Source organism: Haloplanus sp. C73, from assembly GCF_051195115.1.
In the GTDB taxonomy this organism is placed as follows: domain Archaea; phylum Halobacteriota; class Halobacteria; order Halobacteriales; family Haloferacaceae; genus Haloplanus.
In genome coordinates, this window is sequence record NZ_JBNTJZ010000008.1 from 52,262 (window position 1) to 93,317 (window position 41,056).

39 protein-coding genes (1 of these 39 only partly in view) are annotated in these 41,056 nt (G+C 67.6%); 15 read left to right on the top strand and 24 right to left on the bottom strand.

What is annotated here, in order from left to right; all coding sequences use genetic code 11:
• Positions 1 to 434: the 5' portion of a hypothetical protein gene (locus tag ACQUSQ_RS13870; protein WP_435069969.1), read on the bottom strand. Its footprint begins 370 nt before the window's first position; 434 of the gene's 804 nt are visible here — the first part of the coding sequence; the start codon lies at positions 432 to 434; its stop codon lies beyond the left edge, outside the window.
• Position 435: 1 nt separating this feature from the next.
• Positions 436 to 945: a metal-dependent hydrolase gene (locus ACQUSQ_RS13875; protein WP_435069972.1), complete on the bottom strand. Its 510-nt coding sequence runs from the start codon at positions 943 to 945 to the stop codon at positions 436 to 438.
• A gap of 85 nt (positions 946 to 1,030) precedes the next feature.
• Between ACQUSQ_RS13875 and ACQUSQ_RS13880 the strand changes: the two genes are divergently transcribed.
• Positions 1,031 to 2,128, top strand: coding sequence for a pyridoxal phosphate-dependent aminotransferase (locus ACQUSQ_RS13880; RefSeq protein WP_435069974.1), 1,098 nt, complete (start codon positions 1,031 to 1,033; stop codon positions 2,126 to 2,128).
• Here ACQUSQ_RS13880 and ACQUSQ_RS13885 read toward each other — a convergent pair.
• Positions 2,125 to 2,457, bottom strand: a complete 333-nt coding sequence (locus ACQUSQ_RS13885; protein ID WP_435069976.1) for a hypothetical protein — start codon at positions 2,455 to 2,457, stop codon at positions 2,125 to 2,127. The two genes, ACQUSQ_RS13880 and ACQUSQ_RS13885, sit on opposite strands and share 4 nt — an antisense overlap.
• A 78-nt stretch (positions 2,458 to 2,535) precedes the next feature.
• On the opposite strand from ACQUSQ_RS13885, the gene ACQUSQ_RS13890 reads away from it, so the two are divergent.
• Positions 2,536 to 3,672 carry an ArsA family ATPase gene (locus ACQUSQ_RS13890; protein WP_435069978.1) on the top strand — a complete coding sequence of 379 codons (1,137 nt, stop codon included), beginning with the start codon at positions 2,536 to 2,538 and terminating at the stop codon, positions 3,670 to 3,672.
• On the opposite strand, the gene ACQUSQ_RS13895 is transcribed toward ACQUSQ_RS13890, so the two are convergent.
• On the bottom strand, positions 3,673 to 4,497 hold the full coding sequence (locus ACQUSQ_RS13895) for an SDR family oxidoreductase (RefSeq protein WP_435069980.1): 825 nt from the start codon (positions 4,495 to 4,497) through the stop codon (positions 3,673 to 3,675). It lies immediately after the preceding gene.
• Positions 4,498 to 4,522: 25 nt separating this feature from the next.
• On the bottom strand, positions 4,523 to 5,005 hold the full coding sequence (locus ACQUSQ_RS13900; protein WP_435069982.1) for a hypothetical protein: 483 nt from the start codon (positions 5,003 to 5,005) through the stop codon (positions 4,523 to 4,525).
• A gap of 229 nt (positions 5,006 to 5,234) precedes the next feature.
• Between ACQUSQ_RS13900 and ACQUSQ_RS13905 the strand changes: the two genes are divergently transcribed.
• Positions 5,235 to 7,160, top strand: a complete 1,926-nt coding sequence (locus tag ACQUSQ_RS13905; RefSeq protein ID WP_435069984.1) for a beta-CASP ribonuclease aCPSF1 — start codon at positions 5,235 to 5,237, stop codon at positions 7,158 to 7,160.
• A 22-nt stretch (positions 7,161 to 7,182) separates the two neighbouring features.
• Here the strand turns inward: ACQUSQ_RS13905 and ACQUSQ_RS13910 are convergent, their stop codons facing one another.
• From ACQUSQ_RS13910 to ACQUSQ_RS13920, 3 genes are read right to left on the bottom strand one after another with little or no spacing between them, the layout of a single operon-like run.
• The gene (locus tag ACQUSQ_RS13910; protein ID WP_435069986.1) at positions 7,183 to 7,989 is read right to left on the bottom strand and encodes an endonuclease III domain-containing protein; all 807 of its coding nucleotides are present in this window, start codon (positions 7,987 to 7,989) and stop codon (positions 7,183 to 7,185) included.
• A 36-nt stretch (positions 7,990 to 8,025) separates the two neighbouring features.
• The gene (locus ACQUSQ_RS13915) at positions 8,026 to 8,436 is read right to left on the bottom strand and encodes a DUF371 domain-containing protein (RefSeq protein ID WP_435069988.1); all 411 of its coding nucleotides are present in this window, start codon (positions 8,434 to 8,436) and stop codon (positions 8,026 to 8,028) included.
• Between the two features lie 54 nt (positions 8,437 to 8,490).
• Complete coding sequence (locus ACQUSQ_RS13920) at positions 8,491 to 8,646, bottom strand: hypothetical protein (RefSeq protein ID WP_435069990.1); 156 nt, start codon at positions 8,644 to 8,646, stop codon at positions 8,491 to 8,493.
• Positions 8,647 to 8,972: 326 nt separating this feature from the next.
• Here ACQUSQ_RS13920 and ACQUSQ_RS13925 point away from each other — a divergent pair, with 326 nt between their 5' ends.
• The 3 genes from ACQUSQ_RS13925 (at position 8,973) to ACQUSQ_RS13935 (ending at position 12,162) form a co-directional block, all read left to right on the top strand.
• Positions 8,973 to 9,896 (top strand): coiled-coil protein, encoded by a 924-nt coding sequence (locus ACQUSQ_RS13925; RefSeq protein WP_435069991.1) that lies wholly within the window; start codon positions 8,973 to 8,975, stop codon positions 9,894 to 9,896.
• A 97-nt stretch (positions 9,897 to 9,993) separates the two neighbouring features.
• Positions 9,994 to 10,989 (top strand): signal peptide peptidase SppA, encoded by a 996-nt coding sequence (gene sppA / locus ACQUSQ_RS13930; protein ID WP_435069993.1) that lies wholly within the window; start codon positions 9,994 to 9,996, stop codon positions 10,987 to 10,989.
• 45 nt (positions 10,990 to 11,034) lie between these two features.
• Entirely contained in the window at positions 11,035 to 12,162 is a 1,128-nt protein-coding gene (locus ACQUSQ_RS13935; protein ID WP_435069995.1) for a DUF373 family protein, read from the top strand.
• On the opposite strand, the gene ACQUSQ_RS13940 is transcribed toward ACQUSQ_RS13935, so the two are convergent.
• The 4 genes from ACQUSQ_RS13940 to ACQUSQ_RS13955 all read right to left on the bottom strand — a co-directional run bounded on the left by ACQUSQ_RS13940 (position 12,163) and on the right by ACQUSQ_RS13955 (position 16,957).
• Positions 12,163 to 12,945 carry an aldo/keto reductase gene (locus ACQUSQ_RS13940; protein WP_435070045.1) on the bottom strand — a complete coding sequence of 261 codons (783 nt, stop codon included), beginning with the start codon at positions 12,943 to 12,945 and terminating at the stop codon, positions 12,163 to 12,165.
• Between the two features lie 74 nt (positions 12,946 to 13,019).
• Positions 13,020 to 14,258, bottom strand: coding sequence for a digeranylgeranylglycerophospholipid reductase (locus ACQUSQ_RS13945; RefSeq protein ID WP_435069997.1), 1,239 nt, complete (start codon positions 14,256 to 14,258; stop codon positions 13,020 to 13,022).
• Between the two features lie 75 nt (positions 14,259 to 14,333).
• On the bottom strand, positions 14,334 to 15,197 hold the full coding sequence (locus ACQUSQ_RS13950; RefSeq protein ID WP_435069999.1) for a 2-oxoacid:ferredoxin oxidoreductase subunit beta: 864 nt from the start codon (positions 15,195 to 15,197) through the stop codon (positions 14,334 to 14,336).
• Positions 15,194 to 16,957: a 2-oxoacid:acceptor oxidoreductase subunit alpha gene (locus ACQUSQ_RS13955; protein ID WP_435070001.1), complete on the bottom strand. Its 1,764-nt coding sequence runs from the start codon at positions 16,955 to 16,957 to the stop codon at positions 15,194 to 15,196. The genes ACQUSQ_RS13950 and ACQUSQ_RS13955 overlap by 4 nt, the downstream gene beginning before the upstream one ends.
• Positions 16,958 to 17,148: 191 nt before the next feature.
• Here ACQUSQ_RS13955 and acs point away from each other — a divergent pair, with 191 nt between their 5' ends.
• Positions 17,149 to 19,140 (top strand): acetate--CoA ligase, encoded by a 1,992-nt coding sequence (gene acs / locus ACQUSQ_RS13960; protein WP_435070002.1) that lies wholly within the window; start codon positions 17,149 to 17,151, stop codon positions 19,138 to 19,140.
• Between the two features lie 4 nt (positions 19,141 to 19,144).
• Here acs and ACQUSQ_RS13965 read toward each other — a convergent pair whose 3' ends face one another.
• From ACQUSQ_RS13965 to ACQUSQ_RS13985, 5 genes are all read right to left on the bottom strand, one after another.
• Positions 19,145 to 19,267 carry a hypothetical protein gene (locus ACQUSQ_RS13965; RefSeq protein ID WP_435070004.1) on the bottom strand — a complete coding sequence of 41 codons (123 nt, stop codon included), beginning with the start codon at positions 19,265 to 19,267 and terminating at the stop codon, positions 19,145 to 19,147.
• Complete coding sequence (locus ACQUSQ_RS13970; RefSeq protein WP_435070005.1) at positions 19,264 to 20,745, bottom strand: sodium:solute symporter family transporter; 1,482 nt, start codon at positions 20,743 to 20,745, stop codon at positions 19,264 to 19,266. The genes ACQUSQ_RS13965 and ACQUSQ_RS13970 overlap by 4 nt, the downstream gene beginning before the upstream one ends.
• A gap of 83 nt (positions 20,746 to 20,828) precedes the next feature.
• Positions 20,829 to 21,584 (bottom strand): GNAT family N-acetyltransferase, encoded by a 756-nt coding sequence (locus ACQUSQ_RS13975; protein WP_435070007.1) that lies wholly within the window; start codon positions 21,582 to 21,584, stop codon positions 20,829 to 20,831.
• Between the two features lie 58 nt (positions 21,585 to 21,642).
• The gene (locus ACQUSQ_RS13980) at positions 21,643 to 21,972 is read right to left on the bottom strand and encodes a 4Fe-4S dicluster domain-containing protein (protein WP_435070008.1); all 330 of its coding nucleotides are present in this window, start codon (positions 21,970 to 21,972) and stop codon (positions 21,643 to 21,645) included.
• 54 nt (positions 21,973 to 22,026) lie between these two features.
• Positions 22,027 to 23,736 (bottom strand): glutamate--tRNA ligase, encoded by a 1,710-nt coding sequence (locus ACQUSQ_RS13985; protein ID WP_435070009.1) that lies wholly within the window; start codon positions 23,734 to 23,736, stop codon positions 22,027 to 22,029.
• Positions 23,737 to 23,887: 151 nt separating this feature from the next.
• On the opposite strand from ACQUSQ_RS13985, the gene ACQUSQ_RS13990 reads away from it, so the two are divergent.
• Genes ACQUSQ_RS13990 through ACQUSQ_RS14000 form a run of 3 tightly spaced genes read left to right on the top strand, consistent with a single transcriptional unit; the run spans position 23,888 to position 26,822 of the window.
• Complete coding sequence (locus ACQUSQ_RS13990) at positions 23,888 to 25,318, top strand: APC family permease (RefSeq protein WP_435070011.1); 1,431 nt, start codon at positions 23,888 to 23,890, stop codon at positions 25,316 to 25,318.
• On the top strand, positions 25,319 to 26,056 hold the full coding sequence (locus ACQUSQ_RS13995; protein WP_435070013.1) for a universal stress protein: 738 nt from the start codon (positions 25,319 to 25,321) through the stop codon (positions 26,054 to 26,056).
• Positions 26,057 to 26,099: 43 nt separating this feature from the next.
• On the top strand, positions 26,100 to 26,822 hold the full coding sequence (locus tag ACQUSQ_RS14000) for a fumarylacetoacetate hydrolase family protein (RefSeq protein ID WP_435070015.1): 723 nt from the start codon (positions 26,100 to 26,102) through the stop codon (positions 26,820 to 26,822).
• On the opposite strand, the gene ACQUSQ_RS14005 is transcribed toward ACQUSQ_RS14000, so the two are convergent.
• Positions 26,819 to 27,772 (bottom strand): D-2-hydroxyacid dehydrogenase, encoded by a 954-nt coding sequence (locus tag ACQUSQ_RS14005; RefSeq protein WP_435070017.1) that lies wholly within the window; start codon positions 27,770 to 27,772, stop codon positions 26,819 to 26,821. The two genes, ACQUSQ_RS14000 and ACQUSQ_RS14005, sit on opposite strands and share 4 nt — an antisense overlap.
• 92 nt (positions 27,773 to 27,864) lie before the next feature.
• Here ACQUSQ_RS14005 and ACQUSQ_RS14010 point away from each other — a divergent pair, with 92 nt between their 5' ends.
• Entirely contained in the window at positions 27,865 to 29,232 is a 1,368-nt protein-coding gene (locus ACQUSQ_RS14010) for an NAD(P)/FAD-dependent oxidoreductase (RefSeq protein ID WP_435070019.1), read from the top strand.
• A 523-nt stretch (positions 29,233 to 29,755) separates the two neighbouring features.
• Complete coding sequence (locus tag ACQUSQ_RS14015; RefSeq protein ID WP_435070021.1) at positions 29,756 to 29,908, top strand: hypothetical protein; 153 nt, start codon at positions 29,756 to 29,758, stop codon at positions 29,906 to 29,908.
• 68 nt (positions 29,909 to 29,976) lie between these two features.
• Here ACQUSQ_RS14015 and ACQUSQ_RS14020 read toward each other — a convergent pair whose 3' ends face one another.
• From ACQUSQ_RS14020 to ACQUSQ_RS14035, 4 genes are all read right to left on the bottom strand, one after another.
• The gene (locus ACQUSQ_RS14020) at positions 29,977 to 30,813 is read right to left on the bottom strand and encodes a hypothetical protein (RefSeq protein WP_435070023.1); all 837 of its coding nucleotides are present in this window, start codon (positions 30,811 to 30,813) and stop codon (positions 29,977 to 29,979) included.
• 40 nt (positions 30,814 to 30,853) lie between these two features.
• Positions 30,854 to 32,062, bottom strand: a complete 1,209-nt coding sequence (locus ACQUSQ_RS14025; protein WP_435070025.1) for a PQQ-binding-like beta-propeller repeat protein — start codon at positions 32,060 to 32,062, stop codon at positions 30,854 to 30,856.
• 50 nt (positions 32,063 to 32,112) lie between these two features.
• Complete coding sequence (locus tag ACQUSQ_RS14030) at positions 32,113 to 33,102, bottom strand: VOC family protein (protein ID WP_435070027.1); 990 nt, start codon at positions 33,100 to 33,102, stop codon at positions 32,113 to 32,115.
• Between the two features lie 73 nt (positions 33,103 to 33,175).
• Positions 33,176 to 34,555, bottom strand: a complete 1,380-nt coding sequence (locus ACQUSQ_RS14035; protein WP_435070029.1) for a cytochrome P450 — start codon at positions 34,553 to 34,555, stop codon at positions 33,176 to 33,178.
• An 84-nt stretch (positions 34,556 to 34,639) separates the two neighbouring features.
• Between ACQUSQ_RS14035 and ACQUSQ_RS14040 the strand changes: the two genes are divergently transcribed.
• The gene (locus ACQUSQ_RS14040) at positions 34,640 to 35,710 is read left to right on the top strand and encodes a hypothetical protein (RefSeq protein ID WP_435070031.1); all 1,071 of its coding nucleotides are present in this window, start codon (positions 34,640 to 34,642) and stop codon (positions 35,708 to 35,710) included.
• Between the two features lie 5 nt (positions 35,711 to 35,715).
• Here ACQUSQ_RS14040 and ACQUSQ_RS14045 read toward each other — a convergent pair whose 3' ends face one another.
• Positions 35,716 to 36,729 (bottom strand): sodium:calcium antiporter, encoded by a 1,014-nt coding sequence (locus ACQUSQ_RS14045; RefSeq protein WP_435070033.1) that lies wholly within the window; start codon positions 36,727 to 36,729, stop codon positions 35,716 to 35,718.
• An 86-nt stretch (positions 36,730 to 36,815) separates the two neighbouring features.
• On the opposite strand from ACQUSQ_RS14045, the gene ACQUSQ_RS14050 reads away from it, so the two are divergent.
• Together ACQUSQ_RS14050 and ACQUSQ_RS14055 are read left to right on the top strand one after the other, a co-directional pair.
• Complete coding sequence (locus tag ACQUSQ_RS14050; RefSeq protein WP_435070035.1) at positions 36,816 to 38,123, top strand: MFS transporter; 1,308 nt, start codon at positions 36,816 to 36,818, stop codon at positions 38,121 to 38,123.
• Positions 38,124 to 38,126: 3 nt separating this feature from the next.
• On the top strand, positions 38,127 to 39,764 hold the full coding sequence (locus ACQUSQ_RS14055) for a potassium channel family protein (RefSeq protein WP_435070037.1): 1,638 nt from the start codon (positions 38,127 to 38,129) through the stop codon (positions 39,762 to 39,764).
• On the opposite strand, the gene ACQUSQ_RS14060 is transcribed toward ACQUSQ_RS14055, so the two are convergent.
• Entirely contained in the window at positions 39,761 to 40,777 is a 1,017-nt protein-coding gene (locus tag ACQUSQ_RS14060; protein ID WP_435070039.1) for a zinc-binding dehydrogenase, read from the bottom strand. The genes ACQUSQ_RS14055 and ACQUSQ_RS14060 overlap by 4 nt on opposite strands.
• Positions 40,778 to 41,056: the final 279 nt, after the last annotated feature.

Consider the following 41,056-nt stretch of genomic DNA (forward strand, 5'->3'; position numbering starts at 1 on the left):
AGCGGCGCCGTTCGCGTTCCGTAGCGGAGACTGCCCTCGTCGGGGTCGAGTCGCCCCTCGGTTCGACAGGCCATCGTCAGTATCCAGCCCCCGACTGCGACGACGAGGAGCGCGACTGCCGCCAACGGGCGCCACCGCCAGACGAGCGCGAGTCCTATCGCCCACGCGACGCCCGCGAGCAAGAGCGGGCGGCGGCGGAGCGACCCGCCGACGTCGACGGTCCTGACGCCCGCGAGCGCACGCCCCGTCGCGACGGCCACGAGTAGGGCAACGGCGAGAATCAGCAGGGTCTCGGGGTCGGCAGACCGGACGAGTGTCGCGACGGCGACGAGAGCGAGGAGGGTGCTGCCGACGGCGGCGCCCGCGAGCGCGTGTCGAATCGTGTCGACGTCGGCGTCGTCGACGCCCCAGTCGACGGGTGGCGGGGTGCCCATCTCAGCCGAGGAGCATGGCGCTCATGGTGCCCGCGGTGCTTTCGAGAGGCATCACGTAGACGTGAAAGAGACCGAGGGCGGCGAGTTCGATGGCGGTGACGACCACCGTGACGGCGTTTGCGTACTTGCTGCTCGTGGTGACGCCGAACGGCAGACTCCACTCCTGTTTGGTCAGGGGGTAGAAGAAGGCGATGCCGCGACGACTGCCGACGATATCGAGGAGGAAGTGGGTCGCGACGCCTATCCAGACGTACTGGAGGTTGCCGAAGACGAGCGGGTAGCCGGCGATGATGCCGAGGACGAACAGGTTGTGGAGCGTCTTGCGGTGCTTGCCGAAGGCGGTGTCGACGTCCGGGAAGAGCGCACCGAGGACGATGGGCACGGAGAGCCGAGCAATCATCTCGAGGGTTTCGAGCGCCGTGTCCACGCCGGGTGTCGTCGGCCACACCAACACGACGCCGAGACCGATGCTCAAAAGCGCCGCGTTGAGTACGTGTCCTTCTTTGTTCATCTGGCCGTGGCTTCGCCCCCGCCCTTCACGAAACTATCGCATCGGGGAGCGAAAGAGGGATTTGGTGGCCGGCCACAGACCGACCATGGACTACGAGACGCCACTGTTCTTTCACGTCATGCAGTACGCGGCAGAGGCGGACCGCGACGTGATAGATCTGGTGAGCGGCGGGCCGGACTGGGAGCCGCCGACGGCGCTCCGGGACGGTCTCCGCGACTACGCCGACAGCGACCCGGATGCGTTCCAGTACCCGCCGAGTGACGGTCTGCGCGAACTCCGAGAAGAGATTGCGGCCCGGCGCGGCGTCGACGTGAATCGCGTCGTCATCACGAACGGCGCGGGTGAGGCCAACTATCTCGCGATGGCGGCGGCGCTCGAACGGAGCGCGGGGAACGAAATCCTGCTGACCGACCCCGTCTACCCCTACTACCCCGGCAAGGCGAAGATGCTGGGCGCCGACGTGCGTCTCGTCCCCGTCGGCGACGACGGCCACCCCGACGTCGACGCGATGGCCGACGCCGCGAGCGAGGACACCGCGGCCATACTCATCAACTCGCCGAACAACCCCACAGGTGCGGTGTACGACGCCGAGACGGTCGAGGCGATGGTCGACCTCGCCGACGACAACGACGCCCTCCTCCTCTCCGACGAGGTGTACGACCACTACGACTACTCCGGGCGGTTCGAGAGCGCCCTCGCGTTCGACGCCGACCACGTCGTCGTCACCAACTCTTTCTCGAAGTCGATGGCGGTGACGGGCCTGCGCGTCGGCTACGCGATTTTCCCGCCACACCTCATCGACGACGCCCGAACCCGCCACATGCTCGTCAACGTCACCGGCGCCCGCCCCTCGCAGGTAGCGGTGTTGCGCGCGCTACAGGAGACGGGCCCGGACTACTACGAGGCCTCCCGTGACCTCCTTCGGGAGCGAATCGACGCCTTCACCGACGCCCTCGACGCCGCGGGCGCGGAGTACATCGTCCCCGAGGGAGCGTTCTACGTCTTCGCGCGCTTCGACGACTTCCCCGGCACCCTCGACAACGTCGAACGCCTCGTCGACGAGGCGGGCGTCGCCTGCATGCCCGGCGATACCTTCGGGACGTACGACGACTGGGTTCGGTTCGCCCTCGTCACGCCACGGGCCGAGGAAGCGGCCGAGCGACTCGCCGACTACGACTTCTAACAGACCACGATACTCGCTCGGTAGTAGGTTCCCTCGTACACGACGAGGTCGATATCGTACCACGCGTAGTCGAAGTCCTCGACGCTCTCCGTTCGCGCGCGCTGGAAGGTAGCCTGCTGGTCGGCGGTGAGGTTCTCGTAGGCGACGGCCGCCTCGGGGTCGATAGGCTCCTCATCGACTTCGTAGACGGTCAGGGCGGGCGGACAGTCCGTGTTGGGGGTCGCTTCCGTGGGCGTCGGCGTCGCCGCCGGCGGTCCCACGCCGAGACAGCCCGTGAGCGTGGCGAGGAGGGCGAGCGCGACCACCGTCGCTCGCACATCGGGTCGCATACCGGTCCCTCTCGTGGCCGACGCCAAGTGTCTTCCCCGTATCGACGGGTACAGGTGTCCGGGTCGTCTGCGCCCGATATGAGCGATATCGACGTCGAGGCAGTCGACGAAGTCGAGGCCGACGCGACGGACGACGAGGCGGTCGAGCACAGTCCGGCGGACGTCGACGTCGAGACGGTGACCGACCTCCCCGAGGGCGTCGACGCGCCGGAGTACGTCCTCTACGGCGGGAAAGGCGGCGTCGGCAAGACGACGATGGCGGCGGCGACGGCGCTCTCCTCCGCCGCCGACGGCACTGCGACGCTCGTCGTCTCGACGGACCCCGCCCACTCCCTCTCGGACACGCTCGACGTCGACATTCCGGCGACGCCGACGCGAATCCGCGAGGACTCGCCGCTGTGGGCCGCGGAAATCGACCCCGAGGCCGCGATGGAGGAGGGCATGTTCGGGGCGGGTGGCATCGGCGTCGAGGACGGCGACGACCCCGGCGCCGGCGCGCCGCTCGGCGGCCTCGGTGACCTCGGCGACGCACTGGGTGACGAGGCCATCGACCCGCTGATGGGTGGGTCGATGCCCGGCGCGGACGAGGCGGCCGCGATGCGGCAACTGCTGGAGTATCTGGACGACCCCCGATTCGACCGGGTCGTCATCGACACGGCGCCGACGGGCCACACCCTCCGACTGCTCGAACTCCCCGAGGTGCTCGATTCGATGGTCGGACGCCTGCTCTCGATGCGGCAGAAGTTCTCGGGGATGATGGACGGGTTCAAGGGGATGTTCGGCGTCGGCGACGACGCTGACGCCGAGGCGCCGGACCTCGACGAACTCAGCGACCGCATCGAGCGCCTGCGAGACGTGTTGCAAGACCCCACGCGAACCGACTTCCGGGTGGTGATGGTGCCCGAGGAGATGAGCGTCGTCGAATCCGAGCGACTGGTGGCTCAACTCGACGAGTTCTCGATACCCGTCAGCACCGTCGTCGTCAACCGGGTGATGGAGAATCTCGCCGACGTGGCCGACGTCGACCCGGAGTGGGTCGTCTCGCCGAACCTCGACGAGTGTGAGTTCTGTCAGCGCCGATGGGACGTTCAACAGCGCGCGCTCCGCCGGGCGACCGACCTCTTTCGCGGCCACGACGTGAAACGCGTCCCCCTGCTCGCCGACGAAGTGCGGGGCGAACGCGCCCTGCGCGTCGTGGCGGCGTGTCTGGCGTAGTCAGCGCAGGCGGTCCAGCAGGCCGAACGCTCGGTCACGGAGCGAATCGGGGAGGAATCGAGCGAGGACGGTCACCCGGGCCAGCGCGCCCACGGGAACGCGACTCGCGGGCTTGGTCGAACTCGCGGCGTTCAGGATGTCTTCGGCGACGCGTTCGGGCGACACCGCGCCCGGACCGCCGCCACCGATGGCCTGCGTGTCCTCGAAGACGTCGTAAAAGGAGTCGTAGGCGCCCGAGCGCTCGACGCCCGATAGCTCCGACTCTGCCCGCTCGTTGAAGTCGGTGTCGACCGGCCCGGGTTCGACGAGGACGGCGTCGATGCCGTATTCGGCCACCTCCGCGCGGAGGGCGTCGGTCATGGCTTCGAGCGCGAACTTGGACCCGCAGTAGACGCCGCCGCCGGGAAAGGAGAGGCGCCCGGCGACGCTGGAGACGTTGATAATCGTCCCCTCGCGCCGGCGGCGCATGTGGGGGAGGACGGCCCGAATCAGCCGGTGGGGACCGTAGACGTTCACGTCGAACTGGTCGTGGACGGCGTCGGTGGGCACGTCCTCGACGGGGCCGAACTGCGCGTAGCCGGCGTTGTTGACGAGGCAGTCGATTCGCCCCTGTTCGTCGAGAATGCGGTCGACGACGCGGTCGATATCGTCCGGTTCGGTCACGTCGAGGGTGGCGATGGCACAGCCCTCGTCCCCGAGCGTCTCGATGTCTGCCGGGTTGCGGGCCGTGGCGTACACCTCCCATCCCTCGTCGAGAAAGGCCTCGGCGGTCGCGCGCCCAATCCCGGACGAACAGCCCGTGATGAGGACGGTCTTCGGTTCCATGTCTCGCCCGTCGGACCGGCGGCAGTTAATCGTTCCCGACCGCGAACGGGGACTCGCCCTCGGTCCACTCCCACCCCGGAAGCCGGGTCTGGAAGCCCGCGGCGAGGGCGGCGTCCAAGTCGTCCGCGCCCGCGGCGCCTTCAGTGTTTGTCTGAATGTCGGCGACGTGGAAGGTGGCCTGTGCGAGGACGGCAAACGGCTGGCCGCCGGCAACGGTCGCCGCGAGTTCCCGTCCGAGCACCTCGTCGACGACGAACCCCGGATAGTCGTCGGTGACATCGAGGGTTCGGAGGAGGGCGACGTAGCCGGCGACGTTGACCCCGCGGGCGCCGTCCGCGAAGACGTCAGCGACGGCCTCGCGATACTGCCGTTCGGTCACCGGCGCCACGTCGACGCCGAAGGCGTCGCCGAGGCGGGCGCGCGTGTCGTTGATGAGGGGGACGATGGTCGGCGCCCGGTCGCGCACCCACTCGTACTCGTCGCGGACGGCCGCTGGGCTGAGTTCCATATCGCCACTCCGAGAGCCAGCGCCTTCGAGTTTGCGAAGGCTTTTATAATGATGGACTGATAGGGTCACTCAAGCGGGTTTTCGCTGCCTCTTCCCGCAGTCGAGCACCTCCCGTACAGGGCCGTTCACCGATGTCAACACAGCCTACGACAGTGAGAAGCGACCGGCCGGCGGTCACGGCCGGGACATCGAACACGACGGCTGGTGCGGAGGGCTCTCACCGGTACACATGAGCTCCGTAGATAAGCAACTCGAGGACCTGAAAGCAACGATTGAAGACGAATTACCCTCTGGAATCTCGGTTTCGGACGTCAAATACGAGGGCCCGGAACTGGTCGTGTACACGCGCGACCCGAAGGACTTCGCGAGCGACGGCGACCTGATTCGAAAGCTCGCGAGCAAACTCCGCAAACGGATTACCGTCCGCCCCGACCCCGACGTGTTGATGGACGTCGAGGAGGCTCGCGAGAAAATTCGTGATGTCATCCCCGACGACGCCGGCGTCACCGACCTCGATTTCCACGCCGACACCGGCGAAGTCGTCATCGAGGCCGAGAAACCGGGGATGGTCATCGGTCGGCACGGGTCGACTCTCCGCGACATCACGAAGGCCATCGGCTGGACGCCCGAAGTCGTCCGCACGCCCCCAATCGAGTCGTCGACTGTCTCGAACGTCCGTAACTTCCTCAAACAGGAACGTGAGGAGCGCCGTGACATCCTCGAACGAGTGGGGCGACAGATTCACCGCGAGGAGATGGCCGACGACCAGTGGGTCCGCATCACGACGCTCGGCTGCTGTCGCGAAGTCGGACGCGCGAGTTTCATCATCTCGACTGCGGAGACGCGCGTTCTCGTCGACTGCGGCGACAAACCCGGCGCCGAGGGCGAGGTGCCCTATCTGCAGGTCCCCGAGGCCGCCCCGCTCAACTCCATCGACGCCGTCGTTCTGACTCACGCCCACCTCGACCACTCCGCGCTCATCCCGCTTCTGTTCAAATACGGCTACGACGGTCCCATCTACTGCACCGAGCCGACGCGGGACCTGATGGGCCTGCTCACCCTCGACTATCTCGACGTGGCCGCGAAAGAGGGTCGCACGCCGCCCTACGACAGCGAGATGGTCCGCGAAGCCATCAAACACTGCATCCCCCTCGAATACGGTGATGTGACCGACATCGCGCCCGACGTGAAACTCACGTTCCACAACGCGGGCCACATCCTCGGCTCCGCCGTCTCTCACTTCCACATCGGCGACGGCCTCTACAACGTCGCGTTCTCGGGCGACATCCACTACGAGGACACGCGCCTGTTCAACGGCGCCGTCAACGACTTCCCCCGCGTCGAGACGCTCGTCCTCGAATCCACCTACGGCGGGCGCAACGACTACCAGACCGACCAGGCCGACTCCGAGCGCAACCTGCTCGACATCATCAACGACACCCACGAACAGGGGGGGAAGGTCGTCATCCCCGCCTTCGCCGTCGGCCGGTCACAGGAAATCATGCTCGTGCTGGAGGAGGCGATGCGGAGCGGGAAGATTCCGCGGATGCCGGTCCACCTCGACGGGATGATATGGGAGGCGACGGCCATCCACACCACCTACCCCGAGTACCTCCGCGACGACCTTCGGGACCGCATCTTCCACGACGACGAGAACCCCTTCCTCGCCGAGGAGTTCAACCACATCGACGCGGGTGAGGACGAACGACAGGACGTGGCAGACGGCGACCCGGCAATCATCCTCTCCACCTCCGGGATGGTCACCGGCGGGCCGATTATGTCGTGGCTCCGCCACCTCGGTCCCGACCCGGACTCGACGCTCGTCTTCGTCGGCTATCAGGCACAGGGGACGCTCGGCCGCCGGATTCAGAACGGTTGGGACGAAATCCCGATGAACGAGCGCGGCGGCCGCGGCGGCGGCCGCGGCAACACCCTCTCGCTAAACATGGACGTCGAGACGGTCGACGGCTTCTCCGGACACGCCGACCGGCAGGGCCTCGAAAACTTCGTCAAGACGATGAACCCGCGCCCCGAGAAGGTGCTCTGCGTTCACGGCGACGAACGCTCCGTGCAGGACCTCTCCTCGGCGCTCTATCACGACTACAACATGCGGACGTTCGCCCCGAAGAACCTCGAGACGTTCCGGTTCAAGTAACGCAGTCGCCGGCGCCCGATTCTCACGACGACCCGGTTTCGGCGGGGTCGACCACCTCGCCCGTCTCCGGAGAGACGCCCACGCGGTCACACAGGTCCGACAGCGGACACGCCTCGGGACCGTCCAGACACGCCGGCTTGCGGGCCGTGCAGTACTCGCGACCGAACTGAATCATCGCTGTGTGGCCGAAGCCGCATTTCTCGCCCGGAACCGACTCCTCGAGTGCCGCCCGCACCTCCTCGTGGTCGGCCGTCGGCGGCGCCAGTCCCATCCGGCGGGCGATGCGGTGGACGTGGGTGTCGACGGGGAAGACGCCGTCCTGCCCGCCGGCAAAGAGGAGGACGCAGTCGGCGGTTTTCGGCCCGACGCCGCGCATATCGAGGAGGCGGTCGCGCACCTCGTCGGCGTCGCCCTCGCGCACGAATCGGTCGAACGCGGCGGCGTCGCCGAAGTCGGCGACGATTTCCTCGGCGGCCCGGATTATCGACCGTGCTTTCTGGTTGTAGAGGCCGGCGCCGGCGATGGTGTCTGCGAGTTCGTCGTGGTCGGCGGCGGCGAGTGTCGCCGCCAAGTCGCTTTCGTCGTCGTAGCGGGCCAGCAAGGCGTCGAACGCCGGTTGACTCGCGGTGTCGCTCGTGTTCTGACTCAGAATCGTCCGTACGAGACAGGGGACGGCGTCCCGGCCGCCGTAGGCCTTCTGCCAGTAGCGCTCGCCGAGGGCGTCGACGACGGCCGCCGCGCGCGTGTCGGGGTCGCTGGATTCGAAGCGGGTGCCGACGCCGCCGCCGTCCGCGCCACCGCTGACGTTTTTCGAGGGTTCGTCGGCCATAGGTGCCGTGAGGCTGGGAGCATCAAAAGCGCGGCGTCACACGGTCAGCGTGCAGGTGAGCGTGCCGCCGGCGTCGAGGTCGGCGACGAGGTCACGGTCGAGGTCCGCGGCGGCGGCGTCGGCACCGACGGCGATGGTGCGGTCGTCGACGTAGGTGCTGGTCCGGACGACGGCGCTGCGGTCGCTCTCGAAGGTGAGGTCGGGGTGGCCGCGAGCCTGAACCGTCTGGCTCGCCGTCGCCGTTTCGAGCGTGAGCGTTATCGTCGCGTCGGGGTCGCGACAGGCGTCGACGAAGTCGGGGTCGAAGTCCGTCGGTGCGCGGTCGGCCTCGATGCCGACGATGCAGTCGCCGGCCGGTGTCAGCCAGTCGTCGGTCGTCAGTTCGAACGTGGTTTCGTGGGTCGCGGCGACGTGTTCGTGGCCGTGTGCCCGGATGACCTCTCGCATGGCTGGACCACGCTCCGGGACGCCGATAGCGGTGACGATTGTCCGTGGCCGCGTTCAGGACCGGGCGACGGTCACCGTCACCGCACCGCAGGCACACTCGTAGGCCCGGCGCTCGCCCGCCTCGGTCTGCAGCCGAAGCATGAGGGCGTCGTCGCCAAGCGGTCGGTCACAGCCGGCCGCCTCGCACGTGCTGGTGAGGTTTTCGAGCATACATCCACATAGTCGGTCAACCAACATGAAGCCGACCCATCCCCGGAGTGAAAGTGAAAGTGGCGAGCGAGACGGGCCGGGATTTATATACAAATCAGTATCGTTGTGAACGCTTCACACGGCAGTTATCCGGGGTCTTGGTACCGTTTCACAGCGGTTCGACCACCGAAGTACTTATGTGTGTGTCCGGTGTAGAAGTTAGTACCAACACGCCTTCGGCGTCTTGGCGGCATCGCACGCAGAATGATCGGAAATTCTTATACACGGCCGGTCGCAGCATCGATAGTCGCTAGTATCGCCGGAGCGGTGGTATCGAGGTTTCAACAATGGTAACAACAGAAGAAGTACTCGACGAATTCGACGTCGCCCCCCTCAAAGAGGAGAACAACGTCGACCTCACCGACGAACAGCTCGAAAACGACTCGAAGGGACAGCTCATCAAGCTCGCTGGCCAGCTCCGTGACCGACGGAACGAACTCAACCAGATGGCGTCCGAGCGGGCGTCCAAGCGAGACGACCTCAACGCGGAGACGCGCGAGAAGGTCGACGAGGCACAGGAGCACCGCGAACAGCGCGACGAGCTCAACGAGCAGGTCCAGGAACACAAAGAGAGTCGGAACGAGCTGAACGCGAAGGCAAACGAGCTCTTCGACGAAGTCGAGGAGATGAAGCAGGACCTCGAACTCGGCGACGGCAAGGACCTCGAAGAACTCGAGGAAGAAATCGAGCAGCTCGAATTTCGACAGCAGACCGAAGTGCTGAGCGCCGAGGACGAGCGCGAACTCATCGAGAAAATCGAGGACAAGCGCGAGGAGTATCAGCAGCGAAAGGAGAAGCTCGACGACGCCAGCGAACTCGACGAACTCGTTGAGGAAGCCGAGGAGGTCCGCTCCGAAGCGTCCCAGCACCACCAGAAGGTGACCGAGCTCGCGGACAAGGCCCAGGAACATCACAACCAGATGATAGAGGCCTACCGCGAGGCCGACGAGATTCGTGACAAGGCCGACGAGATGCACGAACTCTTCGTCGAGGCTCAGGAGGCCGCCGACCAGCATCACGAGGACTTCGTCCGCGTCCAGAAGCGCCTGCGCGAACTCGACAAGGAAGAGGAAGAAGAGCAGGAGGACGAGCGCGAAGCCGAGCGCGAGGCCGCCAAGGAGGAGGCCGAGGAAATCTACCAGAAGTTCAAGGAAGGCGAAACCCTCGACACCGAGGACCTGATGAAGCTCCAGAAGACGGGGCTTCTGTAAGCCGGCTCGCAAACAACGCTTTCTCACACGCCGTCGCGTCTCGACGTGCGTGTTTTTATACGGATTCGCCCCCCAGCGACGCGTATGGTGAGCCATCGTGAGCGAAACTGACGACTTCGGTCGATTCGCAGTCGTCGCCGGCGTCGGCGTTCTCGCCGCACTCGTCGGCTTCGTAGTTTTCGTCGTCGTTCCGGGGTCGCTCGCTGACCTCCTCGGCGTCCTCGTGACGGTCGGTGTCGTCGCCGTCGCGGGACGCGCCGCGACCGGCCTCGCGGATTCGGTGTTTCCCGACTACAACGTCGCCGAGGTGGCCGTCGAGGGACCCATCACCCGCGACGGGTCGACACCCGGGCCGATTCCCGGCGGCGCCATCGGCGTCGACGCCGACGACGTGGTCGAACAGATAGAGCGGGCCGACGACGACGACGCCGTCGACGCCCTGCTGGTGAAACTCGACACGCCCGGCGGACAGGTCGTCCCGAGCGACGACATCCGAAACGCCGCGGCGGCGTTCGACGGGCCGACCGTCGCCTACGCCACCGACACCTGCGCGAGCGGCGGCTACTGGATTGCGAGCGGGTGCGACGAACTCTGGGCGCGGCGCGCGAGCATCGTCGGGAGCATCGGCGTCATCGGCTCGCGGGTCAACGTCTCCGAACTCGCCGACGACCTCGGCATCTCCTACGAGCGGTTCGCGGCGGGCAAGTACAAGGACGCCGGGATGCCGCTGAAGGAACTCTCCGCCGACGAGCGCGAGTACCTGCAGGGGCTCATCGACGGCTTCTACGACGACTTCGTCGAGCGCGTCGCCGAGGGGCGGGACATGGACCCCGACGCGATTCGCGAGACGGAGGCCCGCGTGTTCCTCGGCGAGGACGCCCACGAGCGCGGCCTCGTCGACGACATCGGCGACCGAGATGACGTGACCGACCGCGTCGAGGACCGACTCGGCGAACCGGTGTCGGTCCGGGAGTTCGAGCCGGAGAAGGGGCTCACAGCCCGACTCCGCGGCGGGGCGACGGCCGTCGCCTACGCCGCGGGTGCGGGGGCGGCGAGTGTCCTGACTGACGACGAGTTCGACCTCCGATTCTGACCGTTCGTCGGGGAATATTTATTCCAGTAGATAGTTCTCAGGGTTGTGACCACGCTGGTCCTGTGTGTCGACCGCGCCGACGACATCGGCCGGACCGTCGGCGTGTCGATGCCAGTCGACGGGTGGGACGCGGTGCGCTCGCTGGTGACGGAAGTCGGCCTCGCCGACCCGGAGGATTCGACGGTCAACTGTCTCCTCGAAGGGCTTCGTATCACGCGTGACCTCCGCGCGGACGGCGAGTCGGCGGTCGTCGCCGCCGTCTCGGGCTCCGGCGACTCCGCCGTCGGCGCCGACCGCTCGGTCGCCGCCCAGATAGACACGCTCATCGAGCGCCACGACCCCGACTCGGCCATCATCGTCACCGACAGCGCCGAGGACGAACGGCTGGTGCCAATCGTCGAGAGTCGCCTCCCCGTCGACTCCGTCGACCGCGTCGTCGTCCGACAGGCCCGCGACATCGAGTCCACGTACTACCTCCTCAAGCAGTTTCTCGCCGACGAGGAACTCCGGTCGACCGTTCTGGTTCCCCTCGGCGTCGGATTGCTCCTCCTGCCCGCCCTGCTCGTTCGCTTCTCCGTCGGCGTCGCTCTCGCCGGCCTCGCCTCGTTGCTCGGCGCGGCGGTGCTCTACAAGGGCCTCGCTATCGACGTCTATCTCGCTCGCCTCCCCGACCAGATACAGGACGCCCTCTACTCGGGACAGGTGTCGGTCGTCACGTACGCCGTCGCGGGCGGCCTCGCGCTCGTCGGCCTGTTTCTCGGCGGCCTCGCCGTCTCCCCCGTCAGCGACGGCGTCGTCCTCGTTCCCGTCATGCAGTTTTTCTACAGCAGCATCCCGTGGCTGGCGCTGGCGGCGCTCACCGCGAGCGCCGGGCGCCTCCTCGACGAACTCATCGAAGCCGGGCACATCCCTCGCCCGTATCTCAACGTGCCGTTCGGCGTCATCGCACTCGGCCTCGTCGTCCGCGGCTTCGCGGGCTACTTCCTCGAACGCGAGAACGCCCTCCCGCACCTGCAGGTGGCGGGAGTTACCGTCCAGCCAACACAGCGACTCGCGGTGTTCGTGGTGTCGGCTATCGTCGTCTCGCTGGTCGGCGTTCGCGTGGCCGCAAAAGTCGCGTCGGACCATCCGGACGCGGTCGAAACCGACACCGAATCCGCCGACGGCTCCTGATTACCAGGGGGCGAAGTCGGGGTCGACCTGTCGGTCCCGTCGGTCGATGCCGTCGATAGTTGCGATGTCCTCGTCGTCGAGTTCGAGGGTTCGTGCCTCCCAGTTGTCGCGGATGTGGGCCTCGCTCGACGCCTTCGGAATCGGGGTGACGCCTTTCTCCAGTAGCCACGCGAGCGACACCTGCGCCTCGCTGGCGTCGTGTTTCTCGGCGACGTCCTGAATCTCGGGGACGTCGAACACCTCGCCGCGCGCGAGCGGTGAGTACGCCACCACTTCGACGCCGTCGTCGGCACAGGCCTCGCGGAGGTCGGCCTGTGGCAGGAGCGGGTGGCACTCGATTTGGTTCGCGAAGATGGGCGCCTCCGTCGCGTCGATGGCCGTCGCCACCTGCTCGGGTTCGAAGTTGCTGATGCCGATGCGCTCGATTAGCCCCCGGTCGTAGAGGTCGTCGAACGCCGCGAGCGTCTCCTCGGGGTCGTACTCGCCCGCCGGCCAGTGGACGTACAGCAGGTCGACGTAGTCCACGCCGAGTTTGTCGAGACTCTCCTCGGTCGAGGAGACGACGTCGTCGGCGGCGAGGTTGTCAATCCAGACCTTCGTCGCGAGGAAGATGTCTTCGCGCGGAACGTCCGATTGCGCGAGGCCGTCGCCCACGGACTCCTCGTTGTCGTACGCCTGCGCGGTGTCGATGTGGCGATACCCCATGTCCAGCGCCGTCGCGACGGCGTCTGCACACGCGTCCGGGTCGGTGTTCTGCCACGTTCCGAGACCGAGCGTCGGCATCTCGTCTATCGGGGACATGGACGAATCGAGGGCCGAGACGCCAAAAGGAGTTGTGGAACCACCGGTTCGTGCCGCTACGTGCTGGTCAGTCGCTCCTTCGCGAACTTCCCGAGCAGCGGCACGTCACGCAGATGGAGGAGACGGAGCATCGCGCTGACGTTGCCCGCGTTTGCCTTCGCCAGCATGTCGCTGTCGGCGTCCCGAAGGTCGGCCAGCAGTCGGTCGTAGCGCTCGTTGGGAGCGAGATAGAGCAACTCGGTCATCAGCAGGCGCTCGCGCATCCGGGGCGCGACTTCGCTGTGCCAGAGTTTGCTGTAGACCGACATCGCCTCGGCGGAGGTGTCCGGGTCCGCCTCCGTGAAACAGCGGTCGGCGGTGATGGCGGCCATCCGCCCCGACTTCATCCCCTTGTGGATACCCTCGCCCCACAGGGGGTCGATGGTGGGGACGGTGTCGCCGATGGCCATGAAGCTATCCGTACACAGTTTGCCGGGCATCTGGATGTGTGCCGAGCCGCGGTGTTGCTGCTTGCCGCTGATGCGCTCGGCGTCTGCAAAGCGCGGGTCGGTGTCCAGCCAGTCGTGGAGGTAGTCGTCGATGGCCGCGCCGTCGCGCCCGTACCGCTCGTGGCTCTCGTTCTGGATGTAACAGAGGCCGACCTTCGCGGTGTCGCCGCCGGTGTGGAATATCCACGCATAGCCGCCGGGGGCGTAGTCGTGGTCCAGTCGAAGCATCATCGCGTCGGTCAGGTCGGCGTAGTCCGGGTGGTCGATATCGACGCCGTCCATCTCCCACTCGATGCCGATGGCCTGCCGTTCACGCTCTAGGTCGCTGACGCCAAGTTCCTTCGCCAGCGGCGCCGCCGGGCCCGTGGCGTCGACGACGATGTCGGCGTAGGCCTCCTCGTCACCCGCGTAGCGGACGCCGACGATTTCCCCGTCCTCCATAATCGGGCCGTTGACGCGGGCGTCGAAGCGGTAAGTCGCACCCTCCTCGCGGCCCGCCCGGACCAGCCACTGTTTGAACTTGGCGAACTCGAGGACGGCACCCGGTTGGTGCTGGACGTAGTGGTTGTTCGGCGACTCCAACACCACGTCGTCGGTGTAGTTCATCACGACTTCGTCGGGCACGCCGAAGGAAGCCATCATGGAGGGGAAGGTTCCGGCGGTCGACTTGTTGCTCTGGCGGGGGAACTCGGCCTCCGCCTCGGCTTCGAGAACGAGGACATCGTACCCGCGTTGAGCGATGTCGCGGGCGCACTGAGCCCCGGCAGGCCCAGCGCCGGCGACGATGACGTCGAAACGGTCGGACATATCCACCGATACCGCGAGAGCGTAATCAGTCTTGCTAACCGCGGCCCGGGCGCGTCGGCGCGGGCCGACCCCGACTCAGTAGAACTCGCGGACGAGGTCGGTCGCGTCCTCGGGAGCGCCGTCCGGAATGTCGGTCATGTCGGCGTCGACGCCGTGACTCTCCTCGTAGGGCACCGAGTCCTCGTCGCGATAGAGGACGCCCTGATACTCCGTCCCGGGGTCGAGGATTCGGGAGCGGGCGTCCTCGTAGTCCGTCGGGTCGTGGTCCGTCTCCGCGAGGTCGACGATGGAGTCTCGGAAGTAGTCGTAAGTGTCGACGTCGTTGAACGTGACACAGGGGGAGAACACGTTGACGAAACCGAAGCCGTCGTGTTCGACCGCCTGCTTGACGAGTTCGGCGTGTCGCTGGGCGTCCGTCGAGAACGACTGAGCGATGAACGTGCCACTCGCCGCGAAAGCGAGTGCCAGCGGGTTGACCGGCGGTTGCTGTGGCCCCTCGGGCGTGGTCGAGGTTTCGAAGTCCTCGCGACTCGTCGGCGAGGCCTGCCCCTTCGTCAGCCCGTAGATGCGGTTGTCCATGACCACGTAGGTCATGTCGATGTTGCGGCGGACGGCGTGGATGAAGTGGCCGGCGCCAATCGAGTAGCCGTCGCCGTCGCCGCCGGCGACCATCACCTCGATGTCGGGGTTGGCGAGTTTGACGCCGGCGCCGACCGGGAGCGCGCGCCCGTGGACGCCGTGGAGCGCGTAGGAGCGCATGTACGTCCCGATTTTGCCGGAACAGCCGATGCCGGCGACCACGAACGTCTCGTCGGGGCTGTTGCCGGTTTCGGCGAGGGCTTTCATCATCCCGTTCATGGTGCCGAAGTCGCCGCATCCCGGACACCACGTCGGCTGTGCGTCGGATTTGAAGTCGGTGAATCGAACGTTTGAACTCATGCAGTGGCCTCCGTGTCGTCCGTCAGAATCGCCCCGATTCGCTCGGCGAGTTCGTCCGCCTTGAAGCGGACGCCGTCGTATTTGTTCAGACGCGTCACTCGTTCCAGCACGTCGTGTTCGACGAGGTCGGCGAACTGCCCGGTCGCGTTGCACTCGACGACGATGACCTCCTCGGCGGCGTCGACGGCGTCGGTCAGGTCGGGCCGCGGATAGACGTACGGCACCGAGAGGAACCGGACGTCGATGTCCGCCTCGTCGAGATACTCCATCGCCTCTCTCATCGCGCCCTCGTTCGACCCCCACGAGACGACGAGCGTGTCCGCGTCGGGGTCGCCGAACTCGCGTGCGTCGAACGGCTCACGAGATTTCGCCGTCTCGACCTTGCGGGCTCGCTTGTCGACCTGTTCGACGCGCATCCCCGTCTCCTCGGTCCGGCGCCCGAGTTCGTCGTGTTCGAGACCCGTGGACATGTGCACCCCGCCCTCGGTGCCGGGGAAGGCTCGCGGACTGATGCCGTCCTCGGTGATGGCGTGGGGTTTGAACCGCCCCTCCTCGTCCTGCCACTCGCCCACCGTCTCCTCGTCGACGACCTTTCCGCGCTCGATTTCGACGGCGTCCATGTCGAACTCCTCGGGCGGGTAGGTCTGTTCGGTGACCGCGAGCGAGAGGTCGGCGGTCAGGTACACCGGAATCTGGTACTTCTCCGCGAGGTTGAACGCCTCGACGGTCTTGTGGAAACACTCGGCGATGGTCGTCGGCGCGAGGACGAAGCGCGGCACTTCGCCGTGGCCGCCGTAGAGCATGGCGTTCAGGTCGCCCTGCTCCTGCTTGGTCGGCATCCCCGTCGACGGCCCCGAGCGCATCACGTTACAGATGACCAGCGGCGTCTCGCTGGTGGCGACCAGCCCGAACGTCTCGGTCATGAGGTCGATGCCGGGGCCGGAGGTGGCGGTCATCGACCGCGCGCCGGCGCGGGCCGCCCCCAACGCCATGTTGATGGCCGAGAGTTCGTCCTCGGCCTGCACGACGTGGCCGCCGTACTGCTCGATGCGCCCCGTGAGATACTCCATCACGTTCGTCGCGGGCGTGATTGGGTAGCCGGCGTAGAACCGACAGCCGCCGGCGATGGCGCCCATCCCGATTGCCTCGTCGCCGTTCAGGAGGACGTAGTTCTCGTCGGTACACTCCAAGTCGTAGCCAAAGGCCTCGTCGTAGTTGGCGTCGACGTACTCCCTCCCCTTCCGGGCGGCGGTCATGTTGTTCTCGACGATGGCAGACCCCTTGTCCCCGAACCGCTTTTCGAGCGCGCTGTTGAGGTTCTCGATGGGGAACTCACACACCGCACAGGCGACGCCGAGTGCGACGACGTTTCGCATGATGGCGCCGCCGGCGTCCTCGGCCAGACTCTTGAGGGGGACGTCGAGACCTATCATCTCGTCGGGAATCTCGACGTCGGCCATCGTCGTCCGGTCGCCGTCGTAGATGATGACGCTGTCCTCGTGGAGTTCGTCGAGGTTCTCGTCTATCGTCCGCGGCGTGAGTGCGATGAGCACGTCAAGCCGGTCGACGACGCTCTGTACCTGCGATACTGACGTGCGGACCTTGTACGCCGTGTACCCGCCGCGGATGCGCGACGCGAAGTCCTTTGACGTAAACACGTGCCGACCGGCCCTCGAAAGCGCCTGGGCGAAGATTTTTCCAGTGGAGTCGATGCCGTCGCCGGCCTCACCACCGATAGCCCAGTTGAAGTCCGCAGGCATGCTGTGGGATTTGATACCCCCGGACCAATCAAAAGCCTTCTGTATGGTTCGGGTTCCCGCAAATACCGACGGTCGTTCTCGTCCAGTTGGCCGTCTCTGCGACCCGAAAATCGACAGACACGACGGCTGACACGCCCTCGACCGCGGATGGCGTAGGTTTATCACGAATGATTGGAAACTCTACTGTGAGTATGTCCGACGACATCGAACTGGAGGCGCGCCTCGAAGAGCAGGCGGTGTTCGAGCCTTCCGACTCGTTCGTCGAGCAGGCGAACGTCTCGGACCCCGACATTTACGAGGAGTTCGAGGAGAACTGGCCCGAGTGCTGGCAGGCGGCGGCCGACCTCCTCGAGTGGGACGAATCGTACGACCAGGTGCTCGACGACTCGAACCCGCCGTTCTACGAGTGGTTCACCGACGGCAAACTGAACGCGTCGGCGAACTGTCTGGACCGCCACCTCGACGAGCGCGGGGATGAGGCGGCCATCGAGTGGGTCGGCGAACCCGTCGAGGAGGAGAACCGGACGTTCACCTACGAGGAACTCCATCGCGAGGTCAACGAGTGTGCGGCCGCGCTCCGTGACCTCGGCGTCGGCGAGGGCGACGTCGTGACGATGTACATGCCGATGATTCCCGAACTCCCCATCGCGATGCTGGCGTGTGCCCGCATCGGTGCCCCCCACAGCGTGGTGTTCGCGGGCTTCTCGGCCGACGCGCTCGCCACGCGGATGAACTCCGCCGACTCCGAGTATCTCGTCACCTGCGACGGCTACTACCGCCGCGGCGACCCCCTCGACCACCTCGAGAAGGCCAACGAGGGCCTGTCGGGCGTCGAACACGACGTCGAAGGCGTCGTCGTCGCCGAGCGACTCCGCGACGGCGACGGCTTCGGTCACGACTACGCGGACAACCAGCACACCTACGCCGACCTCATCGCGGACCACGAGGGCGCGACGGTCGACCCCGTTCAGCGCGACGCCGAGGACATGCTGTTCCTGATGTACACGTCGGGGACGACCGGCCAGCCCAAGGGCGTCAAACACACCACGGGTGGCTACCTCTCGTGGGCCGCTTGGACCAGTCAGGCCGTCCTCGACATCAAGCCCGAGGACACCTACTTCTGTTCTGCCGACATCGGCTGGATTACCGGCCACTCCTACATCGTCTACGGCCCGCTCACGCTCGGGACGACGACGATGATGTACGAGGGGACGCCGGACCACCCCGACCGCGACCGCCTCTGGGACATCATCGAGGAGTACGAGGCGACACAGCTCTACACCGCCCCGACCGCCATCCGGGCGTTCATGAAGTGGGGCGCGGAGTACCCCGACCAGCACGACCTGTCCAGCCTGCGACTGCTCGGCACCGTCGGCGAGCCAATCAACCCGCGGGCGTGGAAGTGGTACTACAAGCACATCGGTGACGAGGAGTGCCCCATCGTCGACACGTGGTGGCAGACCGAGACGGGCGGCATGATGGTCACCACCCTCCCCGGCGTCAAGGACATGAAGCCCGGCTCTGCCGGGCCGGCGCTCCCCGGTATCGACGCCGACGTCGTCGACACCAACGGCGACCCCGTCGGCGCCGGCCGCGCGGGCTATCTCACCGTCAACAAGCCGTGGCCCGGCATGCTCCGCACACTGTATAAGAACGACGAGCGCTACATCGAGGAGTACTGGGCCGAATACTCCGATACGGACAGCTCGGACCCCGAGGACTGGGTCTACTTCCCGGAGGACGGCGCGAAACTCGACGAGGACGGCTACATCACCGTCCTCGGCCGCGTCGACGACGTGCTCAACGTCTCCGGGCACCGACTCGGGACGATGGAAATCGAATCCGCCATCGTCGGCGTCGAGGGCGTCGCCGAGGCGGCCGTCGTCGGCGGCGACCACCCCGTCAAGGGAGAAGCCGTCTACGCCTACGTCATCACCGAGGACGGCTACGAGGAGAACGACGAACTCCGTGACCGCATCATCGCGGGCGTCGAAGACGCCATCGGCCCCATCGCCCGCCCCGAACGCGTCGTCTTCTCGCCGGACCTGCCGAAGACTCGCTCCGGGAAAATCATGCGTCGCCTGCTCGAAGACATCGCCAACGAGGCCGAACTCGGCGACACGTCGACGCTCCGCAACCCCGAAATCGTCGACGACATCCAGCAGAAGATTCGCGGCGACTAACGAGTCACCGGCCGTCCGTTTCGGCTTTTTCTCGCCACACCGCCAGCAGTTCGTAGCCGAACACCACGGCGACGAGCGCGAGCGACCCCCAGACCAAGATGGCGAACCCGACTGCCGAGAGCGTCATCGGCGCTCACCCCCGTCGTCGAGATTGCGGACCTCGTCGCCCAGTCGGTCGAGGTCGTATTCGCGGCCGCCGAGCCGAGCGGTCAGGACGGCGAGCAGGGTCGAGACGCTCGCCGCGCCGAGGAAGGCGTTGAAGTAGGAGGCCGGGGGGAGCGAGCCGAGGGGGAGGACACCCCGTGCCGGCGGGAAGAAGGCGAGGCCGACACAGAGGGCGACGGCGCTGGCGATGAGTGCGCCCCCGGACCACGCACGCGTTGAGTAGAGCCCGTGGAGGAGGGGGACGAACGTGGCCGCCGCGAGCAGGTCGGCGAGCAGGAACAGGGTGAGGACGGAGTAGCCCTGCGCGCCGACGACGATTGCGGCGGCGGCGACGACGACGGTCACCGCCCGCGCGGCGGTGGTGAGGTCGGCACCGGAGACGCCGGCCAGTCGCGGCAGGTCGACGGTGACGATGCTCGCGATGGCGTTGAACAGCGTGTCGGCGCTCGACACCACGAGCAGGACGGCGAGGACGGCGACGGCAATCACCGCCGGGTCGGGAAGCACCTCGGTCACGACGAGGAAAAAGGAGATGCTGGCGTCGCCGGGCGCCTCGACGAGGCCGAGGCCGACGGCGATGGGGCCGAAGACGCCCGCGAGAAAGACCATGGGGACGACGGCGACGGCGGCGACGAGGAAGGAGCGCCGGAGCGTCGCGGCGTCGCTGGCGGCGTACACCCGCTGCCACCACGCCTGATTCAGCATCTCGGCCCCGACGACGGCGACGACGACGTACGCGCCGAACTCCAACCCAGCCGCGGAAGTGAGGTTGAACAGTTCTGGCGACGTCTCGACGACGGTTGCGTGGGCGGCGTCGGTGCCACCCAGCGCCAGCAGAGTTACGACGACGCTCACGATGAGGAGCGGGAGGATGAGCAGCGTCTGGACGGTGTCGGTGACGATGCTCGCGCGCAGGCCGCCGTAGCCGGTGTACGCGAGGACGGTCACGCCGACGGCCGTCGCCGTCTGCCAGCCGGGGACGCCCGCGACGAGCGAGAGCGCACTCGCGATGCCCGTGAACTCGGCGGCGAGAAAGACGAACATGTAGGCGACGCTGACGAGGAGGACGTACCCGTACATCGCCGGCCCGTAGCGGGCGTGGGCGTACTCGGTGAGGCTGTGGCCCTCGGGCAGTCGGTCTCGAATCCGCGGGCCGACGACGGCGAAGGCGGCGAGGGCGAGCGCCGACCCCGCGGCGTAGCCGGCGATGGCGGTGACCCCGCCGAAGGCGGCGCCCGCCTCCGCCGGACTGAACAGAATCCACGCGCCCATGCTGGAGGCGACGAGCGTCGCCGTCAGCGTCCCGCCACCGGTCGAGTCGCGGGCGGTGATGTAGTCTTCGACCGTCTCGATACGACCGCGGGCGTACCACGCGCCGAGCGCCGCGAAGGCCAACAGGACGACGGCCAAGACGCCGGCGAGTGTCGTCGCCGTCACCACGCTTTCCCTCCGGTTTGGCTGTGTCGATGCATGCTCGTCGGTGGGAGACGAGCCGTGTAATAGCTTGTGTTATAACAGGGTAATCAGAGGTAGCTGGCGTCCCAGCGCGTCGGCTTGCGGCGGTTCTCGCAGTCGTTGCAGACGACCCGGCCCATGGTGTCCATCGAGATGCCGAAGCTATCGCAGTTGGCACAGAAGTAGCCGTAGCGCTCGGTCCGGTTCCGGTCGAGATAGACGGAGTAGAAGGGCCCGTCGGAGCCGCGAACGCTCTCGTCGAGGGCGATGTACACCTGTCGGCCGTCGGGAAGGGTCGCGGCCTCGGTGAGCACCTGTCGCCCGCCCGTCTCGGGGAACTTCGAGTAAAGCTTCTCGACGAAGGGCTCGCCGCCGATTTCGACGGTCCGCTCGCCGATGGCCTCGAACTGCTCGCGCTCGAAGAAGCCGGTGCCGGCCTCGTTAGCGGCGAGAACCCGCCCCTCGATGCGCGAGACGCCGTGGTCGAGGAGCCGGGTCTCCAGCGCGGCCAGCAGTTCGTCGCCGATGCCGCTCTCCCGGCTCTCCGGTTCGACGTGGAGCCAGTCTATTTCGCCGACGACCTCTCGCCGGTCGACGACGTAGCTCTGGGCGAAGCCGACGATTTCGTCGTCGGCGACGGCGACGAGAAACTCCGTGTTCGGGTCGTCCAAGTCGTCGGTGAGCGTCTCCGTGTCGTACCACCGCTCGACGGCCTGTGCGATGATGTCGTCTTTCAGTGCGTGTCCGTACGACGCGGCGAGGGACTCGTGAGCGACCGTCCGAATCCGGTCGATATCCGCCGCGGTGGCCTCGCGGATGTCCATGGTAGCTCGTTGCGTGGCCGAGCCTTAAATGGTCGCGATGGCCGCATCCGCCTCCGACTCAGACCCGGTTCTCGCGGCTGCCGTCGACGTCGATGGCGTCGACGGGACAGACGTCGACACAGAGCATACAGTCGATACACTGGTCCTCGTGGGTCGGGTGGGCCTTGATTTCGCTCTCGGGGTGGCCCGGCGTGTCCACCCACTCGAAGACGTCGACGGGGCAGTCTTCCAGACAGGCGCCGTCGGCGAGACAGATGTCGAAATCGACTGCGACGTGCGTGCCGTGGATGCCCTGCTTCTCGGGTGGCTCGACCGGCCCCCAGACGGCGACGCCGTCCTTCTCGTCGACTTTCTCTCGGTTCCGTTCGAAGTTCGGGTCGATGGCCATACAGAACAGTCCGCGCCGACGGGGGTTAAACTTCCGTCAGCCGGCGCTCGGCCGCTACTCGTGGGCGAAGTAGGCGACCGATTCGGCGTCGTCGTGAGCGTCGACGCGCGCGAACCCGACGCGCTCGAACTGCACCATCTCGTCGACGGCGGTGTCGGCGAAGCCGGGTTCGGCGACCCCCGTCACGTCGCCGTCCATCGTCCGCAGGCGAACGGAGACGCCGCGCTCGGCGGGCGCCCAGTGGACGACGGGGACGCCCTCCTCGCGGACGGCGTCGATGTCGTCGCCGACGTACGCCAACTCGCCGTCGGCGTGACGCACACAGCCGAAGCCCTTCAGCCAGACACGCTCGCCCTCGTCGGGCACGTCCGCGGGTTCGACGAGGACGGCGTCGTCGACGGGCACGTCCCGGCGGCCGCGCTCCTCGTGTTCGGGGTGGACCGGCGGGTGGCCGGCGTCGGGGCCGCCAGAGACGGGGAGTTCGACGCCGTCGCGGACGAAGAAGTAGCGGTCGGCGTCGTCGTCGATGAGGTCGCGGTTGGTGGAATAGACGGCGCTCATCGACAGTTCGACGTTGCTCGTCGAGGTGCCGAGTTCTATCATCGCGTCGACGATGGCCTCGCCGCGAATCCCGCGGCGGCGCAGGCTGGCGATGGTGGGCGCGCGCGGGTCGTCCCAGCCGTCGAGTTCGCCTGCGTCGATTAGCTCTTTGATGGTCGACGTCGAGAGTTTCACGTCGTACTCGTCGACCTGCACGTGGCCCCAGTGGACGACTTCCGGGTACTCCCAGTCGAAGTAGTCGTAGACGAAACGCTGGCGCTTCGCGGAGTCCTGCAGGTCGATGCCGCGGATGATGTGGGTGACGCCCGTTAGGTGGTCGTCGACGCCCGACTGGAAATCGAGCATGGGCCAGCAGCGATAGTCTTCGGCCTCGGGACGCGGGTGTGGGCGGTCTATCATCCGGAAGGCGACCCAGTCCCGGAGCGCGGGGTTCTTGTGCGTGATGTCGGTCCGCACTCGGAGGACCATCTCGCCCGCGGAGTAGTCGCCGTCGACCATCGCCTCGAACTCCTCGCGGGTCGTCTCGGCGTCTTTCTCGCGGTGGGGACACGCCTCGCCCGAGTTCTTCAGGTCGGAGAACTCACCCTGCGGGCACGAGCAGGTGTACGCCCCGCCGTAGTCGATGAGTTCGCGGGCGTGGTCGTAGTACGTTTCGAGGCGGTCGCTCGCGCGCAACACCTCGTCGGGCTCGAATCCGAGATACTCGATGGCGTCGAGGATGGCGTCGTAGGCGTCGAGGTCCGGCCGTTTCGTCTCGGGGTCGGTGTCGTCGAAGCGGCAGATGAACCGCCCGTCGTAGCGCTCCTTGTACGTCCCGATGACCGCGGGCATCCGAGCGTGACCGAGATGCCACGGACCGTTCGGGTTCGGCGCCGCCCGCATCACGACACCGTCGTCGACGTTCGGGAGGTCGGGCAAGGCGTGTTCGTCTTCCTCGTCTTCGGCTTCCAGTTCTTCGAGTTCCTCGGGGGCGAGTGCTTCGAGTCTCGCCCGGCGCTCGTCGGCCGAGAGGTCGTTCACCTCGCTGACGACGCCGGCGACGACGCCCGGAATCTCGTCCGAGTGCTCTCGGAACTCGGGATGCTCGCCCATCAGCGGGCCCATGACCGCGCCCACGTCGGCGTCGCTGTCGTATTTCACCGCATTGAGGAGCGCGTGCGTTCGCGCCGCGCGCTCGACGCGCTCGCGCAGTTCGGAATCCATTACGCGTCCGTTTCCGTCCGCGGGTAAAAACTGGCGTGGATTGGGGGCCGGGGGTAGGGGTACGGTCCATGTTACCGTTCGACACACAAGAGCGTTTCGCGAATGGACCTTGGTCGGGTACTTATCCGGACCCGTGTCGACGTTGACAGTAATGGTGTCGACACACGACTCGGACGGCGGTGCCAATCGCGCCGGCGAGACGCCGGTGGCCGTCGTCGACTCGGCGGAGGAGACGGCCGAGGCGTCGGTTACCGAATCGGGCACGGAACTCGAACGCTCGATTGGGTTGGTCGGCGGGCTGTCAATCGGCGTCGGGACGATGATTGGCGCGGGCATCTTCGTCTTCCCGGGGCTGGCCGCGGGACAGGCCGGGCCGGCGGCGGCGGGGTCGTTCGCCATCGGCGCGGTCATCGCCTTGCTTGTCGCGTTGCCCGCGTCCGAACTCGCGACGGCGATGCCGAAATCGGGCGGCGGCTACTACTTCATCTCGCGGGCGCTCGGCGCGCTCCCCGGCGCCGTCGTCGGCATCAGCATCTGGCTGGGGCTGGTGTTCGCGACGGCGTTCTACCTCGTCGGCTTCGGCAACTACGCGGCCGCCGTACTGGCGGAGGCCGGCGTCTCGTTCGGAAGCGGCGTCGTCGTTCCCTTGGCGCTGGTGTTCGGCGTCTTACTCACCGGCCTGAACCTCTTCGGGACGGAGAACGCGGCGGCGCTCCAAAACTACGTCGTCGGCCTGTTGCTCACGATTCTCGTCCTCTTTCTGGGTTACGGCAGTCTCGACGCCCTCGGCGTGTTCGGCAGTGCCAGCACGCCGGAACAGTTCATGCCCTTCGGCCCGGTGCCGATGTTCACCACGGCCGCGCTGGTGTTTACGTCGTATCTCGGCTTCGCGCAGGTGGCGACTGTCGCGGGCGACATCAAAGAACCGGGACGGAATCTGCCGCTGGCGATGGTCGGGTCGGTGCTCATCGTCGGCGTGCTGTACGTCACGACGATTTTCATCGCGACGAGCGCCTTCGGGAGCGCCGCCCTGTCGAGTTTCGGCGAGACGGCCATCGTCGAGGTGGCCCGCGCCTTCGGCGGCCGGTTCGGGGCCATCGCCATCCTCTTGGCCGGGCTGTTGGCGACCATCTCCAGCGCGAACGCCTCGATTCTCTCCACGTCACGCGCCGTCTTCGCGGTGAGCAAGGACGCCCTGCTCCCCTCCGTCGCCAGTCGGATGAACCTGAAATACGGCACGCCACACGTCGCGCTGGCCATGGGCGGCGGCCCGACGCTGGCCTTGGTGGCGCTCGGCGAGGTGGAGGTGCTCGCGGAAGTCGCTTCGTTCCTCCACCTAGTCATGTACGGCCTCATCTGCGTGGCGCTAATCTCGATGCGACGCGACGAACCCGAGTGGTACGACCCCGACTTCCGAGTGCCGGTCTACCCGCTCGTCGCCGTCCCCGGCGCCATCGCCAGTTTCGGCCTCATCGCCTTCATGCAACGAGAATCACAGATTATCGGCATCGCAATCATGCTCGCCGCCGCCGGATGGTACAAGTACTACGCGAGTGACGTGTCGCTCAAGGGGGTGCTCTAGATGACCGACGAACTCAGCATTCGAGAACCGCCGAAGCTTCTCGTGCCCATCCGGGTGCTGGAGGGCCAGACCCTCCCGGAGACACTGGTCGACTTTCTCGCGCCGGCGGAGGTGGTCATCCTCGGCTACCACGTCCTCCCCGAACAGACGCCGACGGAGCAGGCCAGCATACAGTTCGAGGAGCGCGCGCAGACCGCCGTCGACGACATCGCCCACGCGTTCGAGGCGACGGGGCGACCGGTGGAGACGCGTGTCGCCTTCACTCACGACCGGGACCAGACCATCGCGCGCGTCGCGGCCGACATCGACGCGACGGCGACGCTCCTCCCGAACCCGGCCGGCGAAATCGAGGACGTGTTGGTGGCTATCCGCGACGCCATCGACATCGACCGCCTCGCCGACTTGGTGGCGACGCTCGTCGGAACGAGCGACCGCCGGGTGACGCTATGGGGGGTGACCGCCCCCGACGCCGCGTTCGACGCCGAGGCCGCCGTCGCCGACGCCCGCGAGACGCTTCTGGACCGCGGCGTCGACGCCGACGCGATTGCGACCGAGACGTCGACCTCCGACCGCCCCGTCGCAGACATCGTCGAGCGCTCGAACGAGTTCGACGCCATCGTCATGGGCGAGAGCGAGCCGGGCCTGTCGGCGCTGCTGTTCGGCGACGAATCCGAACGCGTCGCCGAGGGCGCTATCGCCCCGGTGTTGCTCGTTCGCGGCCCCAACGAGGAGTCGTAGCGGAATCCACAAGCGGTTTGTCGGTCGGGCGGGACGAGCGGGTATGAAACGCGCCCGCATCGAGGTGGATGGCGAGATTCACGCCGGCGAGTACCGCGACGGCGTGGTCGAGACAGACGCCGGCGACTTCGTCGTCGGCGAGGACGGACCGCTCGCGCCGCCGTGTGAGCCGTCGGCGCTCTACTGTGTCGGTCGGAACTTCGCCGAGACGCTCGACCAGATGGAGTACGACGTCCCCGACCAGCCGGCCTTCTTCATCAAGCCCCCGGCCGCCGTCGTCCCTCACGAGGCACCGATTCCGTACCCCACCTTCTCCGACGAAGTGACGTACGCGGGCGAACTGTGTGCCGTCATCGACGAGCGGTGTCACGACCTCGACGAGTCGGAGGTGCCGGAGGTCATCCGCGGCTACACCATCATGAACGACGTGGACGCCCTCGACCAGCCGGGCCGGACGGCCCGCAAGGCCTTCGACGGCTCCGGGCCGCTGGGGCCGTGGCTCGAAACCGACCTCGACCCCCACGGCATCGATATGCACACCGAAATTAGCGGGGAGCGTCGACAGGAGGCAAACACCGAACTCATGCTGTTCGACCCTTACGAAATCGTCTCCTTCCTCTCCGAGCGCTTCACGTTCCGCCCGGGCGACGTCATCGCCTTCGGTAGTCCCGCGAATCCGGGCCTGATAGAGCCGGGCGACACCGTCGAAATCACGTACGAAGGAGTTGGCTCCCTGCGGAACGAAGTCGCGCCGCCGGACCGCTAAACCACCTGATTCTCGAGTTCGTCGTCGTCGCCGGCCTGAATGCGGCGGAGGTTCGTCGCGAGGATGTCGGCGAGGCGGTCGTAGTATTTCGGCGTCTTGCCCGAGTTGTGGGGCGTAATCTGGACGTTCTCGAACGCCCAGAGCGGGTGGTCGTCGGGCAGTGGTTCGGGGTCGGTCACGTCGAGTGTCGCCCCGCGGATGCTGGCGTCGCGGAGCGCCGTCACCAGCGCGTCGGTGTCGACGACCGGCCCCCGAGCGACGTTCACGAGGAGGGCGTCGGCGTGCATCGAGCCGAGAGCGTCGGCGTCGATGAGGCCGCGCGTAGTGTCGGTCAGCGGGCACGCGAGAATTACGTAGTCCGCCCGCGCGAGGGCGTCGTGAATCTCGTCGAAGCCCACCACCTCGTCGGTGGGGCCGCCCTTCGATGGCGTGTAGCGGACGCCGATGGTGTCGACGCCGAAGGCGTCGAGTCGCTCGACGAGCGCCGAGCCGATGGCGCCGAGGCCGACGACGGCGGCGGTGCTCTCGTAGAGTTCGCCCGCGGGGTAAGACTGCCAGTGCGAGCGCCGCTGTTGGTCCCACGCCCGCCGGAACTGCCGCTCGTGGGCGATGAGCGACCCGATGACGTACTCCGAGATGTTCGGCCCGTGGACGCCCGCGGCGTTGGTGACGGCGACGCCGGCGTCGGCGAGGGCGTCGACGTCGAGATGGCCGGTGCCCGCGTACGCGCAGGCGAACAGGTCGAGGTTCTCGGCGACATCGAGCAACTCCGTGTCGAAGTCGACGCCGGTGGCGACGCTCGCGTGTCGAATCAACTCTCGCTCCTCGGCGGGCGTCTTGGCGACGGCCACGTCGAGGTTCGGAAGGCGGTCACGCAGGCAGTCTCCGTACACTTCCGGTGACCTGCCGTGGACTTTCTGCCGTAAGACGAGTACGTCCGGATTTGACATAGGCGTGCATCCATCCGCCTCCAATAAAGAGGCACCGAGGACGGCCAGTTCGTTCCGGATAATTAATACCGCCGCCCGTTCGGAGATAGCGTATGGAACATGTGGACGTAGCCGTCGTCGGCGGCGGGCCTGCCGGGTCGGCGGCGGCCCACGCGGCCGCCGAAACGGGCGCGTCCGCCCTCGTCTTCGAGAAGGGCGTCCCGCGAGCGGACCGCGACCACCTCGGCCCGGACTCCACCGACGCCGCGGGCATCCTCGACTACTGGGTCGACATCATGGGCATCCATCCCGACGAGTTCCCCGACGGAATCTTACTCTCGGAACTCGACCGCGCGACGTTCGTCGGCCCGACCGAGTCCTGTGTCCTCCGGAGTACGGGCATCGACTCCTCGTACGACGCCTTCGGCTACACCTTCGACCGCGCGGCGTTCGACGACTGGCTCCGCGAACGCGCCGAGGGCGCCGGCGCCGACTACCGCGTCGGCGTCAGCGTCCGCGACGTGGAGACGACGCTCGACGGCGACCCCCGACACACGCTCGCTCTGGCGAGCGGCGAGACTGTCGGCGCCGACTTCCTCGTCCTCGCAGACGGTCCCCAGCGGACCGTCACCAACCGCGTGCTGGACCGGTATCTCCCCGTCCCGGTCACCGACCACCTCGGCACGACGACGGCCAACCACATCGCGTATCAGGAGCATCGTCGCCTCCCCGAGGCCGTCGCCGACGACCTGCGCGGCGCGATTACGTTCTGGTGGGGGTACATCCCCGGCCACACAGCCTACCCGTGGATTTTCCCCAACGACGACAACGTGGCCCGAATCGGGCTGACGATGCCCATCGGACTCGACCTCTCGTCGGTCGAGAACCGAGCGGACTACGCGCTGCTCCGCCCCGAGGACGACACCGTCCCGAGCGGGGGCGAGTATCTCCGTCGACTGCTCGAACGCGAGTACGGCGACGCCTACGACGTGCCCGAGGACTTCCCGCTCGTCGAGGACCGCGGGAAGTCGAACGGCACCGAAACGTACCCCATCTCCTCGACGCGCCCGGTCGACTCGCCGGTCGAGGCGGGCATCGCCGTCGTCGGCGGCGCCATGGGCACCACCTCGGCGTTTCACGAGGGCGGCGACCACGTCGCCGTCCGGACCGGCGCCATCGCCGGCGAACTCGCCGGGCGCGGCGACCTCTCCTCGTACAACGAGCGATGGAAAGACGCCATCGGCGACGAAATCCTGCGCAACGTCACCATGGCCGACATGGTGCGAGACTACGGCCCGGACGACTGGGACGACATCTTCCGGACCGGGCGGAAGATGCTCGCCGACGAAAGCGGGTATCGGATGTTCGAACAGAAGTTCAGCGCCGGGTGGGACGCCGCCAAACTCCTCCTCCGATATCGCTGGAACAAGTACCGCCACCGCGACTTCGTGAGCATCCACGAGTCGGAGTACGTCTACTGAATCCCCGGACGACCCGCAAGGCGTTAACCCCTCCGTGCCGTAGCCCGACTGCGTGCCTTTAGTCCCCGCCCGAGTACGCCCATCAGGGCGCGATGACCGCGCGGAGAACCCGGGCACGCGACATGGGTGATTCCGGGACTCACTGACCCCCTGAATCGCCAGCGGGGAGGTCGTTCGACCTCCGAACGTGACGCCGTCTCACGCATCCGACGGTCGCCCGGCACGAGGGTTAGCTAGCCGACCACGGCACGCCGCCAGGGATGAGGCTAGACGTTAGTGTTCCGGGCGTACATCGACCTTTTCCAGCGCTCGCTTCGCTCGCTTGCAAAAGCTCGACCAAAAGCACTCCTCCTTCGCTTCACTTCGTTCCGCTCAGTCGTCGGCCTCGCGCTCACGTCCGTTCGCGCGAGTTGTCGACTCACCCCAACAGATATATCGGTCCGTCCGGTAGTGTAGCTACCAATGAATCGTCGGACATCGGAACCGAGTGCGTTCGAGCGCGGGCAGACGGAGGAACGATAGTATGCCGTGGGGCGTCAACACGGAGTTCACCGAGGACGAAGGGCCGGAAGTCGAAATCGACGAGGAGCAAGAGGAGAAGGTCGAGCGGAGCGAAGAAGGCTCGGAGACCACCGAGGACTTCGACATCGACGAAGCGATTTCGAATCTGGACTGACCGGCAGTCGGCCCGTCGTGCCGAGGCTCTGTGACACTCGTCTTTTCGCGACTCGTTCTGGCGGCCACTCACGTTCGCGCGGCGGCGTAGCGAATAGTCACCAGCGGCAGTCCACAGAGTCGGATGCGCTGGTCGGCGAAGACGTCGGCGTCGAACGGCGTGTCCGTCTCGGGCGGCGCGGGCGCCTCGGAGTCGTCCGCGGGCGTGACGCGAAAACGCTGGCTCGCGGGGAGCCTGAACGCGCCCGCGTCGGTGTGGAGATACAGGCCACCGTCGGGTGCGTCCGTCGTGAGTTCGACGCCCGTTCCGTACTGGTTCATTCGGAGGACCGTCGCGAGACTCGCACCCGGAAGCGGGACGGCGACGTTGACGACGCGCTCCCCGTCGGCGACGTGGCTGGCGTAGAGGGCCACGAAGACGCCCTCGCCGTCGGCGGTGGTTCGAACCCACAGCCGCGGGTCGTCGCGGGGGTCCTCGCTCGCCGCGGCGGGCGCGAGCGCGAACAGGTCGCTCGTGACCCGCTTCGAGTCGTCGCCGGGGGCCGGCAGATTCAACTGCTCGATGCGGCTGGTCCACCGACTCGCGAGACGGGCGCCGAGGCGGAACGGTCGGTGCCACGTCGCGGACAGCGCCATCTCGAACTCGCTCGTCCGCTCGTAGAGTGCGCGCACGTCGGGATGGACGGCGCCGGGGTCGAAGCCCGGTCGGGCGTACGCGTCGAGCGACGCCATCTCGCCGGCGACGCGCCGGCCGCGAAGCCCGTGCCGGTCGGGCCACTCCGGGCCGATGCGGGCGTCGCCGTGGTGTGGCGAGAGCGGCACGTCTTCGGCCCGCGCGGCGGCCACGCCGAGCGCGACTCCGCCGGCGACGAGCCCCGTCGCGAGTGCCTTCGAGCCGCGAATCACGGTCGGCGTACGGCGCCGCCGATGTTAAGCGCCCGGCCCATCAGCGGAGTTCGTAGCAGTCGGCGCCGCTCGTGACCAGCACCCGGTCGTCGACGAGCGCGAGGTTGCCCGGTCCCGACTCGACGTTGTGTGTCCACAGGATATCGCCGGACCCGGTGTCGTAGGCCCGAACCACGCCGCCGACGCGGTCCCCGTCTCGGCGGCGCTGGCCGGCGACGACGAGCGTCTCGCCCGCGACGGCGGGTGCGTAGGCGTGCCAGTCGGTGTCGTCGCGCCAGACTGTCTCGCCGGTCCGCAGGTCGAGAGCGACGACGCGGCCGGCGGCGAGGTCCTCGGTTCCGACGGCGGTGTATCCCCGGTCACCGACGACGGCCGGCGTCGTGACGTCGGCGCCGAACGAGAGCGGCCCCCACAGATGCTCGCCCGTCTCGGCGTCGACGGCGGTGACGCCGCCACCACCGACGGTGTACGACCCGTGGACGAGTCGACCGTTCGCGACGGCTGGCGGGTGGTAGAACCCGCGGACGTGGTCGGTGCCGGTGTGCCAGCGTCGCGCGGGACCGGGCGTGAGCCGTCGGTCCAATCCCGAGCGCGGCGCGTAGGCGACGGTTCCGTCGAGTGGCGCGCTCGCACCGTACAGCCGACCGTCTGCGAGCGCGGGCATCGACCCCTCGACGCGCCAGTCCCGCCCCGTCGCGGTGTCGACGCCGACGAGCGTGCCGTCCGTACAGCCGACGTACGCTTCACCGTCGCCGACGGTCAGCCAGTCTAGGTCGTCGTCGGGGAGCCGCTGGCGGTAGCGGGTGTCCTCGCCCGCGTAGCCCACGAGCGTCGCCGGGTCCTCGCCTCGCAGATGCGCGGCGTGGAGCGTTCCGTTCGGGCCGAGGCCCGCGAACGGCGTGGTCGCGCCTCGCTCCCGGCGCAGGGTGCCGTTGGGGTCGTAGGTGACGAGTTCGGAGCCGTGGAGGACGAGCGCATTTGCCCCGACGAGCGGGGTGAAGCGCGGCCGGCGTGCCGTCGTCGACGCCGAGGCGACGACGCGACGCGTCGGTAACTCGCGGGGCGGCGTGGCGTCCGGGCTGTGTGCGGTGTTCGCGGGGTCGTACCGCGGGAGGGGCCACGTGCCGTCGGCGGGCGTCCACGAGTCGAACGTCGCGGCGGGCGCGCCCCGGTACAGGCGGAGGCCGCCGTAGGCGGCGACGGCGGCGACGGCACCGCCGACGAGGCGGCGGCGAGTGATGGAGGGCATCGAGCGGTCGTTGCCGCCGCGGTTACAAAAGGGAGGTGGAGCGTCTCGACTCAGTCGTCGGCTTCGATGCCGTCCGCCCGCGGCACCGTCACGTCGGGAAGGCCGGCTTCGATTTCCTCGCGTCGGTCCTCGAACGACCCGGGGAGGACGAGTCGGCCGCCGAGGTCATCGAGTGGTTCGTCGCTCGTGTAGCCCGGTTCCTTCGTCGCGAGTTCGAAGAGGATGCCGCCGTGTTCGCGGACGTAGACCGACCGGAACCAGTGGCGGTCTATCTGCTGGGTCGGGTTCAGCCCCTCGCCGCGAATCGCCTCGCGCATCGCTTGCTGGTCCTCGTCGGTCGGCGTCTGGAAGGCGACGTGGTGGACCGTCCCGTGGCCCTGTCGCCCGCCCTGAATCGTCGGCAGGACGTCGACGTACTTTCCGACCGTCCCGGTGGCGGCGAAGCGGGTTCGCTCGTCGCCCGGCGTGTCACCTCGGGACTGCTCGGTCCCGACTTCTTCGAAGCCCATCGTCCGGAGGAGGCCCATCGTCGGATGCGGGTCGGCCAGCCAGAGCGTGACCGAGTGGAAGCCACGGATGGCGGCGTCCTCGGGGACGAACTCGGTCCACGGGACGGTGGGGTCGTCGGCCGGAATCTCGACTTCGACCAGTTCGACCGGGAGGCCGTCCGGGTCGCGGAAGGGAAGGACCGTCTCGCCGAAGCGCTCGACTCGGTCGTCGTAGTCGACGTTGTAGTCGTCGAAGCGGTCTTCCCAGTAGTCGAGGCTTCCCTCGGGGACGCGGAAGGCGGTACGTGACACCTGTCCGCTCCCAACCTTTCCCTGCGGGAGGTCGCCCCACGGGAAAAACGTCATGCTCGTTCCCGGCGTCCCCTCCGCGTCCGCGAAGAAAAAGTGGTAGGTGCTGGGGTCGTCCTGATTGATGGACTGCTTGACGAGGCGAAGCCCGAGCGTCTCGACCCAGAAGTCGAGGTTGCGCTGGGGGTCGCCGGCGATACACGTGACGTGGTGGATGCCCGGCGTGGGTGTCGGCGCTGCCATACCTAACGTAGGGCCCGGACGAACTTGAATCCGCGCTGACACCCGTGTCACCAGGTCACATCGATGTCGTGGCTCACCGTGACTCGACGCGGAACTCGGTCCCGGGTGCCATTCGGGCGGTCATGCCGGCGAGCAGCGGCGGGTCGTCGGGTTCTGCGCCCGGCCACGCGAGGTGGTACTCGCGGCCGATGGTGGCGAGGGCGAGTTTCGCCTCCATCAGTGCGAACCGACGCCCGATACAGCGACGCGGGCCGCCGCCGAAGGGGACGTACGCGAAATCGGGGATGCACTCGCGGAGCGACCCGTCCCAGCGACTCGGGCGGAACGTCTCGGGATCGTCGTAGAACCGGGGGTCGGCGTGAACTTGGTCGACGGTGAGCCAGACGGGGTCGCCCGCCGGGATGCGGTAGCCGTCCATCGTCACGTCGGTCGTCGTCTCCCGCGGTATCGTGTACACCGGCGGGTAACACCGCAGCGTCTCGGTGACGATTCGCTCGGTCACCGGGAGGTCGTCCAAGTCATCGAGTGTCGGCTCTCCGTCGAGGCCGTCGACTTCGGCGTGGAACCGCTCGCGGACCGAGGGGTGGTGAGCGAGCGCGTAGCAGGCGAAGGCGATGGTGGTCGCGGTGGTGTCGTGGCCGGCGAAAATCATCGTCACCACTTGGTCGCGGAGTCGGTCGTCGCGAAGCGCCTCGCTCTCGACGCCCGACTGTCGGAGCGCGACGAGCAAGGAGAGGAGGTCGTCCGCCTCCTGCGGGCTGGCTGGCGGATTCTCCGCCTTCTCGTCGAGGAGGTCGCTCGCGACGCCTTGGAGGCGGCGCTTCCCGCGCTTGAATCGGCGGCGGGCGGGCGTCGGAATCCACGTCGGGAGCGGGTAGGAGGTGGGCGCAAACCAGTGATGGAGGTGGGCCGCGGCGGTGCGAATCTCCTCGTCGCCGTCGACGGCGAGTTCGCGGCCGAACAGCGTCGCGAAGAGGACGTCGAGCGTCAGGTCGCTCGACTCCGCTGCGAGGTCGATTCGCTCGCCGGGCGTCCAGCGTCGCTGCCGGCGGCGCACCTGTTCAACCATGCCGTCGGCGTACTCCACGAGACGGTCACGCGTGAACAACGGTTGGAGGACGTCGCGCTGGCGTTGCCACGTCTCGCCCTCGACGGCGACGAGACCACCCTCGAAGGCGATGCGGAAGTCGTCGGATTTCCGGAACTTCTCGCGGTCGTTCAGGAGGACGCGCTCGAAGTGGTCGGGGTGGCCCAGATGGTAGACGTCGCCGGGGCCGAGGAGGTGGATGCGGACGAGGTCACGCTCCGCCATCGCTCGGGTTCGAAAGCCGAGGACGTCCCGCATCGCGTGGACCGTGTGGGTGAGGTGGTGGCCGACGGTCGACGGGTACGGCGGAAGTGGGGCGTCTGTTCGGTCTGAGTCGATGCCGTCGGCCGGACGGTCCGCGCCCATGGAGGGGCATACGGACTCTGCCGTTTAGCTTTTCGGGACCACCCCAAAACAAATGTCCCCGAATCGAGACGTAGCGTCCGAAGGATGGAGTACAACGCGACGTCGCTCTGGGTGAGTCGAATCGTCGACTGGGGTCGAGGCTACGTCGGCCACCCCGCCGCGGCCGCGCTGTGTACGCTCGGCTGGATTCCGGTGGTCACGACGGCCGTCGCCATCGACCCCTCGGAGGCGTCGACGGCGTTTCTCGTCGGGCAGATTCTCGCCTGCCTGATGGTGGTGTCGGCGCCTTACGACGTCTGGTACTACGACGAGCGACTTCTCCCCCAGTTTTTCGACGATATCGAACTCATCACCGCGGAGTCGGACCACGACACGCTGGAGCGACTGGCGACCCGATACGACCACCTCTACGCCGACTACTGGTGGCTGAGCACGCTCGTGTGGGTCGGCCTCGTGCTGACGGTCTTTGTCGTCGGTCAGAGCTACTTCCAGTCACAGGGCATCACGAATCCCGTCGAGCGAGCGGCGTATCTCGGCTTCTTCTGTTACTGGCTGCTGTTTGCCGGCCTGCGCTCACACGGCGCGGTGATAACCGTCTTCGTCATCCGGTCGTTCGCGGAGCAGGTGCAACTCGACGTCGACCCGCTCCATCCCGACGGCCTCGGCGGCCTCAGCACCGTCGGCACCTTCGCCATCCGGATGACGGTCATCACGTCGCTGGGGTCGCTCGCGCTCCCCCTCGCCTTCCAGATTGCGTCGAACATCCAGTACAAGTCCGTCGTGTACGCGGGTGTCGCGCTCTTTGTCCTCTTGGTCGGCCTCAACTTCCTCTACCCCACTTACAAGGTGAACCGGCGGGCACAGGACCTCCGCGAGCGGATGCTCGATGCGCATCGCGAGCGCATCCGCACTCTCGAAAACCGGCTCGCGTTGCTCACGGAGGGCGACGAGTCGGACCTCCCCGACGACCACCTCGCGGAGACGAACGACGAACTGCTGGAACTGGAGATTCGCCGCGCTCGCCGGGAGTTCGAGGACTATCAGAGCGTCCAACTCTACCCCCTCTCCATCGGCATCATCACCCGCCTCGTCAGTTCGATACTGCTGCCCGTGGCGTTCATCCTGTTCGAACTGTTCATCACGGGATCGCTCTGAGGCCGTCAGATACCCCGAACGAGGTCGATGGCGTCGACGGTTTCGAGACCCATCCAGCCGAGAAAGACGAGATACAGGCCGAGTAGCGCGTAGGCCTCGGGAGTCGTGAGTTCGAGGTGGGTGCGCGTGACGACGACGAAGACGATGGTCGCGAAAGCGAGAAAGCCCATCAGGGGGATGGCAACGAGGAAGTCGACAGTCGCCGACCCGGCCAGCAGGACGCCGACGGGGATGGCGACGAGGAGGTTGAAGGTGTTGCTGCCGAGGACGTTCGTCAGACTGGTGATGTCCTCGTCCGCGACGGCGGCGCGGACGCTGACGATGGCGTCGGGGAGGCTCGTCGCGGCGGCGATGACGGTCACGCCCCACAGGAACGGTGACGTGTCGAACGCGACGCCGAACGCGAGGGCGGCTCTGACGACGCCCTCGACGCCGACGGCGATGATTACGAGAGCGACGAGGAGGGTCGCCCACTCGCGCCGCGGGTCGACCCGACTCGGTCGCTCGGAGACGTACTCCCGCGTGTCCTGATACTGGAGGAAGACGTAGATGCCGTACGTCGCGAGGGGGAGGAGCGCGAGCGCGGGCGTGAGTATCGCCGCCTCGTTCGTCCCGCCGGGGACGTACGTCGCCCCGAGCGCGAAGGTGAGAAAGAGGACGAGGACGCTGATGATGTAGAACTGGGCGTCGCGGTGGACGATGTCGCGGGTCGCTTCGAGTTCCTCGCTGACGAGCGCCGAGAGCGCGGGGATGACGAGCAGGTTGAAGATGGCGCTGCCGACGATGGCGCCGACGCCGAGCGAGAACTCGCCGTGGACGACGGTGCTGATGACGACGGAGGAGAGTTCGGGAAAGCTCGACCCGATGGCGACGACGACGGCGCCGTGGACGGCCGCCGGCAGCCCGTAGTACGCGCTGAGCTTCCCCGCAGAGCGTTCGAGTCGCTCGCTTCCGAGCCAGATGACTCCCGTCGAGACGAGGGCGAGGGCCGTCCACCCGCCGAGTCCGAGTCCGAGCACGGGGTGGCCATCTCGGCCCCCGGACAAAGGTGTTTTTCGAGCGCGATGGCGGTTCATATAACTGTCGGGGCGGCGAGAGGGCGAACGTGACTGACAGGTGGCTGTACGGCTGGGGGCTCGCCTCTATCGGCCTCGGTGGCGCGTCGCTCATCGTCCCGCTGTACGTCGTCTCGCTCGGCGGCGGGCCGGTCATGCTCGGCATCCTCGCCGCCGCCGCCGCCGTCGCCGGGGCGCCGGGCGCACTCGTCGTCGGCCGCCTCGCCGACCGTACCGGCCACCGGCGGGGGTACGTCCTCGGCGCCATCGGCGTCGTGGCGGCGGGACTGACCGTCGTCGCCGCCGTCGAATCGATTCCGATTGTCGTCGTCGCCAACGCCGCCATCTGGTTCGCGTTCGCGGCGGCGACGCCCGTCCTCACGCTGCTCGCAGTCGTCGGCGCGCCCGAAGCCGAGTGGAGCGACCGCATCGCCCGCCTCAACGAGTGGCAGGGCGTCGGGTGGGCGCTCGGCCTGCTGGTCGGCTTCCTCGTCGTCGTCGGGGGCGAGCGACTGCTCGGACTCCCACCGGTGACCGTCCAGCGACTCGTCTGTCTCGTCTGTGCCGTCAGCACGGGCGCGGGCGGCCTCGTCACGGCGACTGCGCTCCCGAGCGAGCGAGACAGCTCCCTTCCTGCCCCTCGTCGATTCCGGCGGGCGTTCCAGTCCGCGGCGCGTTTCGGCGTCCGCGGGGCGAGTTTCCCGGTCTCTCCCCCGCGGGTGGACGTCCGCGGCCTCCATCCGCGGCGGTTCGTCCGCCGGTTCACGCCGTCGCTCGCGCTCTACTTCCTCGCCGTCACGCTCGCGTTCGCCGGCTTCGGGGCCTTCTTCGCCCCCCTGCCGGCGTATCTCGCGTCGGCCGGGTTCGGCTCCGACACCGTCTTCGGCCTCTACTTCGCGCTGAACGCCGGCGCCGCCATCTTCTTCGGCGTTTCCGCGACGCTCGTCGCGCGCTACGAGGTGGCGCTGGTGCATCTCGGGAGCCTCGTCGTCCGCGGCGTCGCCATCCCACTCGTCGTCGTCGCCGGCGGGGCGCTGATGGTGGTGGCCCCGATTTTCGTCGTCATCGGGTTCACGTGGGCTGTCATCGCCGTCTCGGCGGCGACGCTCGTTACCCGGCTCTCGCCGCCCATCGTCCGCGGCGAGGCGCTCGGCGTCTACAGCGCGCTCGCCGCCCTCGCCGGCGGGGTCGGAAGCATCGCCGGCGGCTGGCTGGCGTCGCTGGGCTACGACTACGCCTTCGCGTTCGCCGGCGGACTGGTGTTTGCGGGCGGCGCCGTCGTCCTCGTCCTCAGACGTCGCATCGACGCCGACGCTCGCCCGGAGCAGACGGTTTATTCCGCCGCCGGTACAGAGTGAGCTATGGACACGTGGCAGCGCCGGACGCTCGTGTACGTCGTCGGGCTGATGGCGGTGATGCTCGCCTACGCCACGGTGTACGACGCCGGGATGAGCGTCTTCGAGGGGTCGCCGATAACCTTCCTCCACGCACTGCAGGTGGTCGTCGAGACGTTCACGACGACGGGCTTTGGCTCCGACGCCCCGTGGACGAGCGCCGAGATGAACGTCCTCGTCATCGTGATGGACCTGACCGGCGTCGTGCTCATCTTCCTCGCGCTGCCGGTACTCGTCTTCCCGCTCTTCGAGGAAGCCATCTCGACGACGGTGCCGACGACGGCCGACGATGGGCTGACCGACCACGTCGTCATCTGCACGCTGACGCCGCGCGGGGAGACGCTCGTCGACGAACTCGACTCGTGGGGCGTCGACCACCTCATCCTCGAACCCGACCGTGGCCGGGCGAAAGACCGGTACGAGGAGGGGTACGACGTCATCCACGCGGACCCGCAGTCGGTCGACGGACTGGAGGCCGCGCGGCTGTCTGCCGCCCGGTGTCTCGTCGCCGACGACTCGGACCCGGTCAACACGAGCATCGTCCTCACGGCGAAGGAAGTCGCGGAGTCGGTTCGGACGGTGAGCGTCGTCGACGACCCAGAGCGCGAGCAGTACCACCGTCTCGCGGGCGCCGACGCCGTCCTCTCGCCGCGCGCACTCCTCGGCGAGGGCCTTGCCTCCAAAGTGACGACGGGGATTTCGGCCGAGTTGGGCGACGCAATCGAAATCGGCGAGGACTTCGAGGTGGCCGAACTCCCGATACACCGCGAGAGCGAGTTGGTCGGGCGGACCATCGCCGAGAGCGGCGTCCGCGAGCGTGCGGGCGTGAACATCATCGGCGCGTGGTTCCGCGGCGAGTTCGAGAGCCCGCCCTCGCCTGACGCCGTCCTCGACAACGGGACCGTCCTCCTCGTCACGGGCCGCGAGGCACAGCTCGAACGGCTCAAAGAACTGGCCCTGTCCGACGTCCGCCAGTTCCGCCGCGGGCAGACGCTCGTCGTCGGCCACGGCGAGGTGGGAACGACCATCGTGAACGCGCTCTCGACGGCGGGGGTCCAGAACGTCGTGATGGACGTGGCCGAGGACCCCGGCGTCGACGTGGTCGGGGACGCCACCGACCCCGACGCGCTCTCGCGGGCGGGCGTGGAAGACGCCCGGACCGTCATTCTCGCCATCCCCGACGACACGCTCACCGAGTTCGCCATTCTGGTGATTCGGGACCTGAACCCGTCGGTCGAAATCGTCGCTCGCGCCGAGGAGACGGAGAACGTCCAGAAGATGTACCGCGCGGGCGCCGACTACGTCCTCTCGCTCGCGACGGTCAGCGGCCGGATGCTCGCCTCGACAATTCTGGAAGACGAGGAGGTCATCTCGCTGGACAAGCAGGTTGACGTGATACGGACTCACGCACCGGGGCTCGTGGGTCAGACCCTCGGTGAGGCGGACGTCCGCGCCCGAACGGGCTGTACCGTCGTCGGCGTCGAACGCGACGGCGAGGTAGTCACCGACCTCGGCCCCGAGTTCCGCGTCCGCGAGGGCGACGAACTCATCGTCGCGGGCACCGACGAGGGGACGAACCGCTTCACCGCGACGATGGGCGGCTAGTCCATCGTCACGACGAGTTTGCCGAGCGTCTCCCGCTCTTTCATCGCGGCGAACGCGTCGCCCGTCGCCGCCAGCGGGAACGTCCGGTCGACGACGGGGTCGAGGTCGCCGGCGGCGACGAGGTCGACCAGTCGCTCCAGTTCTGGCTGGGTTCCCATCGTGCTCCCCACGACGTGCTTGTGTCCGAGAAAGAGGTTCGGAATGTCGATTTCGGAGGTGTCGCCCGCGGTGCGCCCGCAGATGACCATCCGGCCGCCGCGGCGCAGGAGGTCGAGACCGAGGTCCGTGTACGCTCCGCCGAGGTGGTTGATGACGGCGTCGGGCGTGCCGATGTCGGCGACGGCGTCCCGGAGTCGGTCGGGGTCGGTCCCGCGGACGGTGTGGTCGGCGCCGAGGTCAGCCAGTCGGTCGAGTTTCGATTCCGACGACGAGGTGCCGACGGTTCGACAGCCGAACGCGTCGGCGAGTTGGACGGTGGCGACGCCGACGCCACCGGTCGCGCCGGGGACGAACACGAGGTCACCGGGCGACGCCTCGGCCCGGCGGAGCATGTGGTGGGCGGTCAGATACGCCGTCGGGAGCGTCGCCGCCGTCGTCGTATCCACGTCGTCGGGGAGCGAAATCAGCCGGTCGGCGTCGACACACGCTTCGTCCGCAAGGCCGCCGTGATACAGCGAGAAAGAGTCACAGAGGTTCTCCGGCCCCTCGCGACAGAAGCGGCAGGTGCCACACGTCTGATTGGGACAGAGCAGAACGCGGTCGCCGGGGTCGACGTTCGTGACTCCGTCGCCGACGGCCTGTACGACGCCCGCGACGTCGAGACCGGTGACGAAGGGGAGGTCGCTGGGGTCGACCATCGCGGAGTCGCCGTCGAGAATCCAGAGGTCGTGGCGGTTGATAGAGCAGGCCTCGACGTCCACGAGGGCCTCTCCGGGGCCGGGGTCGGGCGTGGGTCGCTCGACGAGCGTTACGCCGTCCGGTCCGATGAGGTCGGTGAAGGCTGCGGCACGCATCACCCGCCTTTCTCCCTCCGTCGGCAAAGGTTCGGGGGCGCCGGAAGTGTTCAGATAGGTAGGTGACATTGGCAGCACCTCGAAAGCCCCGACTCGCTGGAGTCGGGAGTAGCGAGGCGGCAGAGCCGCCTCGAAGCCGCGCACGGCTTGCCGTGCGCGCCCCTCGCTGCGCTCCTCGGCCTTCGGCCTGCGGTGCTTGCGTCGGCTTCCTTCCCCCAGCAGCGAGGGAGCGAAGCTCCCTCGGGCAATCGGGCGGCGAAGCCGCCCGATGACGAGTCG

What these genes read in the sequence shown, in the direction of transcription:
- ACQUSQ_RS14040 (WP_435070031.1), top strand. Translation starts at nt 34,640, where the DNA reads ATGGAGTACAACGCGACGTCGCTCTGGGTGAGTCGAATCGTCGACTGG.
- ACQUSQ_RS13875 (WP_435069972.1), bottom strand. Translation starts at nt 945, where the DNA reads ATGAACAAAGAAGGACACGTACTCAACGCGGCGCTTTTGAGCATCGGT.
- ACQUSQ_RS13975 (WP_435070007.1), bottom strand. Translation starts at nt 21,584, where the DNA reads ATGGACATCCGCGAGGCCACCGCGGCGGATATCGACCGGATTCGGACG.
- ACQUSQ_RS14060 (WP_435070039.1), bottom strand. Translation starts at nt 40,777, where the DNA reads ATGCGTGCCGCAGCCTTCACCGACCTCATCGGACCGGACGGCGTAACG.
- ACQUSQ_RS14015 (WP_435070021.1), top strand. Translation starts at nt 29,756, where the DNA reads ATGCCGTGGGGCGTCAACACGGAGTTCACCGAGGACGAAGGGCCGGAA.
- ACQUSQ_RS14025 (WP_435070025.1), bottom strand. Translation starts at nt 32,062, where the DNA reads ATGCCCTCCATCACTCGCCGCCGCCTCGTCGGCGGTGCCGTCGCCGCC.
- ACQUSQ_RS13905 (WP_435069984.1), top strand. Translation starts at nt 5,235, where the DNA reads ATGAGCTCCGTAGATAAGCAACTCGAGGACCTGAAAGCAACGATTGAA.
- ACQUSQ_RS13995 (WP_435070013.1), top strand. Translation starts at nt 25,319, where the DNA reads ATGACCGACGAACTCAGCATTCGAGAACCGCCGAAGCTTCTCGTGCCC.
- ACQUSQ_RS13945 (WP_435069997.1), bottom strand. Translation starts at nt 14,258, where the DNA reads ATGTCCGACCGTTTCGACGTCATCGTCGCCGGCGCTGGGCCTGCCGGG.
- ACQUSQ_RS13990 (WP_435070011.1), top strand. Translation starts at nt 23,888, where the DNA reads ATGGTGTCGACACACGACTCGGACGGCGGTGCCAATCGCGCCGGCGAG.
- ACQUSQ_RS13955 (WP_435070001.1), bottom strand. Translation starts at nt 16,957, where the DNA reads ATGCCTGCGGACTTCAACTGGGCTATCGGTGGTGAGGCCGGCGACGGC.
- ACQUSQ_RS13920 (WP_435069990.1), bottom strand. Translation starts at nt 8,646, where the DNA reads ATGCTCGAAAACCTCACCAGCACGTGCGAGGCGGCCGGCTGTGACCGA.
- ACQUSQ_RS13940 (WP_435070045.1), bottom strand. Translation starts at nt 12,945, where the DNA reads ATGCCGACGCTCGGTCTCGGAACGTGGCAGAACACCGACCCGGACGCG.
- ACQUSQ_RS13880 (WP_435069974.1), top strand. Translation starts at nt 1,031, where the DNA reads ATGGACTACGAGACGCCACTGTTCTTTCACGTCATGCAGTACGCGGCA.
- ACQUSQ_RS14005 (WP_435070017.1), bottom strand. Translation starts at nt 27,772, where the DNA reads ATGTCAAATCCGGACGTACTCGTCTTACGGCAGAAAGTCCACGGCAGG.
- ACQUSQ_RS14035 (WP_435070029.1), bottom strand. Translation starts at nt 34,555, where the DNA reads ATGGGCGCGGACCGTCCGGCCGACGGCATCGACTCAGACCGAACAGAC.
- ACQUSQ_RS13885 (WP_435069976.1), bottom strand. Translation starts at nt 2,457, where the DNA reads ATGCGACCCGATGTGCGAGCGACGGTGGTCGCGCTCGCCCTCCTCGCC.
- ACQUSQ_RS13965 (WP_435070004.1), bottom strand. Translation starts at nt 19,267, where the DNA reads ATGACGCTCTCGGCAGTCGGGTTCGCCATCTTGGTCTGGGGGTCGCTC.
- ACQUSQ_RS13915 (WP_435069988.1), bottom strand. Translation starts at nt 8,436, where the DNA reads ATGCGAGAGGTCATCCGGGCACACGGCCACGAACACGTCGCCGCGACC.
- acs (WP_435070002.1), top strand. Translation starts at nt 17,149, where the DNA reads ATGTCCGACGACATCGAACTGGAGGCGCGCCTCGAAGAGCAGGCGGTG.
- ACQUSQ_RS13895 (WP_435069980.1), bottom strand. Translation starts at nt 4,497, where the DNA reads ATGGAACCGAAGACCGTCCTCATCACGGGCTGTTCGTCCGGGATTGGG.
- ACQUSQ_RS14030 (WP_435070027.1), bottom strand. Translation starts at nt 33,102, where the DNA reads ATGGCAGCGCCGACACCCACGCCGGGCATCCACCACGTCACGTGTATC.
- ACQUSQ_RS13985 (WP_435070009.1), bottom strand. Translation starts at nt 23,736, where the DNA reads ATGGATTCCGAACTGCGCGAGCGCGTCGAGCGCGCGGCGCGAACGCAC.
- ACQUSQ_RS13910 (WP_435069986.1), bottom strand. Translation starts at nt 7,989, where the DNA reads ATGGCCGACGAACCCTCGAAAAACGTCAGCGGTGGCGCGGACGGCGGC.
- ACQUSQ_RS13950 (WP_435069999.1), bottom strand. Translation starts at nt 15,197, where the DNA reads ATGAGTTCAAACGTTCGATTCACCGACTTCAAATCCGACGCACAGCCG.
- ACQUSQ_RS14010 (WP_435070019.1), top strand. Translation starts at nt 27,865, where the DNA reads ATGGAACATGTGGACGTAGCCGTCGTCGGCGGCGGGCCTGCCGGGTCG.
- ACQUSQ_RS14055 (WP_435070037.1), top strand. Translation starts at nt 38,127, where the DNA reads ATGGACACGTGGCAGCGCCGGACGCTCGTGTACGTCGTCGGGCTGATG.
- ACQUSQ_RS13890 (WP_435069978.1), top strand. Translation starts at nt 2,536, where the DNA reads ATGAGCGATATCGACGTCGAGGCAGTCGACGAAGTCGAGGCCGACGCG.
- ACQUSQ_RS13925 (WP_435069991.1), top strand. Translation starts at nt 8,973, where the DNA reads ATGGTAACAACAGAAGAAGTACTCGACGAATTCGACGTCGCCCCCCTC.
- ACQUSQ_RS14000 (WP_435070015.1), top strand. Translation starts at nt 26,100, where the DNA reads ATGAAACGCGCCCGCATCGAGGTGGATGGCGAGATTCACGCCGGCGAG.
- ACQUSQ_RS13980 (WP_435070008.1), bottom strand. Translation starts at nt 21,972, where the DNA reads ATGGCCATCGACCCGAACTTCGAACGGAACCGAGAGAAAGTCGACGAG.
- ACQUSQ_RS13900 (WP_435069982.1), bottom strand. Translation starts at nt 5,005, where the DNA reads ATGGAACTCAGCCCAGCGGCCGTCCGCGACGAGTACGAGTGGGTGCGC.